Here is a 41,746-nt window from a genome sequence, read left to right as displayed (position 1 = left end):
TGCGGGCTGGCCGACCTCTGTCGATGAATGGATGGCTGCGGTTAGCTCGGCAACTCCACGGTTCAGCTCGACGACCTGGCGCAGTACGTGCTGTTGGAGATCACGGCTGTGGGCGGCTTCGATCTGGTGCAGAAGGCTGGTGAAGACCTGCCCGGGGCCTAGCGTCCTGTTCGTGGTGCCGCCGGTGAGGGTGTACCATTGATTGGTCAACAAGGGCGCTTGAGCACTTTGGCTCAGGTGTTCGGGGCCGCGTTCGCCACTGGGTGGAGCGGCCCTGTTGCTGTCTAGGGACAGTTCTGCGCCGGTGCGGGCGTCGATGATGCTGGAAATCTCTGTGATACGGCTCCACCATTGCGGTTCGTCGTAAGCCAAGGCCCGTTGGAATGACCATGCGGCGGCGTCGGCCATCCACAGGCCTGGCTGCTGGCGGTCGTCGACGTGCAGGACTCGCATGCGCGCGTTGATCTGGTGGGTGCGCACGAGGTTGCGGTAGGTCGTCACGTCGGGCAGATCGGCGGCGGTGACTTTGCGCCCTTCGAGTTGCGCCTGCACTCGTTCGCGCTGGCCGGCGCGGGTGTCGACGACGACATCGCGCACCTTCTGTTCGTTGAGCTGCTGCAGCAGCCGGGTGAATGCGGCCTGGCGGGCGTGTTCCTGCGTACCGGTGATCGGTGCCTGGGCAACGACGATATTCCAACCGGCGTGGGCCTGGACCGCGTCGAGCATGTCTTCGATCGGGGTGATGTGGCCGCGGTGATACAGGTCGGTGGCGTGGAACGGGCCTTGGTCGCCGGCTGCTTGGCGGGCAGCGTCCATGACGGTGGACAGGTCGTCGCTGTCGACGACGATCCCGGCGAACAGGTAGACGCCGGGGTGGTTTCGCAGGTTGATGAACGCCTCGTCGGCGAACGCAACCGGGTAGCCGGTCATCGTCGGCTCTTGCTGTCACACGCGGGGGTGGCAGGGGAAAGGCGCCCGCTGGCGATGACGTGGCGGCTGGAGTGAGGCGTGTCAGTCATGTCCGAGGTCCATGTCGTGGTCGGCCGTGGGCGCCGTCTCATCGGGGATGTCGGTGACGCGTTGGTATCCGGCGGCGGCTTCTTCTGCGAGCCGTCCGGGGACGGGGCGGGTGTGTGGGTGGGGCCGGGTGGCGTCGACGGCACGTACACGGGCGGCGGTCTGTTGGACGGCGTCGGCGAGTTGTTTTGCGTCGGTGGCGAGTTGCTGCGTGCGCCGGGCGGCTTCGGCGGCGGCGGCCAGGCCGGCGTAGCGGGTGGGCAGGGCGTCGGTGTACCAGCCGGCCCAGACGGCGTGCTGGTCCTCGAGGACGTGGACGTTTTGGCGGGCGGCGGCCACTCGGCCGCGGGCGTCGGCGAGTCGCTCCTGCAGTTCCTCGACCCGGGAGGCGGCGCGCAGCGCGTCGGACTTTGCGTTCTGCTCGATGAGAGCAGCTTGGGTATGCAGCGGCCCGGCCTGCCACCACCGCGGCCTGGCGGCGTCCGCGTTACGGGTAGCGGCGCTGGCGGTGGTTTGGGCAGTGGCGAGGTCGACGCGGGTGTCGCGGAGGTGGAGTTCAGCGGTGACGAGCTGGGTGTGCGCGACGCGTAGGCGTCCGGCGACGTAGTCGGGTGCGGAAGCGTCGGCGTCGCGTTGCGCGGTGATCAGCGCGCGGAGCTGGTTGTCGGTCGCGGCCTGGATCTGGCCGGCGAGCGTGGCGATGCCGAGGACGGTGTGCGCGCGTTGCCATGCTTGCCACCGGCCGATGTCGCGGTTCGGGGGCTCGACGCCGATCGGCTGGTCGCCGGTGATCTGGTAGCGGTCGCGGTACGCGGCGACGATCGCGGCGCGGCTGATCCACTGTCGGCGGCCGGGCTCGTCGCCGGGGTACGGCCCGAGCGCGGTGGTCCAGGCCGGTTGCTGGTCAGCGGCTTGGTGGGCGAGGGCGTCGATGCGGGTGTCGCAGATCGCCGCGACCTTGCGCACCGCGGTACCGATGTCGCCGTCGACGGTGGGCGCGCGCTGGGTGTAGGTGCCGGCCTGGCCGGGGCTGAGCGCGACCGCCGGGTCGGGCTGGATGTCCCCGAACGCCTTGTCGATGCGCCAGGCGAGCACGGCTGCGGTGTCGCGGGCGGTGCGCAATTCCTTCTCGGACGCGACGGCGGTGAGGACCTGCACGGGGTCGTAGCCGGCGGCGGCCAGGGCCTCAAGGCGGGCGGCGAGGGCGGGCATGGCCGGGTCGGCGGTGAGGTTGTCGGCGACCCCGCGTCCGGCCACGGTGCGGACGACGGTGACGTAGGTCGGGGTGGTGGCGCGGGCGGTGAGGTCGTCGTAGACCGGCCCCCAGTACCGCAGCGTGTCGGCGTCTGCCCACAGGGTCTGTTCGGTTTCGGTGGCGGACCGGTCGTTGCTGTCCTCGCGCAGGATCCCGGCGAGCACGGTGATCCCTGCGGTGGGCGGTGCCGGTGGGTGGGATTCGGGGGGTTCGTCGGCGGTGACGACGCCGAGGAGGTTGAGCAGCCGGCCGCGGGTGGCCATGACGTAGAGCCGGGGGCGGGTGGTGGCTTGGTCGATGATGGCGCGGGCGACATCGACGGTCCGGCCTTGCGCGGAGTCCACAGTGCCCGCGTAGGCAAGCTGGACGTGTTCGGCGACGTACGCGGCGGGCAGGGTGGTGCGGGCCTGGTTGGTGGTGTTCTCGACCAGCAGGTCACCGCCTGCGCTGAGGTCGACGATGCGCCATTGGGTGCGGTTCGCGACGAACGTTTCCCCGGCGGTCAGCGTGCGGTTGTTGCGACGGGTCACGACCAGGTCTCCGACGCCGGCGCGGGTACCGTCACGCAGCTCCACGGCGGGGCCGGGCTGCACGAGGCCGGCCCGGATGAGCAGCCTTCGGGCCTGGGTGGCGATGTCGGCGGCCTCGGCTTCGGTTTCGACGAGGATGAGGCTGGTACGACCTTGGAGGATGTCGGCGGCCCACCCGTCGAGCACGTGGGCGATCAGTTCGGTGCGGTGCCCGGCCAGGACGCGGCCACGGCGGTCGTACTCGGCCAGCACGGTGGTGTCGCCCTCACGCAGTCGCAGCGACGCGGGGCCTTCCCACGCGTCGGCGAATCGGCGTACCTCGCGGAGTTCGGTGGTGTGGCCGAGGGAGGTGAGGTAGCGGAACATGCCGCCGGGTCCGATGGCGGAGATCTGCTCGGGGTCACCGACCAGAATGAGTTTTCCTCCGACGGATTCGAGTAGCTGGGTGAGCCGGACCAGGTCGTGGGTGGAGGCTTGGGAGGCTTCGTCGACGATGACCCACTGGCCCGGCCGGAAGGCCCAGTCGTCGCGGGTGGTGCCCTCGGGCGGGTTGTCTTGGGCGTGCAGCCACATGGCGATGTTCTCGGTGCGGATGCCGGGCTGGTCGCCGTCGCGGGTGGCGTCGGCGAGCACGAACGCCGCGTTTTGCCCGACCGTCAGGCCGAGGACGGGGATGCCGGCGTGGCGGGCGGCGACGCCGACCGCGCGTTGCAGGTAGGTCTTGCCGGTGCCGGCCGGCCCGACGATCCCGGTGACTCGGCGGGTGTCGCCGATCGCGAAGTGCAGGGCGGCGCGTTTCTCGTCGGACAGGTCGAGCCGGTCGGCGACCTGATCGAGCAGCGGTGCGGGTGCCGCGGTGGCGCCGTGGAGGGTGGCGTAGGCGATGAGTTCTTTCTCGGCGGCCAGGACGGGTTCGGTGGATAGTTTCAGGTCGCGGTGCCGGCTGTAGATGCTCTGCCGGTCGCTGCTGCGCACCAGCGTCTCGCCCCAATCGACCAGCGCGGGTGGGGTGAGGACCCGCAGCCCACCGGCCCGGGTGCGGACCGCTTGGGCGGCGAGGCGTTGCACGCGCCGCCAGTCGGTGGGCCGGTCGGTGGTGGGGTCGACGTGTAGGTACCGGCCGATGGCCAGCTCAAGGTGGTTGATGCTGAATACCGCCCGGTCGGCGCTGACCTCGTCGACGGCGCGTTCGACGGCCAGATGCGGCACCCGCCGGATGGCCGCGGTCACGACTGCGGCACGCTGCTGGTCGCTGTCCAACCCGGCATCGAGGGCCGCCTGGTCGAGGTCGTCGACCCTCAGCCGGCGGCCGGCGCGGCCGTGTTGCGCGCGGCGGATGACGTGTTGGGCCTGCCGGTCGATGTGGTCGGGGCTGCGTCCGGCGACGATATGCCGGACCTCGGCGGTGGTGTCCAGTCCGGCCCGCCGGTCTTCGCGCCGCCACCGCGCGACTGCCTCGATGGTCGACTCAGGTTCGCCCTTGGCCTGCCGGGTGCGCAGGGTGGCGTCCTGGGCGGAGCGCCGCCACCGGCCGACCGGGATCCAGTCCCGCCGTCCGGCCGGGTCGCCCGTCCGGCCCTCCATCTCGGTTTCGATCGCGGCGCGCCGTTTGGAGTAGAGCGCGATGGCTCGCAGGCTGAAGCCGACGATCTCCCGGATCGGTGAGCCGTCGCGGGCGGCGAACCGCACACCGAGCCGCTGGCCCAGCTGGTGTTCCACGGCGCGTTCGTAGGCCACCCGCGCGCTGATGGTCGCCTGGTAGAACGCTTTGGAATCCAGGGCGAGCCAGTCCTCGCGGCCGTCGCGGGTGATGCGGACCTTCGCGCTGACGATGATGTGCGAGTGGATCTGTGGGTCTTTTTCGCGGGACATGCGGTGGTCGAAGACCATCGCGGCGAGCCCGTCGGTGTCGACCTGCACGATGCCGTTGGTGCCGAGCCGCGTGAACGCTCCGTGCGCGCGTAGGTGGGCCAGGGCGGCGCGGACACCGTCGTGGTGGGCGGCCATCACCTGTTGTTTGACCCGGTCGTCGCCGAACGCCCACAACAACGACACCGATTTGACCGGGGAGACGGTGACGTCGAAACCGGCGACCGGGTGCCGTTCCGGCGCGGTCCAGATCCGCAGCCACACCTGCGCGATCTGCTCGTAGGTGGCATCGGTGGGCAGTGCTGCCCACTTCTTTTCGACGGCGTCTTTGCGCTGGTCGTCGTCCATCGCGGTGAACTGGCGCCATAACCGGCCTAGTTGTTCGCCCGTGTCTGGGTGTTTGCCTTCTCCGATCAGGTTCAGAATCTGTTTTTCGGTGACCTCGCCGTGGACGCCGAACAGCGCTTGGCTCTGGCCGGCCCACCAGCCCGGTGCTTCGCCGTGTGCGGTCGGGTCGCCGTGATAGGCGACTACCGCGTTGGGTGCGGCGGGGCGAAAGTCGTGCCGTCCGGTGGCGACCTGCCTGGTCAGATAGGCGATCCCGGCGCCCGGCGCGATGCGAGTAACCGTGAGCATGGCAGCGAGAGTACGTCGCGTCAGGCCCGTTTTCGACATTTGAATGCCAGGGGGTGTGCTAATCAAAAGAAGGTTGTAGATGGGCCTTCTAAAGGGTGTGCTGGCCATAGGTGATAGGACCAATGGTGAACGATTGTGGGAGGAATTTAGGACTACTTTTCAACGATGGTTGAGTGTGGAGGGTGAAGGGAAGGAATGGGTAGCATTGACGTCATGGCTAGCAAGATGACAAACAAAGCGGTGGAGAGGCTGAAGGCGCGGCAGGCGGCGGAGCGTGTGGCGCTGGAAGCGGCGGCGGAGGCTGCGGCAGCGGTCGGCCGTGCCGTGGAGCGGCGGTCGGTGGAGGTTGCGCGTCTGGATGCGGCGGTGGCGGACGCCGAGCGGGGCGCGGACGTCGCGTTGGCGGTGCTGGCCTCACTGGTGCCTGCGGACGTGGCTGCGGTATTGACCGAGGAAACTCCGGCGCGGGTGCGGCTGGGTCAGCAGCGGGCGCCGGTGGAGGACGTTACGGCGCGGGTGGAGCAGCTGACCGGCGGCGTGGTCGTCGCTCGGAGGCGTGGTCGTCCCCGGGGTAGCGGCGCAGCGCGGACGGGACGCGCGGCGGCGGAGGTTCCGGCGGCGGGCGTTGAGGCGCCGGAACCGGTGCGGGTTGAGAGACCGGTGCTGAGTTGAGCGGCTACCCCTGGCTTGGTTAGCGCAGCAGGATTACTGCGGCGATGAGCAGCAGGACGGCGATGATCGCGAGGGCTGCGCCGCCGATGCCGAGAACCTTGCCGATGCGGACGATGCGGCGGCCGAGATCGTCATTGTTGATTAGCGGCATGGCGTCTCCCCGTCGGTGGTGGGTGCGTCGTTGAAGGCTATGCCGTAGCTGTTGAAGATCGCCTCCATGCGGCGGGCGTTCCGGGCGGTGCCGGGACTCGCCGATCGGGTGAGGCGCTGGATTTTCGCGGCGATAGCGGCGAGGTCGTCAACGGTGATGGTGGCGCACGGCTGCGGTGTGGTGGGCACGGACGGCTCCCGGCGGGCTGGGTGGATTGTCGGTTGAGCGGGAGGGGCGCGGCGCGCTAACCTGGTCCTTGGTCTTCAGACCAGCGCGTGAGCGCTGGTGTGTTGCCTGTGTCGGCCGACGGACCTTGCCCGGTACATCCCGCGAGGGGTGTCCCCCTTCGGGGGGCCGTCGGCCTCTTACGTGCGCGGGTCCTGGCGGAATGTGGCCGGGGTGGTGCGGCCGTGAGCGGTGGGCGCGGCAGCCCGGGGCGGCGTGCTCGATGCGCGCCGGTCCGGTCGCAGTCGGCGGATGGCTGCTCAGCTTGCGGCGGTGGGCCAGACATGGGGCGGCCGGGGAGTCAGGGACTCCCCGGCCGGTGCGCGGGTTAGAACGGGATGGCGGCTTCGCTGAGGTCGTACGCGGTCGACGTGCCTTCCTGAATACCGAGGATTGCGGGCATGTCGCAGGTGCCCTCGGTCTCGGCGTCTGCCGCGAGGATCGCGGCGAGATCTTCGGGAACGTGCGCGTAGGGGCGGACGAAGTCGATCACGATCGCGGGGTCCTTGACCTCGCGGAAGTCTCCGCCGATTTCCCGGCTGGGGCACGGGTAGCCGCTGCCGTCGCCTGCAAGGTAGACGTGCGCCCAGAATGAGCCGAACGCTTTCTCCCACCCAACAACAACGCTGTTGACGCTCTCGTCACGGACATCGATTTTGTGGATGCTCACGTGTGGTCTCCTATGGTTTTGTGTTCCTGTGTCGTCAGCGTTTGCCCTCGCTGACAAATAGAAGCCTATCAGTATTAAGCTGTCTTTGTCTATCTTTGGTAGGAAAAGAATGCCTTTTTCTCTTTTAACTTTCGGATAGTGCACGTCGCAATTCGTGCTGTTTTCGCAGCTAGGTTGGCGTGGGCTTTGGTGTTGAGGCGCTTTTTTGGCCGGTGGCGGCGAGCTTGCTCGCCAGGTTGCGCGGCGGCGGGAGCCAAATTCGGTGCGGGGGTTTCGGGTAAAAAAATTCTGTGGGGTGTGCAGAATTTATTTACCCGCCCGCGGCGGATTTGGTGGACGTCGTCGCGCAACCTACCCTCCTGGCGTAGCCAGTGGCCGAAAGAGGGTCTCTGTAGCGGCCGAAGGCCGCTCCGTCTTACCGGCCCGCCAGGGCCGGCCGGGCTGACGCCGGCCCGCGGAGGGCCAGTGGCCCTCCGCGGGCGGGGGTACGTCAGCGCTCGTCGAGGTCGTTGATGATGCGGCTGAGGGGGCTCTGCAGGTGGTCGCTGGGGTTGGCGTAGGCGCGGACGATGAGGTATTCCCGGTAGTCGGCGGGGTCGGCGGGGTTGAAGAACTCCTTCTCGCCGACGAGCACGCAGTGGCTGTTGTTGCGGTCGGGGCGGGCGTCGCGGCGCTGACGGCGGTCGGCGAGGGGCAGGTTCTGGTACATGGCGTCGCCTCCTGGCGGTGCGATCGGTGTGCGACGGCCGCCGGTGAGTGCTCGGGGCTGCCGCGCTGACGGGCCGGGGTGGGACCGGCGCGCACGGGCGGCGGCAAGCCAGCTTCTGGGTCAAAAGATCTTGGAAGCGCGGCAATCCTGGCCGGCGGTATAGATGGCTGCTGCGCTTCCAAGATGTTTTGCCGGGCTTGCCGCCGCCGGGTGGGTCGGTCATCGCTTCGTGGTCGGCGAGCGCGGTACCCCGGGCACTCGGCGGCCGACCGCATCTCGATCACCGCCAGGCGGTAGCCGGGACCAGGACTGCGTTTCGCCAGTCGGCGGCGCCGCACCGTCCGCTCCCGGCATAGCCGCCGCGTGCCCGACCTCGAGGTAGGGGTTCGCACCCGGCTGCCCGCGCGACCATGGCGTCCAGATGCTGTGCCGAGCTCCGTGCGCCGTCCGGCCGACGGCAGGGCCGTGCGGCACCCGGATTTGGTGGCGGCCCGCACCGCCGCCCGGGGCTCGCTCTTCCACTCCTCGACGAGTGGCTGCCGTGTCCACGTGTGGGGCCGGGTCGGGCCGGTCGGGTCCGGCTAGGCGGTTGGCTGCTGCGCGCGGCGGCGGAGTTCTCGCAGGGACAGGGGCCGCGTTGCACCGGCGCGTTGTTCCTTCAGCTAGGTCGCCGAGCGTGGACCGGAGCTTCTCCACTTCAGCCTCAGCGGCCGCGTACCGTTCGGGGGCGACCTTGAGCAGGTGCAACCACTGGCGGTGGCCGGCGCACACGTACACACCGTGGCTGTTGTTGTGTTCTCCAGCGTCCGAATGTCTCAGGAGGCACGTCTGCGGCTTGTAGCTTCGGAGCGCGGAAGGGCGTCTCGCAGCGCGTACCGCTGACTTTCGTGCAGCGCCTCACCGCCCCAGCCGGGCCTGCGGATTCCTTGGTCCTGTTGGTCAACGGCGCCGGGGCTATGGGCTCGCCTGAATCGAGCGGTCGGTAGGCCGTTTCGGTGAGGTGTTGGAACGGTCCCTGGGCGGTGTGCTGCCCGGCCGGATGCGAACCGGCCGGGCAGCACGTCCTGACTATGACGTCAGGGTTGCTGTGGCCTTCTCGGTGGTGGACTCGACCGAGACGGTGAAGTCTGCCACGGTCGCGTACTCCAGGGCGTACGCCGCGCCTGCTTGGTCAGCCGCTCGTCCGTGCAGCTGCTCGTCGGTGACGGTGAAGGTGACCGTGTACGTGCGAACCGGAAGCGGGACCTCGTCCAGCTGGTAGGTGTCGATGAGTTCGTGGTACAGGCGGAGAGGCCCGTCCCAGTCGTAGCTGAGGTCGATGGCCTTGCGGATGGCGGTCTTCAGGCGGGCTTTGGTGATGAACGGATCGGTGCCGTCGGCCGCGGTGAACCGCTCGTCGGCCAGGTCGGTGTCGGTCGTTGCGGCACGGTCGCCGTAGCACATCCGGCAGGACGGGTCGCCGCATCCCTGGCCGGGCACGCGGCGCAGGGGCTTGAACGACAGCCCTTCGTTCAAGGCCTGCGTGGTGACGGACTCGGCGGTACGGCACCAGCCGTTGTCGTTGGCGTGCTTGCGCACGAGGGCGAGGACGTCGGACAGGTAGACCGAGCCCTCCGGGGCGGCCGGCCGCTCGGCCCCGGCGGAGTCCTGACCGGCCGGAGCGGCGGCGATTGTCTGGTCGATGACGTTCTCCGTCATGGTGGATGCCTCCATCAGGCTGTATCTGATGCGGCGCCCCGTGCGGGATCGAGTGATCCCAGCGCTGGGTGCCGCGCTGACGGGGCCGGTCAGAGCCCGCCCGCGGTCCGGCGGGCAAGCCACAGGGCAGAAGATCTTGGCGTCGAGCGCCAGCGAGACACGAGTTGCCAAGATGTTCTGCATCGGGGCTAGCCCCGCCGGGACTGGGTGGGCTGACCTCGGGTCCCTCAGCAAGCGGCTCCAGACGCTGCGGGAATTACTCGCTCGGAGTACGCGCGAAGCGCAGACGTTGGCGCTGCCGCCGGCTGGGCGAGGGGCAGCCGCGCGGTCGCCCAGGGATGAGGATGCTGCCCATTGACGAGGAGGCTTCCTCGGGGTGGCAACGCTGGTGTGCTGTGTACTGGTGCGTCGGGTTCAGGGTGGTGGCGGTACAGCGACAGGCACCACCGCATGAGCCGAGTAGCGGCCCGGCATGCGGCACCTTATGGCCGGGGCGGGTCGACGCCCGGCAGGAGCGTCGTGCGCGTGTCGCCCACCAGCGGCTCCCGGTTGTCGCGACGATTGGTCGACCCGGCCCCCCCTGCCGGGCCGGTGCCAAGCGCGGCAGGATTCCCGCCGGTCGGTGCCCAGACACCGCGCCGAGAGCCGGACTCAGCCAGGCTGGCGCGGATGGTGCGCCCTGCGACGTAGTTCCCGTAGCGGCAGCGGGTAGGTCACGCCCTGGCGGCGCTCTTTAAGGATCGCGACGTCGCCCAAGTGGGCGCGGAGCTTCTCCTCCTCTGCCTCAGCGGCCGCGTACCGCTCGGGGGCGACCTCGAGCAGGTGTCGCCATTGCCGCTGGCCGGCACGGACGCAGACGCCGAAACAGTTGTTATGGGTAAAGCCGTCGTCGTAGAGCCGTGGTGGTCGCAGTCCTTCGGCGCGGGCCCAGTCGAGCATCTGCTGCTTGGTCAGGTATGGCGGGTCGCACATCGGGAACTCGACCGGCCACGGCGCCCAGCCCTTTTCGATGCCGGGAATCCGGCCCTTCTCGGCCCAGTCGATGCCGACGTACAGGATTGTGTCGGCGGGGTCCGCGTGTGCGGTCAGCCAGGCCCGGCAGGGCTTTTGCTTCAAATGCAGCGAGCATGGGGCGATCAGGGAATTTCCCAGGAATCGCTGATCGGCGAACACCTGCCACGGGGTGCGGCCGTCGGCGACGATGACCGGCTTGACGCCGAGGTGCGCGGCGGAGTCGGCGACGAACCTCCAGAGGTCGGGATCTTCGACGCGGGTATCGGCGGCCAGGAGGACAAGCCTGTCTGTGCCGTGCCGCATGGCGACGCGCATGGCGGTGGCCCAGCTGCCGATACCGCCAGAGTATTGAACGACATGCAGGGTCATGGTGGTCCGTCCGCTCCCGCGTTAGGACTGGTCTGCTGTGGCCGTCGGGGTTTGTTCGTGGTGGCGCACCCAGGCGTGCATCTGGTCGACGTCCATCCACGTCCAGTGCGTGCCGTCGTGCCGCAGTTCGGCGGAGTGTTCGGCGAACACGGTGATGCCGAGCGCCACGGCGAAGCGGGTGAGGTAGCCGGCGAAGTCGGTCGGCGCGCCGAGCTGCTGGGCGAGTGCAGTCATCTGCCGGTCGGTGCGCCGCAAGAAGGAGGCCATGCTCTGGGCTCGACGTAGATCGACGGAGTGCGGCCGGAATTCGTAGGTCCAGGCATAGCTGCGCCCGTCGTTGACGTTGCCCTTGACGTCGAGCGCGGCCCGCACGTGCAGGTCGGCGTAGGGGTCGTAGCGGCCGGCGGGGTCGGTGAAAATGGGGCTCAGAACCGTGCCGGGTTCGTGGGTGTCCCAGCCGGATTCGAGGGCGGGGTCGTAGCGGTAGCAGACCGTACCGCGCAGTTCGGTGACACCGTGCCGCTCAGTGCTGGCCAGGACGAGCAGGAGGTCGGGACGGGGACGGGTGGGTTTCATCAGGGACTCCTGGTCGATGACGGGGATCGTGTGACGATCGCGCGGCGTACGACGCTGCGGGGCCCGGCCGTACGGCCGGGCCCCGCAGCGTCGGCGGGTCAGTGCAGACCGAGCAGGGCGAACAGCGGGGTCTTCTGGAGCAGGGCCAGCGCGACGGTGTGCGCGGTGATGAGTCCGGTGACGTGCGCGACCGGGTGGGACAGGTGCCGGGCGATGGCGCGGAACGGGCGGCGGGCGGCGGTGGTGTGCTGCTCGTTGGTGCCGGCGTTCTGGTCCATGGCGTTGCCTCCGAAGGGTTCGGATGGTGCGGCGTCCGCCGGTTCGCACCGGGGTTGCCGCGCTGACAGGCCATCGGGGGGACCGGCTCGGTGGTGGCGGGCAAGCCAGCTCCTGGGTCAAAAGATCTTGGAAGCGCAGCAATCCTGGCCGGCGGCATGAATGGCTGCTGCGCTTCCAAGATGTTTTGCCGGCTTGCCCGCCGCCGCAGGGTCGGTCATCTCTGCGGACTGGCGAACGCGGTCGCCCGGGGTTGCCACCGCGTTCGCTGTACCAGCGGATGTCCGGCGGTTCATGCCGTGCCGGAAAGCCCGGTCAGTGCGCGGGGGCGCTGCCGCCTGGCCGGCCTGGGCCGGCCTCGGCGTAGGGCCCGACTGTTCGCCCACCGCGGAACTGCTGGCTGACGAGCAGACGTCAGGTCTGGTCGCGTGGGGAAACACTCCCGGGGGTGGACGCAGGCGTCGGCGTTGCGGTGAACGCCTGACGCGGGATGCCGCTGTGGCAGGGCCAGTGACGGCGGCCCGGAGCCCGATCGCGGGACGGGGCGGCGCTGCGCTGGTTCGTCGCATCGGCAGGTCGGTGCTGCGCCGGGTGCCCGCCCGGAAGGCTCCGTCGTGCGGGCACCCGACAGCGCGGCGCTCAGAGGAGCCGGATGTCCCAGGCGTCGGAGTCCTGCGGGTAGGCGGTGCAGGTCGGCCGCTCGTCGATGTCCTGTTCGATCATGCGGATGATCTCGCCGGCCCGGTCTTCGGCATCGTCCTCGCCGCGCGCCGCGACGCGTACGGTCACGCGGACGTTGACTTCGACCTCGTAGTCCAGCTCGCGCACCGGCAGTTCCACCGTGAGCTGGTTGTTCAGCTGGTCGACGACCGTGTCGTATGCGCTGCACCACCGGCGCTCCTGGGCCTCTTCGAGAAGGCGCTCGCCGATGGCGGCGATGTCGGCGCGGTGCTGGCTCACGGACTGCTCGTGTCGCTCGTTGGCCGCGTCGAGTTCCCGCTGCATGTTCCTGGCGGCGGTACTCAGGCCGGCGATGATGATGTCCTGCTCGGCCATGCTGGCCCGCTGCGGGTCGTTGGTGTCCTGCACGCCGTGCGAGCTTGGCGGGTCGATGCTGGTGCGGGGGATGTCCACCGTGGTCATGTGTGTTGCCTCCGTGTCGATGCGGGCCGTGGTGCCCTGAGCCCGGCCGAACACCGCAGCAGGGGACCGGGGGAATCCCTGCTGCTGGCGGGGTTCGGCCGAGCACAGCGCCTCGCGGTCCGACAGATCAAGCCCGCATCCAGCCCGCGCCCGGGGCTGGGTGCGGGCCTGGCCGGTCGCGATGCTCAGGTGCCAGCTGGGTGGCCGGCCGCGCACGGCCAGCCACAGGTGGGTCCGGAACTCGCAGTCGGTGCGGTGTCTGGTCGGCGGTGGCGGCGTGGTTCAGGCTGCGGGCCACCCGGATTCCGCGTAGTCCGGCTGGTCCAGCTCGTCGTCGATGGCGTGGCCCGGCCATCGGGCGGCGTCCGGCCAGGGCGCGGTGTCGACGCCGGGCAGATCGGCGGGCGTGTCCCAGAACCACGAGCACGGGCACTCGTGCACTGTGCCCGGTGGGGCGCAGCAGTCGCTGCATCCGCGCGGCAGGTTCGGCGTGAGGCAGTCGTCGGTGTGTTCGAAGTACCAACCGGTGCAGCACAGCCCGAGCTCGGCGTATTCGCGCGCGTAGCGGGTATGGCGCAGACACCGCCGCACCCAGGACGAGTGCCGGTAGAGACGGTCGATGAGGTGGCTGCTGAGGTCGGCGAGCGTGGTCGCGGTGAACACGGCTTCTCCTGTCAGATGACGCAGGGCCGGTCCGGCATCCGCCGGACCGGCCCTGCTGAAGGATTTCGTCAGCCGTGGTGGACCATCGTGAGGTCGCCGGTGACGACCTCGGGCCATGCGGCGGCGTCGATGGTCTCGCCGTGGGGGGTGACAACGAGGTCACCGGAACGTTGACCGCGGCGATTGGCCGGGCGAGCGGTCGCGCTACCGCCGACGGTCACGAGCGAGCCGGGGTAGATCGTGATGGTTGGTTCGTCGTTGCGGGACAGCGTGGGGACCAGCCGGTTCACGGTGATGAGGACCTCGGTGCCGGGCTTGAGGCCGCGGGCGAACATCATGTGCTCCGGATTCCAGCATTTGACGTCGAACTCCATCGGCGGTTGGCTGTTCCATTCGCCGGTCTTGCGGTCGGTGTAGCCCATCCGGTGCACGATGTGGAAGGCCACGAACGCGCGGCCGGTGTGGCTGGTGTGGCCCGGCTCCGGGTGCCCGAGGACGGTGCCCTGAATAGCGGTGTTGAAGAACTGCTTCACGCCGACGCACTCCTTGGTGAGTATCGGATACGAGGGGCAATCGGGTCCGGGGCCGGCGGGTGAACACCAGCCCCGGACGGCGGGAGTGTTAGGCGGCGGACGCGAGCTCGTGTTCCTGCGGCTCGTAGGCGTCGATCGGGGGTTCGGTGGCGGCGTCGTCGTCCTTGGGCTGGCGTTCCTGCATCGCCTCGACCGTGTTGGCGGTGACCTCCAACGCGACGCCGACCGTGCCGTCTCCGCGTCGGAAGGTTCGCGGCTTCAGGTCGTCGCGCAGGTTCACGATCACCTTCGTGCCCTTGGCGTATTCGCTGCAACGCTCGGCCAGTTCCCCCCAGACGGTGACGTCGTACCACTGGGTGCCGACCTTCTCCCACTGGTCGTTGGCGTCCCTGATCCAGCGGTCATGGGCTAGGGCCAGGTTGCAGACCGCCGCGCCGCTGGTATTGGTGAATCGCAGCTGGGGCTGGCGTCCGAGGCGGCCGGAGAGGATGTGCTGGTGCATCAGTGTGGCTCCGATCAGATGGTGCTGATGCGACAGCCGCCGGAGTGCGGATCGGGTGATCCTGGCGCCGGGGTGCCGCGCTGACGGGGCCGGTCAGAGCCCACCCATGGGCCGGGGGCGCAAGCACTGCTTGAGCAGAAGATCTTGGCGTCGAGCGCAGCGAGACTCGCTCGCCAAGATGTTCTGCCGGGTTTGCGCCCCCGGCACGGGTGGGCTGACCTTCGGGTCCCTCAGGGCGGAACCTCCGGACGCCCCAGATCTCCACCGAGCCCGCCGCCCGGTGTGACACCAGCGCTGCAGATCGGGCCGCGCGGTGTTCAGCTGCCGCGGCCGTCCGGCAGTTGGCCGGGATGAGACCGGTCGCCGGACGGGCGACGCCCACGATGCTGCCGCGCACCCCGTACGGTGCCGGCGGGCCGGTCGGCACCAGCGCAACCAGATCCACCGTCGCGGGCGAGCCGCTCGGCGCGCGATACCAACGCCGCACAGCGATGGGCAGACCCGCACGACCGGCCACGCGGCGTCGCCAGTCAGCGGCGCGGATGAGCCAAGCCCGCCCGCCAGCCAGAGGAGATCGTGCGCTGTACCTCGGTGCGGCCGAGCCCGGCGGACAGTGCGGCCTCGGTGAGCCGGCGACGGATCGCGGCCTCGTCCACGGCGTGCCGGGCCGCGAGTTGCCCCAGCCGGAAAGCCGCCCGGTTCAATGCGTCGTTACGGCCGCCACCGGCGACGCGTCGGCCACCACGGATCAGGGGCCGCGGCGCATGGCGGATCCGTTCCAGTTCACCGGCCAGGGCCGCCTCGGTGTAGCGATCCAGGTCCGCGATCGGGCTGGCCGCAGTCACCGGCGTTGGCGTCGGGTCAGGCAGCACCAGCCGGCGCAGTACCGGCGGGCACGCGGGCAGGCCCGAACCCGGCGTCCACGGCTGCTGGAACGTGTAACGGGCGCCGCTGGCGTGCAGCGACGGCGGCGCGACGACCAGACCGCCACGGCCACGCCAGTCGACGCCCGGCAGTAGGCCGACCCGGCTGGGCAGCCCCGAACCCGCGTACCACAGATGCCAGCCGGACCCGGTACGGATCAACGGGCCGGGCGGGCGCACCACGTCGAGCAGATCCAGCACCGTCCGCAGCGCGGCACCGGTGTCGATGTCACCCACCTCCAGCACCGTGCCGGTGGCCAGGCCGACATTCGCGTACGGCCAGCGCTGCCACCACGCCCGGATCTGCGCAGACTGGGTAGACGCGTCCAGCAATCCGTGCCGCAGCCGCGGGTGCTTGCCCGGCGACGCGCACTCCGCCCCGTCGCGGCAACTGCACCTTCCCGTCGGGGCGGGGGTGTGCAGCGGCAGCACCGCGATCCCCAAGGCCGCATAGCGCAGCGCGGCAGCCACCAGCTCCGCAGCGCTCGCAGGACGGGCCCGCCCGGCGCGAGAAAGCGATCGACTCACCATGACGCACCCACCTCGGCGTGTGCGCCGACGGCCGGCTCGACCGCGCCGGATGCCATGCGGCCGCCGGACGCGGCCGGCGGCAGCGCGCTTGGCGCATGCGGTGTGCCGGGTGCAGTATGCCGACGGGGTCCAACGACGCCACGGTTTCGCGCGGCAGAACAAGCGCACACCATCGACGGTGCTCGCGCCACACACTGATCATGGATGCCAGGGCTGCGTGCCCTGAACTCGTGCTGGGTCATCACAAAAATCCTTCCGGGATGGGTTCGGCTCGCCGCGCTGATGCCACACGGCGCCAGCGGTCCTGGGCGTTTCGAGTAACGGCGTAGAGAGTGACGGTCACGGTCCGGGCCACGGTCACGGTCCGGGCCACGGTCACGGTCCGGGTCACGGTCCGGGTCACGGCCACGGTCACGGTCCGGGCCACGGTCACGGTCCGGGTCACGGTCACGGTCACGGTCACGGTCACGGTCACGGTCACGGTCACGGTCACGGTCACGGTCACGGTGCGGGTCGGCCGGCTCTTGCGCGAGCTGGCACGGGAATCCGATCCAGGTCCAGCCGGGAATCTCGGCGGGCGGACCGGGAGGGAGGGGCCCACACCCCTGCTCTGCGAGGGACAGAGACAGCGGGCAGGGATACGGGCCTGGGTCGGGGAACCTCAGCGGGCTGGGCGGCAGTGCACGGCCAGCCACTCATGGGTGGCGACGTCATGCTCGCTGCCTTTGGCGAGGGGTCAGATGCACCCACCGGCCGTACTGGCCACGGTCGTGCACCTCACCGATGTGCTTGACGTGCCCGGCGAACGACTGGCACAGATATCGGCCGCTGGGACCGCGGTTCCAGATCCCGGCGATGATGTCGCCGGCGTGCAGCTGCTGTGGGTGCCGGTCGACCGGTTCACCGGCGGGCATCCGCCACACCGGCTCGCGCGAGTCGACGGTGAGACCGCCGCTGATGTCCGCGGGCGCTTCGCCGGCCTGAAGCCGGTCGTAGACGCTGAGGTAGCCGAGCGCCAGGCGCCGCGGCTCGGCCAGGGTGTCCGGGTCGTCCGGGTCGGGCGTGAACGCGGCTACCTCCGCCTCGCATGCGGTAGTGGTCAGGCCGTGCACAGCCGCATCGCACACCGCGCGAGACTCGCCTCGGATTGGCGGTCGCCGCTGCCGGGCCGGTTGCCGGTCAGCGTCTGTGCGATGCGCGCCCACCGGGCGACGGCGTCGGCTTGCGGCCAGGGCTCGCCATCAGGGGTGTCCCATTGCATGCCGCTGCGGCGCCGTCCGAAGATCTTGTCGTGGCGGACCGTCTTGGCCAGGCATTGGTGTCGATACCGACCGTCTTCGCGTTTACCCGGGTCGCCCGGAACCAGCCACCGCCACCGACCTTGACGTCGCCGCGGCGATGCTGTCCTGCCCCCACGCGAGGAACGTGTGCGTGTCGGCGAGGTCGCCGAGCTTGGCCCGCTCGTGGGTGATCTGCTCGTCGAGCCGGGCGATCTGCCGTTCGGTCTTCTCCGCCACTGCTGGCTCGTGTGTTCGCAGGCCGAGATGAGGTTGCGCTGCCAGCGCCGCTGTTCGGCATCGAGTCGCTGGATGCGCCGCGCGATGACGTGCGGCGCATCGGTAGGTGTCGTGGGATCGGACCGCGGTTGCCCGCCCGGCAGCTTCCTGTGCGGCGCGGCCGAGGTCGCGGGCCTGATCCTCGCGGCGCAGCGCCCGCTCGCGGCGGTTGCGGTCCTGGCCCTAGGAGTGGTGGCCGGGCGTCATCGGCTGCCCGCCGGGATGCCATCGAGGGTTTGGTGGGCGGCGGCCTGGCGGGCGTCACGGCGCCCAGCCGCGTTCGAGGCATGCTCGTCGTGCCCGTCGACGCGGTCAGCGTAGACGGCCTCGCGGTCGGCGGTGGGCCGCCACTGGTCGTCGATGTCGACGGTCACCTCGAAACCCGCCGCCCGCAACGCCTTCGCGGCGGCCTCGATCCGCCAGGTCTGCGCGTCGCGGTGGCGGCTGCCCCGGATATGCAGGCCGACCTCCCGCGAATTGCGGAAACCGTGCTGGCGCACGATCTCCCAGATCCCGTCACCCTTGCGGGAGCCGGACGGGATCGTCCCTTTCTGTCGAGGTCAAGCTGGGGTGAAGGGCCCATGGCGCCACGTTTTGCCTGCTCAGAGCGATTTGGCGGTGCGATGGAGCGTGAACAGGTGTCGTGCATGTGGTGAGGGGTGTCCCAGGGTCATTGCGTTCTGGGGTTGCTGCTGGTCACGGCGGTGATGAGGTCGTGGGGGCGTCGGTTGGCGCGTCGGGTGGCGCGGGCGATGTTGGTTTCTCCGCTGGTCCGGTGGAAGCCGATCGCGGTGTTACGCAGGGTGGCCATGACGGCGGGTCCGTTGCCGGTCCGGGCCTGATGTGAATCTTCACGGAACGTGACATCCCGGACGTGATGGACGAGGTTTTCGATCAGCCACTCGGCGCGGACCCATCGCTGCAGGTCGATTGGGTGGGCGTCGGCGGTAGGCAGCGAGATGGTCAGGTACACCGTTTCGCGGCTGGTCTTGCCGCTGCTGGTCAGGGTGCGGGTCCGGGTGATCCGGATGGCCTGTTGCGCGTGCGGAAAGCCGATCCCGCCAGGGGTATGCAGGGTGATGGCTTTGACGGTGCGGGTTTCCCGGCGGCCGTGACCGCGGTCGCGGGTCTGGTGCCCGATCGGGATCTGGGCCCAGGGCAGCGTCTTGAGCTGGGCGTGCAGGGTCGGCTGGTTGCCCTTGACCGGGATCAGCAGGTGCGCGGCCCCGCGCGGCGATCTCGGTGGCGTGGCCGGTCTGCGTGTGCATGGCGTCGGCGACGAAGAGCAGGTCTTTCACGCTGCCCAGGACCTGTTCGACGGCGTCCAGCAACGGCGCGAAGGCAGGAATCTCGTTCGATTTCGCGCTCACGGTGACCTGCGCGAGGACGATGCCGGTACTGGTGTCCAGAGCGGACAGCAGGTGCACCTGGCTGCCGTCGGCGCGGCGGGCACCCCGCACGGTCTTGCCGTCGATAGCGATGACCTGCCGGTAACGCGGCCGCCGGCGCCCGGCCGGCGGGGTCCGGGTGCGTAGCCAGCCCGCGAGGATGGTGGCGAGCAGGTCGGCGTCCAGGCGGATCATCAGCCGCCACACCGTGCTGGTGACCGGCACCCCGCGGCGGAAGCCGAGCCGGGCCCGGGCGATGTCGTCCAGATCGTGCAGCCAGTCCGCGATCGCGGCCACCGACGACGCGCCGGCCATCACCGCGCAGACCGCGACCGTGAGGAGCCCGGCAAGTGGATAGCGCAGCCCATGCGGACTCCGCGGATCCGGCACCGCCGTTAACGCGTGCAGCAAGCCCGCCTGTTCACCCTCGGTCACAGGGCGAGTGGGCGTATCGGTGGGGGTGGTGACTGCGGACAGTGCAGGGATCGGGCATGCTGACATCGCGGGTGAGGTCCTCAAGGCGTCCTGGAAGCGTAGAGAACTCCCATGATCACCCAGGCGGCCTCACCCGCCCCGAGCACCCTCCACAGAGGTCAATCACCCGTATTACCCCACCTCAAGACGCTGCGCACCGAACACGCAATGGCCCTGAGGGGTGTCCGCTGCCAAAAAGCCTGTCTGTATGCAACTTTCGCGTTACCAGGCAGCCACCGGGCAGCGCTCAAAGAAGGGGAAGCTCATAAGTCACGAGTGGGTCGATGTATACCGCGGGCCCGTAGGGCTTCGTCTTTCCTCTGCTGGGTCGGCGGCGCCGCAACGTCCGGAGTTGGTTTTGTTGCCTTCCTAGTCGATTCGCCGAGCCGAATGCCATAGCCGCATCTGCTGGTCGACCTAACAATCAGCGATGGTGTGTATGTTGCTGGCCAAGTAATGAATAGATAGCGTTCGCCGGATTCTTCGATATTTTCATCGTAGTGCAGATCCCTGCCCAGGGCGTGCACGCGGAGTCGGTACGTGCCTGGGCCGAAGGGACTCATGTTCGGCAGGCTGGGCGGCGATTCAAGGGGTCCGTACGACAACTGGTGAATGCCAAGATTCCCCCCGGGAGCCTCGACGCTAACCTCTATTATGTCATCCCAATTTGCGGTCTCTGACCAGGCTCTCGCTTGCCATATTTCTGGAGGGGCGTCTGTTGCTAAGGCTTCGACATCAACAAATCCTCTATTGACGCCCGTATGAATCATGGATCCGACAGTCATTTGGGCCACCAACCCATTCGTCCAATCGGCTGAGTCGATTGGGAAGTCGGGACCATCGACGATCGCCAAAATGTGCTCCTGAGCAGTCATCTTGACCATTTCTTATCTATCCTCCATTCAGTTCAGGCGGACAGCAGGCTGCCCGGCACGGTGACTTGATCGAGTCTACCGTGCCGGGCGCACGTGCCATCGGACCTGCTAGCTTCCAACTGCTACAAGGAAGGGATCTTGATCGAGCACTCGATGGTTGTAATAGAAGCCCGACATGAGGCCGCCCTGCGCGCTATTCTCACTCGCTGGAATCATACAAGCACTCGCCCCTTCCGGGTCCGTTACATTGGTCGGGGCGTTGATCTGACATCCATCAAACGTTCGTCGTGTGCCGCCGTAGCGCAATCCGTTGTAGGTAGTAGCCAAGGGGTACTCATCGCATGAGAAATCAGGTACTGACGGGGCTCCACTGCAGGCAAGCGTGCGATTGACACTCTCATCTTGAGGATCCGTGCTTCGGTACATCGGGTTCCAGTAGTCTTTCCCGGGGAGGTTTGATCCCTGAGCCCTTGAAACATGTGATGCAAGGGACGGGTATCGACTCTGGCTGTAGACAACCGATGCGGAATACCACGGCACTACGCAGCCAGGTCGAACGGGATTCTGCAGATAACCGCCGACCGCATTGTCACAACGGATCTCGCTCATATCTCCTGAGCTAACAGAGACAGGATTCAACCCCGGAATGGCGAACGTCAAATTCCACGCGGTGGAGCAAAATCCCACGGCTCCGAGGGTCGTCGCGGTTGTTCTGGCGGAGCCATCGCCGGATCGAATGGTGCCGAGTGGCTGCATCGGTTGAGGCAAAAAACTTGGGACACCATTGACGGCGCACTGACCGGAAACCCCGAAGGTGCCCGACACGGTTGATTGAAGGGGCGGGCCATAGCTTCCTGTTGCTACCCCAACGACGCCGCCTTGGTGGGTCCAATTCGGAAGGTCGTAGCTGGAATACGTCCAGTCCCAAAGGTCGATATACAGCCTTCCGGTTTCCCTGGGGACTCCACCGACGACCCGAGTGGTGAGAAGGTAGGCGCCTTGATAGATCTTGCAGGCTTGAAGCCTGCTATCCGCCATGACTTCACCGCCGTTGTCGGCGCTGCTTTTGCAGATGTCTGGGTACGGATTTACAGCGAGAACGGCTGGACGCTTGCTTGACGTGCGACTTCCATTTCCAGGGTGAAAACAAATCTGATTGCCATTGGTGGGTCTCGAGCACGTCGGCGTTGGTTCTGCATTAATCGCGGCCGAAGTACGCGGCTGAATCGCTCCCGGATTCTGCGGGGGTGGAGCGGGTTCTGCGCTCCCGGTATCTGCTGCCAACGCAGGTGCAGATGCAATCGAAAACACCAGTGCGACGGCAGCAAATGGCGCCAAAATCCTAGTCATTCGTCGGCTACCCATGCGTCCTCCCGTTGATCACCGCTTGTGGGCTAGCGCTAAACGCAAGTAGTAGAACATAGACAATGATCGACAGCAATGCTGTTCTACTGTCGGTAACGACCGCATATCTCTGCTTTGCGTGTGGTCGAATTAACCCTCATGTCAAGGTGTCGTACATCACTGTCTGTCGATGTCACGGTAAATCTTGCCGTCTCGTTTCCTTTGGCTGATTTTGTTGCGTTCGCCAGTCGGAAACCGCTCTGCGTGGATGATCAGGCAGGGTCGACTCGGTGGAGTTGCTTGCACGGTCCAGACACCTCCAGGGGCAATGCCGTTCAGATAAGGCTGTTGGGGCAGGCCAGATGGGGTGTGGGTGGGCCGGGATGGCGAACGGTCCGGTCGGTGGGGCGTTTGACGCGGTAGGAGTTGTGTCGGGCGCGTTTGATGACCCCGGGGGCAGCTGCGGTACCGCCGTGGCGGGTTGGGCTGGGACCGGATTTCGGCCAGCGTCTCGGCCAGGGCGGTGGAAAGGTCCTCAGGGGGTGGTGGCCGCCTGGTCAGTGACCTGGCGGCGCACGACCCGCAGGCCTTTGACGAACGACATCCGGTCCGGGTCGTAGCCGGCCGGGTCCGCGGCGTCCAGCAGCAGAGCGCGGATGGCGTAGTGCGCCAATAGCAGTCCCCACATCTGCTGTTCGATCAGTTCCGGCGACTGCGAGCGCAGCACCTCGCCGCGGCCGCGCAGGTCGGTCTTCAGCTCGTCCAGCGCGGACTCTTCTTCCCATCGCTGCTGATACGCCCCGGCTAGGTCGACCGCGGTCACCTCGTGCGGGTCGGTCACGGTGGTGACCACCACGATCAGCTCCCCGTCAGGCTTGCGGTCCGGGATCGTGTACTCGACCACCCGCACCAGGCGGGCCACCTCGACCGGAACGTCCTGACCGGCTGTGGCCTGCTCGGCCAGCCTCGCCCGGCGGCCGCGCTCAACCCCGAGGCGTAGATCAACGCCAGGTACGAGCAGTCCGGCAGCCACCGTAGGTGCCCGACCGACACCGACGCCCCGATCCGCCAGGCCAGGTCCGCGCCGGTCGCTGCGAACCTGGTGAACAGCTGATAGGAGAACAGGCCGGCATCAGCCATCACCAGGATGCCCGGACCCACGACCGTGCTCAGGTCGGCGGCCAGGGTGCGTTCCCCGGTCCGGCAGCCGCCCAGCACCGCACCGACGATCGCGTGGCTGCCGCACTCGGCGAGGGCGGCGACGTGCAGTTTCGGATACGCCGACGCTTTCGGCCCTGAGCCCATCCGGGCGAACCGTTCCACGTTCGCGGGCGTGTCGGCCACGTCGAAGCTGGTCGCGTCGATCGCCATCAACCGCCGCCGGCCGAGCCATGCACCCTTCGTGCCCGGCGTGGCCAGGGGCACCGCGGCCCGCTCGAACAACGCCTTCATCGGCTCTGGACCGAGTCGTTGCCGGGCCTGAGTGATCGCTGACTTACTCGGAACCTGCCAATCGTCATTCCAGGAGCCGAGTTTGCCCAGGTTACCGACAAGTCGGCGCATCACCTCGTCATACGACTCGTCGAAGTACAGCCCCATCGCGATGACATAGCGGATCATCACATGCGCGGGTAACCGCCGGACCCGCTTCTCCCGCCGTTCGGTGCGGTTGAGAACCTCTTCCAGCAGGTCGCGGTCGAACCGGGCGGACACCACACCCAACCAGATGTGGTCGGTCAACCGACCCCACGGCTGTGACCCTGCCTCTACCACCGATGACGTCACGGCCAGCCACCGTACCGGCATCCACACACAACATCAGCGCACCATGCTGACCTCGACAGACGCCTTATCTGAACGGCATTGCCTCCAGGGGCACCGTCCAAGCATGGTCGCGGGCGTGCTCTTCTCGGCTACCACCGCGCGCCACTTCGTAGCAGCTGAATACGAGGAGCAGATCGATACGGCGGCCCGAGAGGTCCACCGGGCGAAGGTCGAGCAGGCTGCCCACGCAGCGACTGGCGGCTCGGATCATGCTGATCTATCCGACGCACGGAGAGATCGGGACTGCGCCTTGATCAACCGCGTGTCGCGCAGCCGCGGCGATCTCATCACCGGCCGCGGAACTGCCGGGCGCGGTGAGCTCGGTGGCGGTGAGGCCGTTGTGTTTCGCGGCCAGCGCGATGACGATGCCGGTGCCCGCGCCCGCGGCGGCGCGACCGCGGTGAGACCGACGTTGCGCCCGGTTGCGGTGGCGGTCACGTCCCGGTGCTCGTCGGCGTGCAGCCCGCCGAGTAGCGGCAGTACGGTGCGCAGGTGGGATCCGGGTACCAGGACTCTTCTGCTGGCGGGTGGGACGGTGCAGGGGCGATCGGCGCGGCGGCAGTCGTCGGGCCGCCAGGTGCGAGATGTCACGGGTGCTTGACCCAGACGCCCGGCTGTGGGCCGTCGAACGGGTAGTGAGGCACGTGGTCGTGGTCATGGACGGCGGCGCCCGACATCCGCGGCCGCCACACCGGCTCGGCGCCCGCACGGGCGTCGCGCACGGCGTGGCAGCCGTCCAGCGCGCAGCGGTGCGGCTCGCCGCAGAAGGTGATCGCAAAGCCGGGTCCGCCGTCGGTGCTGACGACCAGCGACAGCGGTCCGTCGGGCTGGACGAGGCAGCGGCCTCGGCTCGGCGCGCCGAGAATGGCTTCGAGGGCTTCTCGCCAGCTGTCGGCTGCCTCCTGGTATCGGCTGCTGCCGGTGCCGTACGCGGCGCCGAGTTCAGCGACGTGGTTGCCGCAGGCGGTGATCGTGTCGGCCGCTTCGCGGGCCAGGTCGAGATGGCCGAGCCGTGAGCGTCCGTCGGCGGGATCCAGGCGCAGCACGGGGGTGTCCGGGTCGTCGTAGAAGGAGGGCAGTAGCCCGGCGACCAGCATTCCGGCCTCGACGCCGGCGCCCCACGCGGCGGCGCGGTCGGTGACGGCGCCGGCGATCGCCGTCCACTGGGTGAGCGGGATGGCGTGCCGGGCACGGTCGGCACGACAGTCGAGCTCGCCGTCGACGGCGTCGGCGCCGAGCAGGGCCGTGAAGACCGCGGCGGCAGCGCGGTCGACCATGTCGCAGGGGTCGGCCGCGTCGTCGTCGATCGCCGTGCGGATGGCGGTCAGCTCGAGAAAGGTGAGCGGCCGTCGCACCGTCAGATCGCGCGACCAGGTCCGGTAGAGCGTCATCATGGTCTCCTCCTGGCTGGGCGCGGCCCCAGGCCCGGGTGCCAGGTGTGCCCGGGGCCGCGCGAGGGGGACGGAAGAAGGTCGGTGTGCCGGCGCTCAGCGGGTGTGCCGGCGGAACACGGCGATCTGGCCGTGCGGAAAACGGACCTCGCGGACCTCGTCGCAGAACAGGTCAGCGGTGAACCGGTCCAGGTCGAACAGCCGCTGCGGGATCGCGGCGGCGTCCAGCGCATCGCCCCAGCCACGCTGCTGGAACTGGACGCGGGCGTAGGCGCGTTGATGCGGGAAGATCCCGAGGTAGGCGCGGGTGAACTCGGCGCGCACGGTGTCGGGGTTCGGCTGCGATGGCGGGGCGCCCTCTGCCTTCAGCCAGTCCCCGATGACCCATGCCGGCAGGTCGTGCTCGGTGGCCAGCGCTTCGATGGTGCACAGCACCGGAACCGGCAGCCGATGGCTGCCGAGAACGTAGGAGCCATAGCCGCAGGCGTCGAGCACCAGCGCCTCATCGCCGCCGCCGGTGATCGCCGCCAGGTGGGTGCGTGCCTGGTCGAGGTCGGCGGGAAGGGTCGTCCACCAGGTCAGCGTCGGCTCGCCCGGGTCAGCGACCAGCACGCTCGTGTCGTCGTGCCGGATGTCGCGTTTCGTGCCGGGGTCACGCTGCTCGCGGTGGTCACGCCGCCGCGCGAGATCCGCCAGCGCCCGGCGCGGGAGCTGTGACAGGGCGTCGATCGCCTGCGCCTGGTGGGCGATCTGGTAGTCGGACAGGTCGGCGGCCGGGGCGATGACCTGCGCGTGGTAGGTCAGCCACGCGACGGGGGTGTCGTCGCTGCAGATGACGTAGGCGATGCTGTCGCCGTCGATGGCCGTGTCGGCGCCGCGGTAGAGATTCTCATGCAAATGTTGGGCCGCGGGGCCGGTGAGCGCGCCGGTGGGGATCGGCGGGATGTGGTTGTCCAGCAGGGTGTAGCCGGTCAGGCGGCCGGCGTCGGCCGCGGCGAGCGTGCTGATGCGATCCCACGCCTGAGCCATGGTGCAGCGCACCGTCGTCACCATCTCCTTCGTGAGCAGAACCGCCCAGGCGTGTGGCCCTCACCGGGGGAAGACGGTGAGGGCCACACGCTGCGGGGCGGATTGATCAGGCCGCGGCCTCGAACGCGGTCAGGTCGTCGGTGTCGTCGTGACCACTCGTGCCGAAGGACACCTCGACGAGGTCGGCGTCCCCGAGCGTCGTGTCCTCGGTCTCGGCGAGAGGGCCGTCCACGAGTTCGGCATCCACCGGCTCGGGCTCGCCGGCCCCGGTCGCCGGCGGGAACTCGTGCAGCGCACCGCTCTCGCCGTCCTCGACGAGTTCCGCGTCGACGATGTCCTCGTCGTTGCTTTCGGCCTGGGCCAGGCGGGCGTCGATCGTGGCCCTCAGGTCGGTGCAGAGCTCCTGCTCATCCTCGGTGAGCGGGTAGCCCTGCGCGGCGAGCCGCTCGTACCAGGCGAGGGCGGCGTTCTCGTCCAGCCCGTAGGTGTACGGGTTGGCCAGCCGGTCCACCAGCGTGTCGAGGTTGGCCTCCTGGCGGCAGACGAACCTGACGGCCAGGGTTCGCCGCTGCCGGTCCTCGCCGGCGGTCGCGATCGTGTCCGGGTCGCTGCCACCGAGGGAAGTGAACAGGTCGTGCAGGTCCGGCGAGCGGGTCAGCGCGCTGCCGAGGTTCACCGCGCGCAGCGCGTCGAGGAACAGCGTCCGAGCGGCCTTGGCGCTCCCGTAGGCCGACACCACGAACTCACGGCGCACCCCGGCGGCCAGGCGCAGTCGCTCGATCCGCTCGGTCTTGAGCCGCTCCTGCTCCTGCTGGGCGGCGACGTCCTCCTCCGACATGCCGTGGTACTGCGCCGGCACGCTGGTACGGCGGGTGTAGCCGTGCGCGGCCGGGTCGTCGCAGTACACGACGGTGCGGGCCTCGGCGCCGTTCTTCTCGACGAAGCCGTGGAAGCCCTTGAGCGTCTTGACCTCGTCGATGTCGAGGTCCTTGCCGTCGGCGTCGACGAGCTTGTCGACCTCGATGGGACCGTCGCTGTAGCCGAGGCTGCGCGGTCGCGGCGTGACGTCGACGCCGGCGAGCAGCAGCCGCGCCTTCGCGAGATCCCGCTCGCGCTGGTAGGTGAGCCGGTTGCGCTGCCGCGCCAGTTCCTGGCGGAAGTTCCACTCGTCGCCGATCTTGTCGTAGAGCTTGCGCTGGGCCTCGGGGTCGTCGGCGAACTCGTCGATCGCCTGCACCATCTCGAAGGTCAGCGTTCCGGCGTTCAGCGCCCGGTGTGCGGGCGCCGAGAGCTGCCGGGCCCGCACCGCCGTACGGACCTCGTTGACGTGGACACGGCGGGCCTCGGCGATCTGCTCCTCGGACCAGCCGAAATCCAGAATGGTCTGATACGCCTGCGCGATCTCGACGCTGTCGTAGTCCTTGCGGTTCTCGTTGACCGCCAGCATGTCCAGGATCAGCTCGATGTCGGCCTCGTCATCGAGGATCCAGCACGGCACCGCGTAGTAGCCGGCCTCGATCGCGGCCCGCTTGCGGCGCAGCCCGTCCACGATCTCGAAGTCCTCGTGGACCGAGCCCGACTCGCGGACCGAGAGCACGATCATGGGCAGCTTGACACCACGGCGCTCCCGGATGCCTTCGACGAGTTCGCTCAGATCGCCCACGTCCCCGCGGCTGAACCGCGTGGACTCCCGCAGGTATCGAGCGTCGAGCAGCCCGGCGCGGAACGGCAGCCGCGGTGCCTCGTCGCCGGTGTTGAGCACCGGCCCGTCGACGATTTCGCCCTCGACGACCTCGGCCTCGACGATCTCGCCGATCACCACCGGGGGTGCCGGCAGCAGATCGGTGCCCGATCCCGCCATCGAATCGGCCTCGGAGTCCGGCTCCCGCCCGGACTCCGGGGTGGTGCTGGTGTGAGTAGCAACGGTAGTCACGATGCAATGCCTCCAGCAGAGAAGGTGGTTGCGGAACCGCCCCGGGCGCTCGCCCGAGCGGTGCTGGCCCGATCCGTCCCGGGCCGGCCGATCGGCGCAGGGCCGCAAGACCCGCCCAGCAGCGGCTTCCATCCCTGGCAGCGGAGTCTCGGGCGGATCTTGCGGAACCAGCCGCGGGCGGCCAGGATCAGCGGCCAGCACCCCGTGCGAGCACCGGGCAGGGCCCAGCAGCCATCCACCTGCTGGCCGGCGCCGGATTTACCCCACACCAAGTATGTAATAACGTATCTACATACTTGAGGGCTTTGTGCCACTGCGGCTTCCTGCTCCAGGGTGGTTTCCCGTCTCCCACCTGGTGGTCCAGCGGCCATTCTCGGGGCGGGACAATGCGTGATGCGGTTCTGCCGACGGCGTTCGCGATTGCCGGCAAGACGAGGCTGGCTGGCTTGTAGCGGGTCGGGGAACCACCCTTGTCGACCGTGATCGGGTCGTGGACCGTGTACTGGGGCCGCTCGGTGATCGGCTCCGCCTCGAAACGGCGGAAGAGGGTGACCATCGAACGGCGCTCGAAACAGGCCTTCGCCTCGGCAGGGCGGCCTGAGTAGCGTCGGCGGTTCCGGCTGCGGCGTCGTGGTGTGCCGGGACCGCCGGTTGTGGACTTAGATCGATATGGGCCAGTTCAGGCGGTGGGCGGGCAGGTGCGCGTCGAGCAGGTTCTTGATGAGCGGGGTGAGCCCGGTTCCCGGCCCACGCTGGGCCCGGTCCAGGGCGTAGCGGGCCAAAGCGTGTTCGCCGCGCCGCCACGCGCACCAGGCCGCCAGGCTCGCCGGGCCGGCGACGTAACGGTCCGGGAGCCTGCGGGTCAGGTCGAGCCACAGATCGCGTTGCCACATGCACCGGCAGGTGATCGCCCATACCGCGGACAGCAGGCTGTGATCGGTCAGGGCCATCGCGAACTGCGCGGCCTGCTCGTCGGTCAGCCGGCGTCCATTCCTGGCCTGGGCGAGGGAGAACTCGATGTGGCCCTGTTCGGGCGTGAAATGCGGGGGGAGCGCGGTGACCGCGTCCTGGATCCGGATCTGGGCGGCGCGATCCGGCGCGACCAGCGTGTGCAGGGCGGCCTTGGACGGCAGCGCCACGAGCCCTCCCATGGCCAGGTGCGCGGCGGACTGGGTGCTGTTCGCTTCGACGGCGATGCCCGCGCCGCGTGCCGGGCAGTCGCAGTCGGGCTGAAGGCAGACGCAGTGGCCGTCGGTGACCAGCATGAGCCCGTGGACGCGCAGCATCAGCTCGAGAACGTGGGCGATGTCGACCAGCGTGTTGGCCGCCGCGGGCGGCCCGTATCCGATCAGGACGACGCTGGCGGCGTCAGTGGGCAGGTGAAGGCCGAGCTGCCCGGCCAGTGCGGCCGCGCTGTCCAGCAGATTCAACACAGCCACGTGCTTGACCAAGAGCTCGTCATCGAGATAGATCGCGACCAGCTCCGTATCAGGGTGGTAGCCCACCCAAAACGGAACCGCGCCGATCGTTTCCTGCGGGCTGTCGAAGACCGACGCCGGAACGAGATAGGGCACTATTTGTTCCTTCCATGATAAATCGTCTGTATGGCGAATAGTGGTTCCGCATGGTCGCGAACACTGGCTCGGCGCAGGGATCGGCGCGGAAGGCAAGACTGTGTGGAGCACGGCGGGGCGGCCGTGCAGCCAGGCAAGCCGCCGCCTCCGCGCGTCCGGGAGACATCCAGGCCGGTCAGCGGGCCGCGCGACTGGGCGCGGTCCCGTGGCCTGCCGACGTAAAAGTCCAGGTGACGGCGACCCGCATCGATCACGACGCGGGTGGCCTGCCGTGATGCCGGCGGTCAGTTGGGCGTGCAGGCTCAGGCTGCCGGGCCTCGGTTCGAGCAGCGTGAACACTTCGCTGACGTCATCGCTGCGGAGTTGGGCGTCGACCGTGTGGTTGGCGGCCGAGATGCGATAGCCGTCTGCCCTCGAAGGCCAGCACTCTGTGTAGTTGGTGCGGGATTCGGTTATGAAGGAGTGGGTTCTTCTCGGGTCGTCCGGAGGCAGCCAGTTCCAGCCGGCTGTCTGCGCCGCGGAGGTCACGTGGTGGGCTGCCGGTGCACGGTGAAGGCTGGGTCGGTGGTTTCGGTGGCTCCGCAGCGGCGGCAGCTGATGGTGGTGTCCTGGCCGGCGGCGGTCGCCGATACGGTGGTCGTGAAGTCGACGTCGTCGACGGCGCCGCAGTTCGTGCAGCGCACTGTCGTGCCGTCGAGGGCGAACAGGTCGTCGTCGCCGGCGGTCAGTCGGTGGCGGCTGTAGAGCTCCCACCGGCAGAACATCCCCTGCCGGTCGATCGGCCGCGCGGCGTAAGCCTCGACCGCGTCGGCGTCGACGTGGATCAGGTACAGCCACACCATGTCCCACTGGGCGGCTTCGTTGACATGGCTGTGTTCGAGTGGCTCGTCGGAGATGTCTGCCAGGTGATAGATGGCTGCCGCCATGGCCTGGGTGTCTCCGGCGTTTTCATCCCGGCGTTGCCGGCGTAGCTCGGGGACGAACCGGACGGGATGATCGCCCCACTGCCGGTAGTAGGCGGTGTAGGCGCCGCCGGGCTCGGCGACGCCGATGAGGATTCGTTCGCCCATGGCAACGGGCTCCTTCGGGGGTAGGGCGCGGGCCGCAGGTCGACCACGACGCCGGCAGAGATCGGGCTATCAGGACAGAGCCGGCCGATGCTGGCCGGGCTGGCGCCGTGCACGTGATGACGGCCGGGGGTGGGTGCGCGTAGGCCTGAGCGCGGAGGGCCGAAGCAACCGGTGGGTGTGGCCGGAGGCTCAGTGCGGCGTCTTCTCGCGGGTTGGCCGTGACGGCAGAGCGCTCAAGATCCGCACGGTGGTCGACGCTTTGATGGGCCTGTCGTCGGGTCCCCGTACGTGCGCGCGGACCGCGCGCCAGTCGTAATCGGCCCGGCCGGGACCGATGGGCTGGTAGCGCCAGAACGCGCCGACCCACCACCGGAAATCTCGATCGGCGGATCTACCAGGACCGGACGTGGCGGCGGCCACCGGCCGTTTGCCCGCGCGGCCCCGCAGCCGCACGAGCCGCACCTCAGGCTCGGGGCGCTGCGCGCGCTCGTAGGCCTTGCGGATCGATCTGTCGATGCGGACCGGCACGGTCTCGGCCAGCCGCTGCCGGATCAGCCGCCACGTCGTCACCAGCGCAGCCACCGGATGCCCGCCGTCCACGATCTGGCCGGGCGCCAGCATCACGGCGAAGGCCGGAACGAGCCAGCCGACCTGCTCGCGCAGCCGCTGCAACGCCAACGGCGGCAGCCCGGCGCCGACGCTGCGATAGCCGACGACCTGCACGCCGTCGCCGTGCGTGGTCCAGGACACGGCGACGATCCGGTCGCCGACCGGCTGCGACCATGCCAGTAAACCCTGCGGAGCGGGCAGGTGGTCCGGGGTGACGTGCACGGGCGGCAGATCGGCGGCGAGCTGCTCGGTCAGGGCGGTGAACTCGTCGTCGATCCAGTACATGCGGGCGGTGCTCAGACCGGTGAGCAGCGGTCCGTTGGCGCCCGGCTCGCCGAGACCGAACGGAAGTTCGTGACCGTCACCGAGCAGATGCGTCAGCCGGTCCCTGACCTTCGGCAGCGTTGCTGCCGGCACGGCCACCGGCGCCCACCCGCCGGTACTGAGCGTCTTACCCGGCAGCCGGGTCGCCATCACCTTGGCGGTCAGGTCGCGCAGATGACCGGCGACCAGCGGCTCGGCGAACGGGCCGGCACACAGGATCCGGTCGAGCAGGCCTTGCAGATCAGGGGCGTCGAACAGCTCGGCGCATTCGAAGCAGGCCGCCCAATGCGTGCCGTAGTCGCGGGCGATGAACTCGGTCCCGGTGTCCACGAGCATCCGGACGGACGACGCTGTGGCGTAGGCGAACATGATCTTCTCGTCGTTGCAGAAGTCGCAGTGGAAGCGGGCCTCGATCGTGTCGGCCCGGACCGGATCCGGCCGGTGGCCGGCAGCGAGCCAGATCGGATGCCGGAACGACACCGCTCCGGACGGGAAATCGGTGTGCCGGTCGAGCACGTGGCGGCAGATACGGCACGCCACCGGCGCAGGTTCACAGAACGCCGCTCCGTGGCCGATCATGACGCGGCCCGCGCCAGCTGGGCGGCATCATGAAGCAGGTCACGGCAGCTGCGGTCGGCGGCCTCGACGATCACCGCCAGCACCATGGCGGCGAGGTCGTCCGCGCCGCGGAACAGCTGCGGCGACAGCTGCGCCGAGGCCACGGTGATGCGGTCGCCGAGGCTGGTCAGCACCCGGAACCCACCGCACAGCCGGTCGCAGCTGGTCGGTTCGATCGCGACCGCGCTGACCGGTGCCGCGCACACCAGGGCCCCGTGCTCGGCGCAGCCGGTGACCAGATCGGCCACGGCAGCACCGAAGGCGCACCTGGACGGATCCAGCGCGGCGACGAGCGGCGACAACACGGTGTTGTCGACGCTGGCCGCGTACGCGGCGTCCAGCAGCGCGGTGTCGATCCAGACGTAGCCGGTACCTCGCACGGCCCGCGGCGGCAGAACCCACGCGGCGGCACGGTGAAACAAAGCCAGAGACATGCGAACGCTCCAGAACGAGAAAAGGGGGCGCCCACCTCACGGTGGGCGCCCCTTGACAGGCGAGCGGGAGAGACGGCGCACGGCGCCGTTGGCGTTGATGCCACGAGGCGGTCAAGCGGCCAGGGTGTCCGCGATGTCGTCGCGGCCGCCGGCCGGGTCGGAGACGCTCCGTTCGCGCCGTGTCGGCCGCTCGGGGGGCTCGAGAACGACGTCGATCGCCTCGGTCGCGGCCGCGGGGAACGCGTCGAGCGCCCGGGCATCGCGGTCAGGCCCGGTGTGGGCCATGCGGGGCAGCGTGGACAGCTGGATACCGCGGCTGCCGATTGCGTCGAGGACCTGCTGGGCGTCGGTGACCGGATGGGCGACACCTTCGCGCAGGAGTTTCCGGCAGCCCTGTGAGGTGGCCGCGGCGGCCGGGCCGGGCACTGCACAGACCAGGCGGCCCGAACGTGCCGCACCGCGGGCGGCACGCAGATGTCTGCTGCGCGCGCCAGCCTCGACCAGCACACTCGCCGCCCCCAGCCGGTGCAGCAACTCGTTGCGGGCACGGACCCGCGCCCGCCAGGGGCGGGCCCCCGGCGGGGCCATGCTGATCACCGCCCCGCGCGCGAGGACCGGCGGCAGGATCGCCGCGATCGCGGGACTGGACGCTGGGTCGAGGCCGCCGCCAGTGACCAGCAGCGGCACCGCGTCCGGCAGGTCCAGGACGGTGGCGGTGACGTGCTGGTCGATCCCGCCGTCAGTGCTCGTGGCGATCGTCCACCCGGTATGAGCCAGATCGGTCACGAGGCCAGCGGCCAGGGTCCTGCCGTCGTCGCTCGGGCCATCCGTTCCGGTCACGGCCACGGCGGTGCCGAGCAGGCCTGCGACATCCACATTGCCACGTACCCACAGGCACGGCAGATCGTCGCAGCCCGTGCCTGCAGGCCAGCCCGGGTCGCCGGGAACCAGCATGCTGATCCGTGACGCGTACGCGGTCTCCTGCACGGTGCGGCCGCGCCGGCAGAGCCGTTCGATGTTCCACTCGCCGTGTTCGTCGGGAGCGGCGATGACTGACCGGTAGGCCCACCCGCCGACGCTTAGGCCCAGCGAACCGGCAACATCGAACAGGCGGCTGGGCAAGCTGCGGCCGGCGAACAGCGATAGGCCGGCCCGCGCATCGCGGGCCTGGTGATCGAGGTACACAACAACCTCCGAGGCGAGGCAGAACCCGGCGCACGGTGTGACCCGCGGCCGGGAAGGACGGCACGACAGCGCCCGCCCGACGCCCGGCCGGTGTCCAAGCCCCGGCCCCTGCCGCCTCAGACCGGCAGCGGCGTGCCGACTCCGGTCAATCCGTTCAGCTCGGTGACGGCCCGGGGCTGGACGACGGCGTGGCGCGGGCGGGACAGTGCCACGGCCTTCTCCGGCGCGTTCATCACCGCAGGCGACCGTGCCGTTGCTTGCGGGCACCCGGTGGCTGGCCGTTGCACGTGCGTAGCGGCACTGGGCGGTGCGTCATCGTTCTCATCCAGCAGCTGCAGCTGCGGTTGGTGCCGGCGGTCGCCCCTATTCGGCATCCGCCGCAGGTAGGTGACCGGGATGTCGTGTTGCGCGTCGATCCCGGCCAGGGCAACGTCGTTGAACCCGTGGCTACCGACGAGCATGTTCACCCCGTGCGGAGTGGGAGTCGGCACGGTCCGCGGCATGAACAGATTGCCGTCGACACAATTGCGGCAAGGAAGGTCTGGCTTTGGCGTCGAACCCCGTAGCCAAGCGACCGACCGACCCGGTAGGCGAGCTGTCTGAGCACTGTTGCCGTCCGAACCAGAGGCGGTTCCGGCCCGCGACACGGCAGTCGGCTGGCCACGATCACGGTGCCGTCGCGCCGCGAGCGCGAAGTCGGCTGACGGAACCGGTTCTCCGGGCGCGAATCCGGTGTCCGTCAGGAACTGGCCCAGCCGAAGAACAGCCAGCCGTCCACCCCGGCGACTAGGCCTGCAGCGGCGCGACACACCGCGATGGCACCCGCGGGGCCCCACTTGTCGTCAATACGTGGATCTGCGCGGCGGATCAGGTCGGCGGCAAGAGCCTTCGCCTGGTCGGGACTTACGGGCGTGGAGGTGATGACGAGGTAGCTGTCCTTTTCTGCGAGGCTGCCGGTGTATCCGCCGTGCCCGTGCTGGTGAAGGGCGGACTGCCTGGCGGCGGCGAAAGCGGCGTCCGGGTCGGGGACGTCGGCGTACTGCTCAAACGGTGTGGCGCCCACGACACGCTCCTCCTGCACGATGCGCCTGCGCACATCGCCGGCCGGCGATGTGCGGAGCGACTTCGGTGATCACCTGAAGTTCCTTTCGGGAGAGGGCCGGTGGCCGGCCCGGGATCGCACGGCAGGGGGACTACCTAGCGCGCGACCGGGTCCGACGGGGGGAGTGAGTCCTCGCCGCGATGGGCAGCGAGGCCTTTCGGCGAAAGGCGGGCTCAGCCGTTCACGGGTGGGGCGTTGACGGCGGCCCGGATACCGGCGATGAACATGGGCGACTGGCCGGGCGTTCGCAGCACGACCTGGCTGGTGGTGCCGTTCTGATCGGCTTGGTCAGCGACGGGGGGTCGTGCTCGATCACGGTGACCACGCCGAAGGTGAAGCCATGCGCGGCGCACCACAGCTCCATCCGGGGGAAGGGGTTGAGGACTGTGGGCCGGTGCCGGTCTGCGCGCCGATGAGCACGGTGACGTCACGGACGGCCGGCTGGGTGCGCTCAGCCGGCGGGTCACCTCGTCCTCGACGGCGGCTATGGCCTCGGTGGTGGCGCGGGTGCCGTCGTTCGGGACGTGGGTCTCGATGAGGTAGTCGTTGGAAGAGCGTGAGTGCAGATCTCCGAAGGTCAGTACCCGGCTGGGTATCTGACCGGCGGCGATGTCGCCGTCGATCTCGGCCAAGATGTGGTCGGGGAAGGCGTTGACGTCGGTCATGCCGGTGCGCGGTCGAGGCCGAGCCGCTGGCGTTCCAGCGCGATCAGTGCCCGCGCGGGCGCCTGCCAGCTGTCGTCACCGGTCGGGGCGGGCGTCATGCCGGAGGCCAGGGCGCGAAGCGCGGGGATCTGCTCGGCGTAGGCGCCGCCGAGCGCCTCCAGCTCGGTGCACGCGCGCGCTACCGCGTCGCGCATCTTCTTCGCCCACAGACCGGGCTTACCCCAGTTCTGCCGGGGGCGGCCGTGCATGGCGCCCTCGCACAGGTGGTAGCCCAGCCACACGACCGGCGGGTAAACGCCGGCCGCTTCGGCGAGCAGGGCGACTTTGTCGTAGTCCCAGGGCCCACCGCCTTGGGTCTTGCGGTAGCCGGCGGTTTTCGGGTGGGTCAGCGTGCGCCAGTAGGCGGGGTTGACCGCGGTGGAGGCCACCAGGTCCGTCGCGCGGGCGAACCCGCCGGTGGTCAGCGCGTGCGGCAGCTGGTCGGTGAGCAGGTGCGCCAGTTCGCGGCGGACGGCCGGGACGGCAGGGTCGTCCGCCGCGGACAAGCGCCGTCGCGCGATGTTGACCGAGTCGGGCAAGTCGGCCACCTCGGGCAGGGCGGCGCCGTCGGTTAGGCAGCCGAGCAGCACCGCAAGGAAGTCACTGAGCACCCCTTCGAAGCCGCGACTGCGGTCGTGGTAGTCCGGGATCGGGGCCCAGCGGCCACCGCCGCGGTGCCCGACCCGGTGCGCCGCCTCGTGTATGAGCACGATCAGCGTCCGGTGCCGGTCAGCGAGAACGTCGCGGTGAATGGCCACGTCACCAGTGCCAGACTGGTAAAAGCCGTCAAAGCACGGCGCCTCCTCGCTCTCGCTGTACACGCGGACCCGATCGAGTGCGAACGGACCGATCGCGCGGCGCACAAGGCCGCACCCGTCGGTCAAGACGGTCCGCTCCGCCGCGGTCAGGGATTTGTCGGGCACCCACGTGGTCTTTCCGCGGGTCCGTTCGTAGTGGCGGGTCAGTTTCGTCTTGGCGACATCGACGCCGAGCAGGTCCATGACGGCGCGCCGCTGATAGTCGGTCAGGCCCTGCGCGGTTACCTCGGTGTATCCCCGGTCGATCAGGCCGAGGGCGGCTTGTTCGTTGCCGGAGGTGGTGTAGTAGGTCTGGGCTGGCAGGTGGGTGCGTCCCCAGGTGCGCCACGCGGCCCGGGCGCGGGGCAGCCTGACATGGGTGAAGAACTGCTCGGGCTCCTTGAGCTTGCCGCCGCCCAGCACGTGCGTGGCGAACCGGTCGATGACCCGATGGTCTTCGCTGGCGGCGAGGATGGCGTGGACCGCGTCGCTCAGCGCGGTGGCCTCGACGACCGTCCTGTCCCGGTTCTGCAGGGCCTTGTCAGCCAGTGGCAGGTCGTAGGAGGCCAGGCAGCCCTTCTGGGTGCTGACGAGGACCCCACCGATCCAGACCCGTCCGGGCTCCCCGTCCAGCACACACGTTCCGGGGACCGACGGCGCGACGTAGCCGGGCTCGGCCAAGGCCCGGAACCGGCCGATCGCCTCGACGGCGAGGGCCTGCGGGCACTCGATGGTGAAGACCGTGCCGCGAGTCCGGTCGGTGCGGTGCAGGTGGTAGACGAGGAGTTCGGCACCCTGCCCGGACCGCGACGGGATGAGACCGTCGAGCAGCTGGTGCCGTTCGACGCTCGGGGTGAACGCATAGCCGACGGTCTCGCAGCGCACCGCACCGATCTCGGGGCTACGGGCCAAGACCAGCGTGGCGAGCTTCTTGCCCTCGCCGAACTGGCCGATCTGCTGTGCGGTCTTGGTGGAGTAGCCGAGGACGAGGCCCTCCTGGGGAATGCCGGGACCGTCGTCGGTGATGCTCAGGACACCGTCGGCCCAGGTGACTCGCGCGGCCGGATCCTCGTCGAGAGCGTTCGCGATCAGCTCGCACAGCCCACGAACGGGGGTCCACGACTTCACGTAGTCGGGTGAAATGGGGTACGGAAGGGTCACTTCCGGTGCCGTGCCGGTGGTGTTCGCGCCGGCGGGGTGAAGTGGGGTCTGTGGGGCAGCACTGTGACTGGTGTCCACTGTGGCTCCTTGGCTTGGGGTCAGAGTTTCGGGGCGCGCTGGCGATGGCGCGGGCATGCCGAAAGCCCGACCGCGGGGGGCCGTCGGCGGGCAACGCCGGCGAGGTCGGGTGAAACAGGCGGGGCAAGGCGGCTGGCCACGGCTATGGCAGCCACGAGCCACCCGGCGGTCCCGGTTGGCCGGCGGGATCCGGCGGGCAACTGGCTGCGCCGGGCACGGACAACCCCTCCGACGGCCAAATGCGCGGCTGGTCGCCTAGTCGCAGAGGCGTGGCGCAGCGCGAGGTGGTAGTCGGATCGCGACCGTCGACTCGGTTCGCCGCGTGTAGGTGGCGCGGCGCCACGCCGGCCCGCCCGGTACTGCTGTTGCGCTGAGCTGCCGACGTGGGTCGTCCGCGCTCAGAGGCCGGCTACGTCCCGTCGACGGGCGCCTGCGGAGCCTGGCCGGCTGCGCCGCGCTGCCCGTGGCAGCGCCCCGACCAGGCGGTGCTGGCCGGCGAACGCCGTCGGGCGGGCGGTATCCGGGTGACGGCGCCCGGGGGACACAGGGACGCAGGTACGGACGCTCCGAGACCGAAAGCAGGGCGCCCACCAGGTGGCGGGCGCCCTGACGGCTGACGAGGGGTTGCGGTATGCGTCAGCGCCGGTCGGCGGCTGCCGCGGCCAGCCGCAGGGCCAGCGTCGCGGTGGACTCCATCCGGTAGGCCTGGTCCGCGTCGTCGATGCTGCGGGCCACGGAGGTCACGGCCTGCATGATGCCGCCCGCGCTGAGGTCGGCACCGGCGATGAAGTGGGCCAGGATCGCTTCCTGCTGGTCTTGGGTGTAGCGCAGCCGCTGCGCCACGATCTTGATCGTGGTGTCCGGTTTGGCGAGCGCGACTCCGGCGGCACGCTCAAGGTCACGCACGGCCCGGGTGACGAAACCAACGTCCAGGAACGCGCGGACCGCGTCGATGGTCTGTGAGGTGATCAGATCCAGCAGCCGGCGCATCGTCTCCGGCGACGGGTCGACGATGCCGTCTTCGTCGGTGATGCGAGCGCCGATGTGGGTACGGCCGAGGGTGCCGCGCTCCACGGTCTGGCCGTTCTTGCAGACCTCGATGCGCAGCCACGGGGCGATGGTGTAGCGGCCGTAGCCGGTCTCGGAATTGCGGAGCAGGAACCCGCCGGAGATGACCGGCAGGTCGCTGCCGCGCCGGCCGTCGAACGGCGAACGATAGTTCTTCAGCAGTTGCGGGGCGATGACTTTGACCTCGGGAGACACGAACCGTACGTACATGCGCCGCTCGGTCAGGTCACAGGAGGCGACCTCGACGGCGACGCCGGCCTGCTGGATCCCGTCCAAAGCGGCCATCAGCACATCGAGGTTGTCGATGCGCAGGTACCGGTCGGACAGGAACGCCCGGGCGGTGCCGTTACCGCCGGCGGCGCGGTGGCGCAGGCAGCGCACTAGGAACCGGCGGTCGTCACGGGAGAGCCAGCTGTTGACGTTGGTGTCCAGCAGGGGCATGTTCTCGTGTGCCATCCTGCGCAGATAGCCCGCCGGGATGTTCAGCTTCGCGCTGACTCCGGTCAACGCCGTGTCACCCAGCGTGAAGCTGCCGTCGGTCATGGTGACCCCGTTGGCAGTGAGCACAGGCGTTGTCCGCGGGATGATCAAGTTGCCGCTGTCGCAGTGCAGGGCGCCCGCACCGACGATGGCGTCCAGCGAGCGGGTCTTCTGGTCGTTCAGGAGCGCGGTGAGGTTGTCCAGCCCGATGTGGCGGTTGGGTGCAACGGACAGAGTCGGCTGAGCCATGAGTTGATGCCCTTCATAAGGACAGCCACCGCCTGAGGCGGTGGCCGGGCGGACACGCTCATGACCGGCCGATGGCCGGTGAGCGTGTGCTGGCCTGCCGGGCGCCAGGGCACGGCCCCGGTGCGCCGGGTAGCAAGGCCCCAGGGGGCGAGAAGATCTCTGGCCGAAGGCCAAGATCTTCTCGAACCTGCCTTGTGCCCGGCCCGGGGCGTGCCAGCGTGCCCGGCCAGCACCGCCGCCGCGGCCGCCACGGTGCGTGATGGTCGGCCGGGTCACTGGCCGGCGTACTCCGGGTCTTGCCCGATCCGCAGTCGGATCGCTTCGCCGATCTGGTCGCGGCCGGGTCGGTCGAGGCCGGCAAGGTCCGCGATGCTCCAGGCAAGCCGCAACACGGCGTGGTAGCCGCGCACGGACAGCAGCCCTCGGTCGAGCGCTACGCGAAGCTGGGCGGTGTCGGCGGGCGGCAACGTCCATGGTGGCCGGTTCAGGTGCGGACCGGGAACCTCGACGTTGCGCCGATAGCCGAGGGGTGACCAGCGCCGTGCGGCCGCTTGCCGGGCCTGCGCGACCCGTTCGGCGACGTCGACCCAGTCGGTGGCCGCCGGGTCCGCGATCTGGCCGGCAGCTCGCTGCGGGTCGAGGGTGACGCGGATGTCGATGCGGTCGAGCAGTTGTCCGGGCACCCGAGCCAGGTAGCGCCGCCGCGTCGGCGGGGTGCACCTACATCGCCGGTCTGCGGCGAAGCCGGTGCAGGGGCAGGGGTTCGCGGCGATCACGAGTTGCGCGCTGGCCGGGAACTCGGTGGTGCCGCGGGCGCGGGCGAGCACGACCCGCCCGGTTTCGAGGGGCTGCCGTAGTGCCTGCAGGGTGGTGCTGGCGATCTCGGTGGCCTCATCGAGGAACAGCACGCCGCGGTGGGCCAGCGGCAGCGCCCCGGGGCGGGCCAGGCCGCTGCCCCCGCCGAGCAGGGCGGGCAGGCTGATGCTGTGATGTGGGGCCTGCCACGGTGGACGGCGGATCAGTTGCCCGTCCGGGGGCAGGACGCCGGCAATCGACTGCAGGGCCGCGACCTCAAGCGCCTCGTCGTCGTCCAGCGGGGGCAGGATCTCTGGGAGGTGCTCGGCCAGGATCGTTCTGCCCGTGCCTGGTGCGCCGAACAAGGCGAGATGGTGGCCGCCGGCGGCGGCCACCTCGAGACCGAACCGGCCCCAGTGCTGATCGGCCACCTCGGCAAGATCGCGCCGGGGCTGTGGGTGAGCCGGATCGGCGGCTGGCGGTGGGACGAGAAGCGAGCCGCTGCCTCGGATGAAGTCGGCCAGCCGGCGTAGCGAGTCGATGGCGCGCACGGTGGCGCCGGGGACCAGCGCTGCCTCGCGCGCGTTCGCCTCCGGCACGATCACGGTACTCACTCCGGCATCCACCGCTGCGGCCACCATCGGCACGATGCCCCGGACCGGGCGAATCGATCCGTCCAGGCCGAGCTCGCCGAGCACAGCGGTCCCGTCGAGGGGCGCGGTCGGCAACCCGCCTGCTGCGGTCAGTAGTGCCGCGGCGATCGCCACGTCGAACACCGCGCCGTGTTTCGGCAGCGTGGCGGGCAACAGGTTGACCGTGATGCAGCGGTTGGGCCACCCGATGTCTGAGTTGATCAGAGCGGCTCGAACCCGGTCGCGGGTTTCGTGCACAGTGCTGTCGGGCAGGCCGGTCAGCACCAGGGCGGGCCGGCCTGCGGACAGGTCGGCCTCCACTTCGACAAGGTGGCCGGTAACCCCGGCCAGGCCGACGCACCGGACGCGGGCGTGACTCATGAAGACCTCCTAATTAGATCTACATTCCTACATTGAGGCTGAAATTGAAGGCGCGCGGGATTCACGGCCCCTTCTCAGAGGGTGGTTCGAGATCCTTCGGGTTGATCTATGCGTTGAGTCCGTTTGGAGATCGTTCTGCGGGTTCGCGATAGATAGTGATCACTCGATGGCGTGAAAGATGAATGCCGGTCGCGACCAGTGCGTCAGCTGCGGCGTTGGCTGGTCATGGATGATCGAAAGCCGTACCCGAGCGACGTGAGCGACGCCCAGTGGGCATTGATCGGGCCGTTCCTGGATGCCTGGAGGGCGAGGCGTGTCTCGGTCGCGGGTCGGCTGGGCGAGCAGGATCTGCGGGAGATCGTGAACGCGATCTTGTATCAGAACCGGACCGGGTGTCAGTGGGCGTATCTGCCGCACGACTTGCCGCAGAAGCCGGTGACGTACTACTACTTCGGCTTGTGGCGTGACGACGGCACCGACCAGACGATCCATGACCTGCTGCGCTGTCAGACGCGGGAGAGAGCCGGCCGGGCCGAGGATCCCAGCGCGGTCGCGGTGGATACCCAGTCGATCCGCGCCGCGAATCATGTGCCTGCGGCGACGACCGGCAAAGACGCTGGTAAGAAAGTCCCCGGCCGTAAACGCGGCCTGGCGGTGGACGCGCTGGGCCTGATCATCGCGGTGGTCGTGACCGCGGCGTCGGTCACCG

At 69.3% G+C, this 41,746-nt stretch carries 36 protein-coding genes and 3 pseudogenes; 2 read left to right on the top strand and 37 right to left on the bottom strand.

Features of this window, described 5'->3' with window-relative positions; all coding sequences use genetic code 11:
• A partial coding sequence (locus DMB66_RS47480; RefSeq protein ID WP_148112835.1) for a hypothetical protein occupies positions 1-930 on the bottom strand: 930 nt, incomplete at its 3' end.
• Positions 931-1,011: 81 nt separating this feature from the next.
• On the bottom strand, positions 1,012-5,307 hold the full coding sequence (mobF, locus tag DMB66_RS47475; protein ID WP_158647596.1) for a MobF family relaxase: 4,296 nt from the start codon (positions 5,305-5,307) through the stop codon (positions 1,012-1,014).
• Between the two features lie 213 nt (positions 5,308-5,520).
• On the opposite strand from mobF, the gene DMB66_RS47470 reads away from it, so the two are divergent.
• On the top strand, positions 5,521-5,979 hold the full coding sequence (locus DMB66_RS47470) for a hypothetical protein (protein WP_125810693.1): 459 nt from the start codon (positions 5,521-5,523) through the stop codon (positions 5,977-5,979).
• 19 nt (positions 5,980-5,998) lie between these two features.
• Here DMB66_RS47470 and DMB66_RS65425 read toward each other — a convergent pair whose 3' ends face one another.
• The 35 genes and pseudogenes from DMB66_RS65425 to DMB66_RS47315 all read right to left on the bottom strand — a co-directional run bounded on the left by DMB66_RS65425 (position 5,999) and on the right by DMB66_RS47315 (position 41,037).
• Positions 5,999-6,130, bottom strand: a complete 132-nt coding sequence (locus DMB66_RS65425) for a hypothetical protein (RefSeq protein ID WP_255441384.1) — start codon at positions 6,128-6,130, stop codon at positions 5,999-6,001.
• Positions 6,121-6,318 carry a hypothetical protein gene (locus DMB66_RS47465; protein ID WP_125810692.1) on the bottom strand — a complete coding sequence of 66 codons (198 nt, stop codon included), beginning with the start codon at positions 6,316-6,318 and terminating at the stop codon, positions 6,121-6,123. The genes DMB66_RS65425 and DMB66_RS47465 overlap by 10 nt, the downstream gene beginning before the upstream one ends.
• A gap of 365 nt (positions 6,319-6,683) precedes the next feature.
• Positions 6,684-7,025 carry a hypothetical protein gene (locus DMB66_RS47460; RefSeq protein ID WP_125810691.1) on the bottom strand — a complete coding sequence of 114 codons (342 nt, stop codon included), beginning with the start codon at positions 7,023-7,025 and terminating at the stop codon, positions 6,684-6,686.
• A gap of 490 nt (positions 7,026-7,515) precedes the next feature.
• Positions 7,516-7,734: a hypothetical protein gene (locus tag DMB66_RS47455; protein ID WP_125810690.1), complete on the bottom strand. Its 219-nt coding sequence runs from the start codon at positions 7,732-7,734 to the stop codon at positions 7,516-7,518.
• Between the two features lie 1,068 nt (positions 7,735-8,802).
• Positions 8,803-9,432, bottom strand: a complete 630-nt coding sequence (locus DMB66_RS47450) for a hypothetical protein (RefSeq protein ID WP_125810689.1) — start codon at positions 9,430-9,432, stop codon at positions 8,803-8,805.
• A 651-nt stretch (positions 9,433-10,083) separates the two neighbouring features.
• Positions 10,084-10,815, bottom strand: a complete 732-nt coding sequence (locus DMB66_RS47445) for a hypothetical protein (protein WP_125810688.1) — start codon at positions 10,813-10,815, stop codon at positions 10,084-10,086.
• A 21-nt stretch (positions 10,816-10,836) separates the two neighbouring features.
• A complete protein-coding gene (locus DMB66_RS47440; RefSeq protein WP_125810687.1) occupies positions 10,837-11,391 on the bottom strand; it encodes a hypothetical protein in 555 nt (184 codons plus the stop codon).
• A gap of 98 nt (positions 11,392-11,489) precedes the next feature.
• Positions 11,490-11,669, bottom strand: a complete 180-nt coding sequence (locus tag DMB66_RS47435) for a hypothetical protein (RefSeq protein ID WP_125810686.1) — start codon at positions 11,667-11,669, stop codon at positions 11,490-11,492.
• A gap of 637 nt (positions 11,670-12,306) precedes the next feature.
• A complete protein-coding gene (locus tag DMB66_RS47430; RefSeq protein ID WP_125810685.1) occupies positions 12,307-12,810 on the bottom strand; it encodes a hypothetical protein in 504 nt (167 codons plus the stop codon).
• A gap of 282 nt (positions 12,811-13,092) precedes the next feature.
• Positions 13,093-13,473 (bottom strand): hypothetical protein, encoded by a 381-nt coding sequence (locus tag DMB66_RS47425; protein ID WP_125810684.1) that lies wholly within the window; start codon positions 13,471-13,473, stop codon positions 13,093-13,095.
• A 68-nt stretch (positions 13,474-13,541) separates the two neighbouring features.
• Complete coding sequence (locus tag DMB66_RS47420) at positions 13,542-14,006, bottom strand: hypothetical protein (RefSeq protein ID WP_125810683.1); 465 nt, start codon at positions 14,004-14,006, stop codon at positions 13,542-13,544.
• 88 nt (positions 14,007-14,094) lie between these two features.
• Entirely contained in the window at positions 14,095-14,508 is a 414-nt protein-coding gene (locus DMB66_RS47415) for a single-stranded DNA-binding protein (protein WP_125810682.1), read from the bottom strand.
• A gap of 530 nt (positions 14,509-15,038) precedes the next feature.
• On the bottom strand, positions 15,039-15,962 hold the full coding sequence (locus tag DMB66_RS47410) for a bifunctional DNA primase/polymerase (protein WP_125810681.1): 924 nt from the start codon (positions 15,960-15,962) through the stop codon (positions 15,039-15,041).
• A gap of 241 nt (positions 15,963-16,203) precedes the next feature.
• Positions 16,204-16,461 carry a hypothetical protein gene (locus DMB66_RS61830; RefSeq protein ID WP_158647595.1) on the bottom strand — a complete coding sequence of 86 codons (258 nt, stop codon included), beginning with the start codon at positions 16,459-16,461 and terminating at the stop codon, positions 16,204-16,206.
• Between the two features lie 211 nt (positions 16,462-16,672).
• A complete protein-coding gene (locus DMB66_RS47400; protein ID WP_125810680.1) occupies positions 16,673-17,089 on the bottom strand; it encodes a hypothetical protein in 417 nt (138 codons plus the stop codon).
• A 216-nt stretch (positions 17,090-17,305) separates the two neighbouring features.
• Entirely contained in the window at positions 17,306-17,479 is a 174-nt protein-coding gene (locus DMB66_RS61825) for a hypothetical protein (protein WP_158647593.1), read from the bottom strand.
• A 242-nt stretch (positions 17,480-17,721) separates the two neighbouring features.
• Positions 17,722-18,018, bottom strand: a complete 297-nt coding sequence (locus DMB66_RS47395) for a hypothetical protein (protein WP_125810679.1) — start codon at positions 18,016-18,018, stop codon at positions 17,722-17,724.
• Positions 18,019-18,188: 170 nt separating this feature from the next.
• Positions 18,189-18,329 carry a hypothetical protein gene (locus DMB66_RS64700; protein ID WP_233625345.1) on the bottom strand — a complete coding sequence of 47 codons (141 nt, stop codon included), beginning with the start codon at positions 18,327-18,329 and terminating at the stop codon, positions 18,189-18,191.
• A gap of 33 nt (positions 18,330-18,362) precedes the next feature.
• Positions 18,363-18,683: pseudogene (locus tag DMB66_RS65420) on the bottom strand (ISAs1 family transposase); the annotation flags it as partial.
• A 115-nt stretch (positions 18,684-18,798) separates the two neighbouring features.
• Positions 18,799-19,407, bottom strand: a pseudogene (locus DMB66_RS65415) (ISAs1 family transposase); the annotation flags it as partial.
• A gap of 2,727 nt (positions 19,408-22,134) precedes the next feature.
• Positions 22,135-23,405, bottom strand: a pseudogene (locus DMB66_RS47380) (IS4 family transposase).
• A gap of 605 nt (positions 23,406-24,010) precedes the next feature.
• Complete coding sequence (locus DMB66_RS47375) at positions 24,011-24,817, bottom strand: hypothetical protein (protein ID WP_125810677.1); 807 nt, start codon at positions 24,815-24,817, stop codon at positions 24,011-24,013.
• 93 nt (positions 24,818-24,910) lie between these two features.
• Positions 24,911-25,867 carry a hypothetical protein gene (locus tag DMB66_RS47370; RefSeq protein ID WP_125810676.1) on the bottom strand — a complete coding sequence of 319 codons (957 nt, stop codon included), beginning with the start codon at positions 25,865-25,867 and terminating at the stop codon, positions 24,911-24,913.
• Positions 25,868-25,949: 82 nt separating this feature from the next.
• Positions 25,950-27,776: a ParB N-terminal domain-containing protein gene (locus DMB66_RS47365; RefSeq protein ID WP_125810675.1), complete on the bottom strand. Its 1,827-nt coding sequence runs from the start codon at positions 27,774-27,776 to the stop codon at positions 25,950-25,952.
• A 659-nt stretch (positions 27,777-28,435) separates the two neighbouring features.
• Positions 28,436-29,350: a DUF4192 domain-containing protein gene (locus DMB66_RS61820; protein ID WP_158647591.1), complete on the bottom strand. Its 915-nt coding sequence runs from the start codon at positions 29,348-29,350 to the stop codon at positions 28,436-28,438.
• Positions 29,351-29,874: 524 nt separating this feature from the next.
• Positions 29,875-30,420, bottom strand: a complete 546-nt coding sequence (locus tag DMB66_RS61815; RefSeq protein WP_158647590.1) for a hypothetical protein — start codon at positions 30,418-30,420, stop codon at positions 29,875-29,877.
• A 189-nt stretch (positions 30,421-30,609) separates the two neighbouring features.
• Positions 30,610-31,893: a hypothetical protein gene (locus DMB66_RS47355; protein ID WP_125810673.1), complete on the bottom strand. Its 1,284-nt coding sequence runs from the start codon at positions 31,891-31,893 to the stop codon at positions 30,610-30,612.
• Positions 31,894-31,928: 35 nt separating this feature from the next.
• Positions 31,929-32,405 (bottom strand): hypothetical protein, encoded by a 477-nt coding sequence (locus DMB66_RS47350; protein WP_125810672.1) that lies wholly within the window; start codon positions 32,403-32,405, stop codon positions 31,929-31,931.
• A 111-nt stretch (positions 32,406-32,516) separates the two neighbouring features.
• Positions 32,517-33,590: a DNA-processing protein DprA gene (locus DMB66_RS47345; protein ID WP_125810671.1), complete on the bottom strand. Its 1,074-nt coding sequence runs from the start codon at positions 33,588-33,590 to the stop codon at positions 32,517-32,519.
• Between the two features lie 116 nt (positions 33,591-33,706).
• Positions 33,707-34,051 carry a hypothetical protein gene (locus DMB66_RS47340; RefSeq protein ID WP_125810670.1) on the bottom strand — a complete coding sequence of 115 codons (345 nt, stop codon included), beginning with the start codon at positions 34,049-34,051 and terminating at the stop codon, positions 33,707-33,709.
• A 278-nt stretch (positions 34,052-34,329) separates the two neighbouring features.
• Positions 34,330-34,653 (bottom strand): hypothetical protein, encoded by a 324-nt coding sequence (locus DMB66_RS47335; protein WP_125810669.1) that lies wholly within the window; start codon positions 34,651-34,653, stop codon positions 34,330-34,332.
• A 212-nt stretch (positions 34,654-34,865) separates the two neighbouring features.
• A complete protein-coding gene (locus tag DMB66_RS47330; RefSeq protein WP_125810668.1) occupies positions 34,866-35,357 on the bottom strand; it encodes a hypothetical protein in 492 nt (163 codons plus the stop codon).
• Entirely contained in the window at positions 35,354-37,432 is a 2,079-nt protein-coding gene (locus DMB66_RS47325) for a hypothetical protein (RefSeq protein ID WP_125810667.1), read from the bottom strand. Before DMB66_RS47325 ends, DMB66_RS47330 begins: the two co-directional genes overlap by 4 nt.
• A 636-nt stretch (positions 37,433-38,068) precedes the next feature.
• A complete protein-coding gene (locus tag DMB66_RS47320) occupies positions 38,069-39,229 on the bottom strand; it encodes a DUF932 domain-containing protein (protein ID WP_125810666.1) in 1,161 nt (386 codons plus the stop codon).
• Between the two features lie 272 nt (positions 39,230-39,501).
• Positions 39,502-41,037 (bottom strand): YifB family Mg chelatase-like AAA ATPase, encoded by a 1,536-nt coding sequence (locus tag DMB66_RS47315; RefSeq protein ID WP_125810665.1) that lies wholly within the window; start codon positions 41,035-41,037, stop codon positions 39,502-39,504.
• A 225-nt stretch (positions 41,038-41,262) separates the two neighbouring features.
• Here DMB66_RS47315 and DMB66_RS47310 point away from each other — a divergent pair.
• Positions 41,263-41,746 (top strand): transposase (locus DMB66_RS47310; protein WP_148112836.1); only part of this gene is annotated, 484 nt, incomplete at its 3' end.

The sequence above is a fragment of the Actinoplanes sp. ATCC 53533 genome (assembly GCF_003947245.1).
This window is presented reverse-complemented; position numbering and strand designations above follow the sequence as displayed.

Coding starts and splice junctions, on each gene's coding strand:
- DMB66_RS47430 (WP_125810685.1), bottom strand. CDS start 12,810: ATGACCACGGTGGACATCCCCCGCACCAGCATCGACCCGCCAAGCTCG.
- DMB66_RS47435 (WP_125810686.1), bottom strand. CDS start 11,669: ATGGACCAGAACGCCGGCACCAACGAGCAGCACACCACCGCCGCCCGC.
- DMB66_RS47450 (WP_125810689.1), bottom strand. CDS start 9,432: ATGACGGAGAACGTCATCGACCAGACAATCGCCGCCGCTCCGGCCGGT.
- DMB66_RS47350 (WP_125810672.1), bottom strand. CDS start 32,405: ATGTCTCTGGCTTTGTTTCACCGTGCCGCCGCGTGGGTTCTGCCGCCG.
- DMB66_RS47315 (WP_125810665.1), bottom strand. CDS start 41,037: ATGAGTCACGCCCGCGTCCGGTGCGTCGGCCTGGCCGGGGTTACCGGC.
- mobF (WP_158647596.1), bottom strand. CDS start 5,307: ATGCTCACGGTTACTCGCATCGCGCCGGGCGCCGGGATCGCCTATCTG.
- DMB66_RS64700 (WP_233625345.1), bottom strand. CDS start 18,329: ATGGCCACCCTGCGTAACACCGCGATCGGCTTCCACCGGACCAGCGGA.
- DMB66_RS47330 (WP_125810668.1), bottom strand. CDS start 35,357: ATGACCGACGTCAACGCCTTCCCCGACCACATCTTGGCCGAGATCGAC.
- DMB66_RS47470 (WP_125810693.1), top strand. CDS start 5,521: ATGGCTAGCAAGATGACAAACAAAGCGGTGGAGAGGCTGAAGGCGCGG.
- DMB66_RS47455 (WP_125810690.1), bottom strand. CDS start 7,734: ATGTACCAGAACCTGCCCCTCGCCGACCGCCGTCAGCGCCGCGACGCC.
- DMB66_RS47445 (WP_125810688.1), bottom strand. CDS start 10,815: ATGACCCTGCATGTCGTTCAATACTCTGGCGGTATCGGCAGCTGGGCC.
- DMB66_RS47410 (WP_125810681.1), bottom strand. CDS start 15,962: ATGGTGAGTCGATCGCTTTCTCGCGCCGGGCGGGCCCGTCCTGCGAGC.
- DMB66_RS65425 (WP_255441384.1), bottom strand. CDS start 6,130: ATGCCGCTAATCAACAATGACGATCTCGGCCGCCGCATCGTCCGCATC.
- DMB66_RS47440 (WP_125810687.1), bottom strand. CDS start 11,391: ATGAAACCCACCCGTCCCCGTCCCGACCTCCTGCTCGTCCTGGCCAGC.
- DMB66_RS47370 (WP_125810676.1), bottom strand. CDS start 25,867: ATGGTGACGACGGTGCGCTGCACCATGGCTCAGGCGTGGGATCGCATC.
- DMB66_RS47340 (WP_125810670.1), bottom strand. CDS start 34,051: ATGCTCGTCGGTAGCCACGGGTTCAACGACGTTGCCCTGGCCGGGATC.
- DMB66_RS47415 (WP_125810682.1), bottom strand. CDS start 14,508: ATGCACCAGCACATCCTCTCCGGCCGCCTCGGACGCCAGCCCCAGCTG.
- DMB66_RS47375 (WP_125810677.1), bottom strand. CDS start 24,817: ATGATGACGCTCTACCGGACCTGGTCGCGCGATCTGACGGTGCGACGG.
- DMB66_RS47320 (WP_125810666.1), bottom strand. CDS start 39,229: ATGGCTCAGCCGACTCTGTCCGTTGCACCCAACCGCCACATCGGGCTG.
- DMB66_RS61815 (WP_158647590.1), bottom strand. CDS start 30,420: ATGGGCGAACGAATCCTCATCGGCGTCGCCGAGCCCGGCGGCGCCTAC.